The sequence below is a fragment of the Streptomyces sp. MAR4 CNX-425 genome, assembly GCF_048656465.1.
Taxonomy (GTDB): domain Bacteria; phylum Actinomycetota; class Actinomycetes; order Streptomycetales; family Streptomycetaceae; genus Streptomyces.
Window position 1 is genome coordinate 223,853 of sequence record NZ_JBMDLF010000011.1, and the last position, 42,661, is coordinate 266,513.

Sequence of the window (42,661 nt, forward strand, 5' to 3'; positions counted from 1 at the left end):
CGAGAAGCCCGTCTCCCAGGTGATCGTCGCGGGCGCCCGCGTCATCGACGTCGGCGAGCTGACCCCGATCGAGCGCACCGGCGACGACGACCCGCGCGCCGACGAGGGCGAGGCCGTGCCGATCACCTTCGCGCTCGGCACCTCCGACGCGCAGCGCGTGGCGTACGCGGAGTCCTTCGCCACGCACGTGCGTCTCGCCCTCGTCGCCCCGGGCGAGGAAGATACGGACATCGCCCCCGAGGACCGCACGTACACCCTCGACGAGGACCGGTGAGGGGTCGCACATGACCATCCGCAGCCAGCGCCCGGCAGCCGCCCGGCGGGCGCACGGGACGCGCGGCCTGACCGCGTACGGGACGCGCGGCGCGCCCGCGTACGGCACCGGCGGCGCGCCCGCGCGCCCGTACCCGGCGGAGGGGGGCCGGCGCCCGTGACCGTACGCATCCAGGCCGCCATCGCCGACCCCGACGCCGCGCGCGCCACCGTCTCCCTGCTCCACCAGCTGCCCGACGCCGAGGCCGCCGCGCCGATCGGCGACTCCGTCGCGCTCCTCGACCACCTCGCCACCCTCGCCGGCGCCGGTGTCGCCGAGCTGCCCGAGGTGCTCCTCGTCCACGAGCGGATCGGGCCGGTGCCCGCGCTGGAGCTGATCCGCGACGTCGCCCTGCGCTTCCCCGCCGTCGGCACCGTCCTCGTCACCGCCGACACCTCGCCCGCCGGCTACTCCGCCGCCATGGACGCCGGCGCCCGCGGCGTCGTCGGGCTGCCGCTGGCGTACGAGGAACTGGCCGCCCGGGTGCAGGCCGCCGCCCAGTGGAGCGGCGGCGTCCGGCGCCACCTCGGCGCCGCGACCGGGCCGGAGGCGTTCGGCGGGCCCGGCGGCACGCTGGTCACCGTCAGCGGCGCGAAGGGCGGCGTCGGCGCCACGGTCGCGGCGGTGCAGCTCGCGCTCGCCGCGCGGGCCGCCGGGCGGCACGTCGCGCTGGCCGACCTGGACCTCCAGTCCGGCGACATCGCGTCGTACCTGGACGTGCAGTTCCGCCGCTCGGTCGCGGACCTGGCCGGCATCAAGGACATCTCCCCGCGGGTGCTCCAGGACGCCGTCTTCACCCACCACACCGGCCTCGGCCTGCTGCTCGCCCCCTCGGAGGGCGAGCGCGGCGAGGACGTCGACGACCGGGCCGCGCGGCAGACGCTCAGCGCGCTCAGATCGCGGTACGACGTGGTCGTCCTCGACTGCGGCAGCCAGGTCACCACGCCGAACGCCGCCGCCGTCGAACTCGCCGACGTCGCGCTGCTCGTGACGACGCCGGACGTGATCTCCGTACGCGGCGCGAAGCGCATGCTGCGGCTGTGGGACCGGCTGCAGATCCGCAAGGCGGAGGACACCGTCGTGCTGGTCAACCGGCTCACCCGGCACACCGAGATCCAGCCGTCGATCATCGCGCGGGCCACCGGGACGACGGTGGCGCGGACGGCGGTGCCGGCGGCGTTCAAGGAGTTGCAGCCGCTGGTGGACGCGGGGCGGTTGCAGGACCTGGAGCAGAAGTCGACCGTGCGGCAGGCGCTGTGGGCGGTCGCGGGGGAGCTGGGGCTGACGGCGACCCCGGACCCGGCGGGCGCGGCCGGCGGACCCGGCGGCCCGGGGGCGCCGGGCGCCGGCGCGCAGCGCGCGCTGGGCGCGGGCGCCGCGGACGGCCGGGGCGGGCTCCCCGCGCCGCAGGTCGCGCCGCCCGGCGACCGCCCGGCGCTGCCCCCGGGCCCGCCGGGGACGCCGGGACCCGCGCCGGGACCGGCCCCCGGACACGCGCCCGGCCGCGGGCGGCGGTGGGGGGACCGGGGGCAGGTGTCGGTGGAGTTCGCCGGGATGCTGCCGCTGATCGCGCTCGTCCTCGTCGTCGTCTGGCAGTTCGTCCTCGTCGGCTACACCTACTCGCTCGCCGGCAACGCCGCCGACATGGCCGCCCGCGCCGCCGCCGTCGGCGACGACCCCGTCGCCGCGGCGGAGGAGGACCTGCCGGACGCCTGGGACGCCTCGGTGTCGGTCAGCTCGTCGAACGGCGTCACCACCGCCACCGTCGACCTGAAGGTGCCCGTCCTCTTCCCGGGCGGTGTCGACTTCCCCTTCACGGTCAGCGGCACCGCCGGCGCGACGGACGAGGGGGACTGAGGGTGCGCAGCGGACCACGTACGAAGGCGTCCCGCGGAGCCTGGCGCCGCACGCCGGCGGCCGAAGGCCCGCCGGCCCCGGCCGCGCCGGCCGGCCGCGACGGCGGCGGGTCCCCGTCCCGGCCCGGTGCCGGGGGCCGCACACCAGCCCCACCGGTCTCGCCCGCCCGGCGAGGGCATCGCGCCAGGGACCGCGGGTCCGTGGCCATCGAGTACATCGGCTTCCTGCCCGTGCTCATCTTCATCGCGCTCGCCGCCGTCCAGCTGGGCGTCGCCGCCTACACCGCCTCCCAGGCCGGCACCGCCGCCCGCGCCGCCGCGCGGATGGAGTCCCTGGACGACCCGCCGTCGTCCGCCGCGGCCGCCGGATCGGCGTCCATCAGCGACTGGCTGGACGCCGGCTTCGAAGTCTCCTCCGGCGACGACGAGGTCACCGTCACCGCCAGCGTCCAGATCCCCTCCGTCATCCCCGGCATCGGCGACTTCGGCTCGGTGGAGAGCAGCTCCACCATGCCGCGGGGGGAGGACTGACGATGAGCCTCCGGGCCCGTATCACCACCCCCGACCACCCCGCCGACGGCCACGGCGAGACCCTCGTCCCCACCTACCGCGCCAAGCTGCTGGAGGAGATCGACCTCGCCGAGATGTCGGCGCTGTCACCCGCCGAGCGGCGCGCCCGCCTGGAACGGGTCCTCGGACACATCCTCAGCCGCGAGGGCCCGGTGCTCTCCACCGCCGAGCGCGCGCAGCTCATCCGCCGCGTCGTGGACGAGGCCCTCGGCCTGGGCATCCTGGAGCCGCTGCTGGAGGACCCGAGCGTCACCGAGATCATGGTCAACGGCCCCGACCGCATCTACGTCGAACGCTCCGGCCGGGTCGAGCAACTGCCGCTGCGCTTCGCCTCCGACGAGCAGCTGATGCAGACCATCGAACGCATCGTCTCCACCGTCAACCGCCGCGTGGACGAGTCGACCCCGATGGTCGACGCCCGGCTGCCGACCGGCGAGCGGGTCAACGTCATCATCCCGCCGCTCTCGCTCACCGGCCCGACCCTGACGATCCGCCGCTTCCCGCGCTCGTACACCCTGGCCGAGCTGATCGGCCTCGGCACCCTCGACGAGCACATGCTGCTGCTGCTCTCCGGGCTGGTGCGGGCGAAGTTCAACGTCATCGTCTCCGGCGCGACGGGCGCCGGGAAGACGACCCTGCTGAACTCGCTGTCCGGGCTGATCCCCGAGCACGAGCGGATCATCACCGTCGAGGACGCCGCCGAGCTGCAGTTGCAGCAGTCGCACGTCATCCGGCTGGAGTCGCGCCCGCCGAACGTGGAGGGCAAGGGCCGTATCACCATCCGCGACCTCGTACGCAACTCGCTGCGCATGCGCCCGGACCGCATCATCGTCGGCGAGGTGCGCGGCGGCGAGACGCTCGACATGCTCCAGGCGATGTCCACCGGCCACGACGGGTCGCTGGCGACGGTGCACGCCAACTCCGCCGAGGACGCGCTGATGCGGTTGCAGACGCTGGCGTCGATGTCGGACGTGGAGGTGCCGTTCGAGGCGCTGCGCGACCAGATCAACTCGGCCGTCGACGTGATCGTGCAGCTCGCGCGGCACACCGACGGCACCCGCAAGATCGACGAGATCGTGATGCTGTCGTCCCGCGGCCGCGAGGTCTACCAGCTGGTGTCCGTCTGCCGCTTCCGCGCCCTGCCGATCAGCTCGGACCGGATCGTGCGCGGGCAGTTCGAGTTCTCGCCGCTGCCGCGCCGGACCGGCGACCGCCTGTTCTACGCGGGCGAGCCCGTGCCGCCGGCGTTCGGGGTCGCGCCGTCGGAGCGGCATCTGCGGACGAGGGAGGCGGGCTGATGGACCGCCAGCAGCTGTTCGCGCTCGTCGTCGGGCTGTCCCTGCTCGCCGGGGCGCTCGCCGTGTGCGGCGTCGCCGTCTACGCCTCCGGCCGCGCCCGCCGCGCCGAGCTCCTCGACCGCCTCGCCGACGCCGGCGACCGGCGGCCCCGCCGCCGCTTCGCGGAGGTCGACCGGCGGGTGCGGCCGACGCGGATCGGCCGGTACCTGGAACGGCGCATCGCGACCACCGGGCTCGACCTCACCCCCGGCGAGTTCACGGTGTACGTGCTCGCCGGCGTCGCCGCGCTCTGGCTGCTCGCCGACGCGCTCTTCGCCGCGTTCTTCGGCCCGCTCGCCGGGCTCATCGGGCTCTGGTGCGCGCACGCCTTCCTCAACTGGCAGCGGCAGAAACGCATCGAGGCGTTCATCAACCAGCTCCCCGACCTCTCCCGCATCCTCGCCAACGCCACCCAGGCCGGCCTCGCCCTGCGCACCGCCCTCGGCCTGGCCGCCGAGGAGCTGGAGGCGCCGGCCGGCGAGGAGCTGACCAAGGTCACCGACCAGCTCGCCGTCGGCGTACCGCTCGACGACGCCCTCGGCGACCTCGCCGAGCGGCTGCCGTCCCGCGAACTGGCCGTGCTCGTCTCCACGCTCGTGCTCTCCAACAAGGCCGGCGGCCAGGTCGTCGGCTCCCTGCGGAACCTCACCGGCACCCTCAACGACCGCAAGGAGACCCGCCGCGAGGTGCGCACCCAGCTCTCGCAGGTCACGCTCACCGCCTACACCGTGCCCGTCATGGGCATCGGCACCCTGCTGCTGACCGACCGGGTGATGCCCGGCTCCATCGAGCGCATGGGCTCCTCGCCGCTCGGCCAGGGCGCGGTGCTGGTGGCCCTCGGGCTGTACGCGCTGGCCATCCTGCTCATCCGCCGGCTCGCGAAGATCGACGTCTGAGGGGGCCGGACGCACATGGACTACGGAACCGCCGGCCTGCTCCTCGCCGCCGCCGCCGGCCTCGCCGTCCTCGGAATCCTCACCGGCATCCGCGTCTACCGCGCCGAGGTCAAGCTCCCCACCGACCTCCAGGTCGCCCTGGAGGTCGGCGCCACCCGCACGAGCCCCGTCGGCTCGCTGATCGACCGGCTCGGGATGCGGTTCGCGCCGCTGGTGCTGAAGCTGATGGGCCGGCGGGCGGTGGAGAACAAGCGCCGCAAGATCGACCGCGCGGGCAACCCCGGCGGCCTCACGATCGACCGCTACGCCGCCCGCCGCGCCGTCTACGCCGCCATCGGCTACGGCGGCGCACTCACCCTGCTCTCGTCCGGCCAGTGGGTCGGCGCCCTGGTGCTCGCGGCGTTCGGCTACGGCTGGGCGGAGGTCGGCATCTGGGCGGCCGTACGGAAGCGGCGGGACGTCATCGAGCGCACGCTGCCCGACTTCCTCGACGTCCTCGCGGTGGTCGTCAGCGCCGGCCTCGGCTTCCGCCAGGCGCTGGACCGCGTCAGCGAACGCTACTCCGGCCCGTGGGCGGACGAACTGCGCATCACCCTGCGCCAGATGGACATGGGCGTCTCCCGCCGCCAGGCGTTCGAGGAACTGCGCCGCCGCAACGACTCCGAACAGGTCGCCCAGTTCGTCACCGCGCTCCAGCAGGGCGAGGACCTGGGCGCGCCGATCGTGGAGACGCTGATACAGATCGCGACGGACCAGCGGCGCACCGACGCGCAGAACGCGCGGCGGCGCGCGTCCCGGGCGATCCCCAAGGCGACGCTGCTGATCACGAGCCTGATGGTGCCCGCGACGATCATCCTGCTGGTGGCGGCGGTGTATCTGGGATCGGGCTCGGAGTTCGGCATCCTGACGGACTGACACCGCGGACGGACGACGAGCCGCGGCGTCACGACACCAGCGGACGCACCTCCCGCCCCACCCACCGGACGAAGGCCACCGGATCCGGCTCGTCGGCGGTGGGCTGCACCACCACCGTCGTCGCCCCGGCGGCGGCCCAGCGGTCCACCGCGGCCGCCACCGCCGCCGCGTCCCCGGCGACGTGGGCCTCGGCGGCCGGGTCCCAGCCCATCCGGCGGGCGTCGTCGGCGAGGCGCCGCTCGGCACCGGGGCCGCTGGCGACGAGGACGGAGGCGACAAGCGGGTGCTCCCCGCCGCCGCCCGTACGCCCCGCCGCCGCGCGCCCGGCCCGTACCGCCTCGGCGGCCTCCCGCACCACCTCGGGCGAGGCACCCCCGGCGAGGATCGTCCCGTCGGCCGCCTCCCCGGTGAGCCGCAGCGTCTTGGGCCCCGTACCCCCGGAGAGCACCGGCGGCGCCTGCTCCGGCGGCCACGCCAGCTCCACGCCGTCCAGCTTCACGTACCGCCCGTCGACGGTGACGCGCTCCCCGGCGAGCAGCGCGCGCAGCGCCGTCAGATGCTCCCGCAGCAACGTCAACGGCGACGCGGCCCGCGCCCCGGCCTGCCCCATCCACGACTGCACCCCGTGCCCCACCCCGAGCGTCACCCGCCCGGGGAACAGCCGGTGCAGGGTGGCGGCCTCCATGGCGACCAGCGCGACGTTCCGCAGCGGCACCGGCAGAATCCCGATGGCGACATGCACCCGCTCGGTCCAGGCGAGCACCGCGGCGGCGGTGGCGACCCCGCTCTCGTAGAAGCAGTCCTCCCACACCCACAGCTCATCGACCCCGGCCGCGTCGGCGGCCTCGGCCACGGGACGGAGCTGCTCGGGAGCGAACTGCGGAATGAACACGGTCGCAAGTCTCGTCATGCGCCGACCGTACCCGCCCCCACCGACACCACCCGGCAGCACCGCCCCGGCGCCGCGGGGTATTCCGCGCCGCCCTCTTCGCAGGCGCGAGGGGGGTGTGGGACAGTCGGCGAGCGGCCGGTTACGCTGCGCACGGGCGCGCCGCGCACTGCGGGCGGGCCGCCGCGGCAGGGTGTAACGCGGCTGGCGAGGGGGAGGACGGAAAATGGCCGTTCCTGACGCCAAGTCCGCCGTTACAGAACACAATTGGCTTTACGGACCGACGGCAACGGCCGCGTTGTCCGACTCCGGAGGTAGACCGCATGTGGAAACCCAACGACGTGCTGCTGAGGTCCCTGGCCGCGACACAGCGGCTGCGCCGCGGACGCGAGCGCGATCGGGGGCAGACGGCGGTGGAGTACCTGGGGATCATCGCGGTGGGCGTGGTGATCGTCCTGGTGCTGATCCAGTCGGGCTTGGGGGACATGATCCTGAGCAAGATCAAGTCGCAGATCGACAAGATCGGCTGAGGTCCGATGCCGGGCAGGCGTTCCCGCTCTATATCACTGCGATCGCGGGCCTGTTGTTCCTCGCCGTCGCGTACTTCGCCGTCGGCCAGGCCGCGGCGAACCGCAACGACGCCCAGGGAGCGGCCGATGCCGCCGCTCTCGCGGCCGCGCACGACGCGCGTGAGCAGTTGTCGGACGGGCTCCTCGACACGGTCCTCGACCCGGGGTCGTGGGACGACATCCTCGGCGGCGAGGGCTTCGAGTACGGGTCCGCCTGCGCCGCGGCGCAGGACTTCGCTGCCAAGAACGACGCGGACACGACCTCGTGCGACCGCGTGTACGACCCGGACGACGGCTTCACCGTGACCGTACGCAACCGGAAGGCCGTGGATGACACCCTCGTCCCGGGAACGGAGAGTAAACGCTCCGAGGCCACCGCCACCGCGGTCCTCGAATCCCGTTGCGAACTCCGGGAGCCCGACGACACCGGGGACGGGGGAGAGGACGACGGCCGGGGCGAGGACGATGGCGGAGGCAGCGGCGGCGACGACGCGGACGACGACGAGAACCGGGACAAGCCACCGCTCGAACTCGACTGCGACGGTCGTGACTGGTCCATCGACCCGGACGATCTCGACGTTCTCCCCGACCCCGGCGACCTCTTCTCCGTACGTCTCGTCGACTGAACTGCGAAGGAACCTGGCAATGAGTATGTGGGGCACGAGCAGGGCGCGCAGAGGAGTCGCCGCCGTGGCGCTGGCCGCGGGCCTGGCGCTCACCGCCGCCTGCGGCAGCGGCGACGATGGCGACGAAGGCGAGAAGTCGTCCGAGTCCTCGGCGGCACAGGACAAGAACGGCCAGGAAGACGCGGGCAAGGAGGGGGGCGGGGAGGACGTTCCGGAGGAGCCCATCGCCGAGGTGAAAAACCAAGCAGGCGTCGTGCTCGGTGTCATGGAACTCCAGCGGGACTCCGGCGGCTTCGTGACGTTGAACGGAGAGCTGGAGAACACCGGTGACGGGGACTATATCGACACCCACCTGTGGGCCGGCAGTGAGCAAGGAGTGGACAAGACCTCACTCATGGGCGCCACGCTGGTGGATCCGGACGGCAAGAAGCGTTACTACGCTCTGCGTGACACCGACAAGCGTTGCCTTTGCACCGCCGGACTCACCATCCTCGAAGCGGGTAGGACGGTCCCCGTCTACATCCAATTCCCGGCACCACCGGACGAGACCACCGAGGTCGAGTTCCAACTGCCCACGTTCCCGCCCGTCACAGTCGAGATCACGGAGTGAGGTGCGCACCGCGATGCCCTCCCGCACAGCCACCGCGCTCGCCCTCGCCTCCTTCCTCGTCGCCACCCCCGGCGTCGCGCACGCGCTCCCCGCCCAGGACGCCCCTCCGGTCCCCTCCTCCCCGCCCGGCACCAGCACCTCCGCACCGCCGCCCGTCGAGACCGACGCCAACGACCCCGATCTCCAGCTCGAAGACGGCGCCACCCTCGACGAGCCCAAGGTCCTCGACATCGTCTCCGTCGTCGAGACGGAGGGCGGCGAGGAGCGGCGGTCCGACACCAACTCGACCATCACCATCGCCCTCCAGGCCGAGGTGCTGTTCCCCATGGACAGCGCCCGGCTCACCGGACAGGCGCGGTCCCGGATCGCGGCCATCGCCGACGAGATCGAGCAGAACTCCCCCGACACCGTGCGCGTCTTCGGCTTCACCGACAACCTCGGCTCCTACGCGCACGGCATCACCCTCTCCAAGAACCGCGCCAACGCCGTTCACCAGGAGCTGACCAGCACCCTGCAGTCCGCGGCCATCACCTACGTCGTCCGCGGCTACAGCGAGGACTACCCCATCGCCGACAACTCCACCGAGGCCGGGCGGAAGCAGAACCGGCGGGTGGAGGTGAGCTTCCCCCGCGGGCAGTGACCCGGCACCTCACCCGGCGTCCGGCTACCGGCCGTGCGCGGCGCTCAGAAGCGGCGCACCGTGCCCGGGGTCCGGCACGCGTACACCGTGAACGCCGCCCACGCATCCGGCGTGAACGTCAGCACCGGCCCCTGCGGCGTCTTCGAGTCCCGTACGTGCACCGCCCCGTCGGCCGCGGCGACCTCCACGCACTTCGCCCCGGCCCCGCTGCTGTAGCTGCTCCTCCGCCATACCAGGCCGTCAGGGCCGTGCTCGGTGCTCATGGATCTCCCGCCTTACGCCACGTACCCGCGCGCCGGACCGCGGCACGCCCAAGGCCGCCCAATGCGGGCACAAGACCTTGAAAGGAAGGACGACACAGACCGGCACATAGTTCCCGTCCGCACCACCGGCGCGCCGGGATCCCTACCGGCTCGTCTTTCCGCCCTCGGGCCGCACCGTCCCCACGGACCGCGGCGCACCCACCGCACCCGGCCTCCTGCCGCCGCAGCAGCCGGAGCCGGCGCCCGGGCCGCGGCGGACGACGAGTCCGGCCGCCGGGTCGGGTACGGCGTCCAGGGCCGCCCGTACGCCGGGGAGTTGCCACCACGCCTCCCCGTCGCTCTCCTCCCGGAACGCGATCTCGAAGACGATCCCGCGGGAGTGCACGTGCCACTCCCACCTCGACGCCCGGAGGCTGATCGCCGACTCGACGAGCGCGTACTCGTACGCGTCCCGCCACCGCAGCGCGGAGGAGTGGGCGTCGAACACCTCGATGGACCACCAGTCGGCCACGGCTGCTTCCTTAGGTTCGGGCTACGGGGCTGCGGGCTCCCGCGGCACACCACCGTAAGCGCGCCGCACGCGCGCGTACCAGGGCGCCCGGAAGCACGCCGCGGGGAGTTGGTACGCGGTCCACCGCCGGTCCACCGCCGCGCAACTCCCGTACGCCCCGCACCCGGACCCCGGCCCCCGCCGGGGCGCCGAACCGCCCCGGGCCTCAGCCCTCTATGAGCCGCTCCAGCACCGCCTGGAACTCCGCGTCCACCATGATCTTGATGCCCTCGTCGTCCATCGCGCTGAGCCGCGTCAGCGAACCGGCCCGCCACCAGTAGACGTCCGGCGTGATCCGCCCGACCCCCTCCTCGAACCCCGCCGCGGCGAACTGCGCCAGGGTGTTGAGGCCCGCGACCACATGCCGGTCGCGGATCGCGTGGAACGCGAGCTGGTGCCGGAACGGCACAGCGACCAGCGCGCCGTCCGTGCTCAGGCCCCGGCCCGTGACCCGGGGGACCAGCTCGTCCAGCGTCAGCACCATGCTCGCCGTGAACATCGACTCGCCCATCACGACGTCGACGCGGGCGCCCTCCTCCTGCTCCACCGTCTCGTGCGCCTCGACCGGCAGCCCCCGCAGGTTGTCCAGCGCCCGCTCGCGCAGCGCGCCCACCTCGCCGAAGGGCTCCAGCGAGGAGCGGGGGAGGACCATGACGCTCTCCGGGAGGTCGAGCGCCAGGACCTCGCGCAGCCCCTCCGCCAGCGGGCGCGCGTAGTCGAAGCCGTCGGACCCGGCCATCTCGTCGGGGAGCAGCCGCGGGTAGAGCTGGGCGCGGAACGTCTCCGCCGGCATCGTGTCGAGCACCGACGGGCCGTCCATCGCCCGCAGCATGATGCCGATGTGGCGGCGCGTCAGCTCGGGCCAGACGCGCGGGCCGCGGTTGTCGTTGTGGCAGACCGCCGCCAGGTTGCCCAGGCCGAACTGCCTGCCCGCGCTGTCCGTCACGGCGTCCGGGCCGACCGTCACCTCCAGCCCCTGCTCGGCGAACGCCGCGTGGACGCCGGCGCGGAAGCGGGCGCCCTCGTCCTCGGAGAAGAAGTCGAACGAGGGGTCGCGCGTGGTCTCCCGCCCGTCGCGGCGCGGCTTGCGACCGAATATCCCCACGGTGGTGCCCCCTGTACGTCTGTACGTCGTCCGCCCGGCGGCCGGCGCCGCCCGCCGGGCGGCCACGATCACGGTCGTTTTTCGATCGTAGCGATCGCCACTGACGCCCCGGCCCCCCGGGCGGCCACCCCTTGGTCAGCCTTCCCCCGGCCGCTCCGATCCTGCCTCCGGCCCCGCGCCCGGCCCGGCCTCCGGCCCCGCATCCGGCGCGGCCCCCACGGCGAGGCGCACCCCCGGCCGTACGCCCCAGCGGGTGAACGCGCCGGCCTCCGCCTCCAGTACGTGCCGGGCCCGCAGCCGGGGGCGGCCGACGCGGCCGGGGGGCATGGTGCGTACGGCCAGGACCGTCAGCCGGCGGTCCAGGTACGCGACGTCGATGGCGAAGCGCATGCCCAGGGTGTGCACGCCCTGGGCGGGGGTGAGGAGGAGGGCGCCGGCGAGGCCGTCGCGGCCGAGGAGGCCGCGGCTGCGGCGGGCGAAGGAGGCGGCCACCTCCAGCGGCAGCGGATCCGGGGCGCGGCCGACGGTGAGCGTGGCCGGTCCGTCGGGCCAGGTGGGCATCGCGGGCATCTCCCCGTGGCGTTGCTACGAGCCCGGGGCCGGGGGCGGACCCGCCGGGCCACCGGGCGCCGAGCCGCCACCGTACCGCCCCGCCCCGGGACCCCGACCGGCCCCGCCCCCCCGGCGCCGGGCCGCAGGCGCAGCCCGGGCCCCGGGGCCCCGGACTCCAGCTCCGGCCCCGGCTCCGGCCCCGGCTCCGGCCCCGGCCTCACGTACAGCGCGGGCCCCGGCGGCCCTCGGCTCAGCCCGGCCCCCGACCCGCGGCCCCCGGCTCAGCCCCGGCCCCCGGCCCGCGGCCCTCCGCGTCCCGATCTCGTCCCAGCCTCCGCACCCTCTCCTCCCACCACCCATACCCGCCATTAGGCTCACCCCCGTGCCCGCCGTCCTCCTCGTCGTTCTCGCCGCCGCCTACGGCGCCGGCGCCGGCGCCCTGCTGCCCCGGGCCGCCCACCGGCTCTCCGTGGCCGCCGGTGAGCCGTGGCGCGACCGCTGTCCGCGGGACCACCCTCTCCGCGGCTGGGCCGGCCCGGCGGCGTGCAAGGAGTGCGGCGGCGCCCCGTACGGGCCGGGGACCCTGCTTCCTCTCGCCGCGACGGCCGTCGCCTGTGCCGCGCTCGCCGCGGCCGCCGGGGCGGAGCCCGAGTTGGCCGTCTGGCTGCTGCTGGCCCCGTTCTGGGTGCTGCTCGTCGCCGTCGACCGTGCGGTGCGGCGGCTTCCGGACGTGCTGACGCTGCCGCTCGCGGGGGCGGCTGTGGTGCTGTTGGGGGGTGCGGCGCTCATAGGGGGCGCGGGATCGTGGACGCGCGCCCTTTTGGGCGGCATCACGCTGGGGGGCGTCTACTTCGTGCTCTTCTTCATCAACCCCGCGGGCTTCGGCTTCGGGGACGTGAAGCTGGCGCTCGTGCTGGGCGTCGCGCTCGGCTGGTACGGCTGGGACGTCCTGTTCACCGGCTCTTTCGCCGGTCTGCTGCTGGCCGCGGGGTATGCGGTGACCATGCTGGCGGCCCGCCGGGTCGGCCGGAAGACGGGCATCGCGTTCGGCCCGTTCATGATCGCCGGGGCCTTCGCGGGGCTGGTCGCCGGCGGGCTGGTCGCCGGCTGAGCGGCGCGGCGGGGGTGCCGCGCGTACGCCCCGTACGCCCCCCGGGCCCCTGCGGCAACCCGCGGAACGCCTCCTGCGGGTGACCTGATCGCAGCGGAGTTCGTATACGCACCGTCACCGCGCGAGCACATTTCGAGGTGTCGCGCCCGTTCCGGTACTGAGCACCCCTCACCCTGGGTTATGGTGGAACTCCCCCCCTCGGGCCGGTCCGTATCCCCCCCACGGACCGGCCCGTTCCCTTTCCCGCCCGGCCGCGCTCGCGGACGCGCCCTGGGGCCCTGGGCGGCGTCCTCAGCCGCGCCCGGCCCAGATGTTGACGCCGCTCGTCGACTTCGCGAACCCGTCGATCTCCGCCAGCTCCGCCGCCGTCAGCTCCGCCGCCCCGAGGGCCGCGACGTTCGCCTCCAGCTGCGCCACGCTCGACGCGCCGATGAGCGCCGACGTCATCCGCGGGTCCCGCAGCACCCAGCCCAGCGCCAGCTGCGCCAGCGACTGCCCGCGCCGCCCGGCGATCTCGTTCAGCCCGCGCAGCCGCCGCACGACCTCCTCGGTCAGCAGCTCGGGGTCCAGCGACTTGTTCTGCGTCGCCCGCGACCCCGCCGGGATGCCGTCGAGGTACTTGTCGGTCAGCATCCCCTGCGCCAGCGGCGCGAAGGAGATGCAGCCCATGCCCTCGGCCTCCAGGGTGTCGAGCAGCTCGTCGTCCTCGGTCCAGCGGTTGATCATCGAGTACGACGGCTGGTGGATCAGCGGCCGCACGCCCATCTCCCGCAGCAGCCGGGCGGCTTCGCGCGTCTGCTCCGCGGTGTACGAGGAGACGCCGACGTACAGCGCCTTGCCCTGCTGCACGGCGGACGCCAGCGCGCCCATCGTCTCCTCCAGCGGGGTGTCCGGGTCGTAGCGGTGGGAGTAGAAGATGTCGACGTACTCGACACCCATCCGGCGCAGCGAGGCGTCCAGGGACGACAGCAGGTACTTGCGCGAGCCCCACTCGCCGTACGGGCCGGGCTGCATCAGGTAGCCGGCCTTGGTCGACAGCACCAGCTCGTCGCGGTACGGGGCGAAGTCGGCGGCGAAGTGCCGGCCGAAGTTCTCCTCCGCGGAGCCGGGCGGCGGACCGTAGTTGTTCGCCAGGTCGAAGTGGGTGACGCCGAGGTCGAACGCGCGCCGCAGGATGGCGCGCTGCGACTCCAGCGAGCGGTCGTCGCCGAAGTTGTGCCAGAGGCCGAGGGAGATCTCCGGGAGCTTCAGGCCGCTGCGACCCGTCCGGCGGTACGTCATCGCGTCGTAGCGGGTGTCTGCCGGCAGGTAGGGCAAGAGACTGTTCATCGTGATTCTTTCGGGGCAGCCCGGGTTTCACTCCCGGGCGGGATCGGATGCTGAGCTTGGCGGCGCGGAGCGCCAGATTGTCCTATAAGGTGCGGAATTACGGATCTGCGAGCATTAAGGCATGAACCACATGCCGGTGGGGACACGGTCGGCGCCCGGACCGGCCCGCCGGGGCGTGCGCCGCCCGCAGGCGGCTCGCGGCGGCTCCCCCGTCCTTCGGGGCGGGTGGCCGCGGGGCGGCGCGGCCGACCGCCCCGGTACGGCCTGGCCGTACCGGGCACCGGGGGCCGCGCGTCGGCCGGCCGTGCTCCACTTGCAAGCCTGTCCTTCAGGGCGGGTGGTTGACGGATCCTGCCTATCACGAAGCCGGTGCGCCCCTGTGACAGGACTGTGGCACGACGGGCAGTACTGTTGCGCCTTCCGGGGGTACTCCGATCGTGCGACGGAAGGGCTGAACGCGGGATGACCTGGCGCGGCATCGTGTATCGCGTGTACGAGAAGCGCTTGGAGCGCCGGCTCGACCCCGACCGTGTGCCCAAGCACATCGGCGTCATCCTCGACGGCAACCGGCGCTGGGCCCGCGCCGCGGGCGGCACCACCGCGCAGGGCCACCAGGCCGGCGCCGAGAAGATCCACGAGCTGATCCGCTGGTGCCGCGGGACCGACGTGGAGGTCCTCACCCTCTGGCTGCTGTCCACCGACAACCTGGACCGGCCGGAGGGGGAGCTGAACCCGCTGCTCACGATCATCGAGGACGCCGTCTCCGGCGTCGCCGCCGACGGCGCCGCGCGGGTGCACCACGTCGGCAACCTCGACCTGCTGCCCATGCGGACCCAGCGGGTGCTCAAGGAGGCGGAGGAGGCCACCCTGGACGTGGCCACCGGGGCCGGCAGCGGCGCCGTCCTGGTCAACGTCGCCGTCGCCTACGGCGGCCGGCAGGAGATCGCCGACGCGGTCCGCTCGATGCTCGGCGACGCCGCCGACCAGGGCCGTACGCTCGCCGACGTGGCCGAGACCGTCGAGGTCGAGGACATCGCCGAGCACCTCTACACCCGCGGCCAGCCCGACCCCGACCTGGTGATCCGCACCAGCGGCGAGCAGCGGCTGTCCGGCTTCATGCTGTGGCAGTCGGCGCACTCCGAGTACTACTTCTGCGAGGTCTTCTGGCCCGCGTTCCGCCGCGTGGACTTCCTGCGCGCCCTGCGGGACTACGCGGCCCGCCACCGCCGCTTCGGCGGCTGAAACCTCTCCGGCGCGGGCTTCACCACCTGTTCACCGTGACGGCCCGCCGGTCACAGGCATTGCATGGCCCGGGGCTCGCGAGGGAATATCCGTGCTAGCAGGCGGTCCACCGCACCGCCCGCCCGGGAGGGCCCTTTGCACCACGTGCCGCATCACGAGGTCCGTGCGCAGCGCACCGTCGCACGTACGGACGACGCGGGGGGCCGGTGCCCGGTCCCGCGCGCCCGCGTGGCGCACGGGGCCGTACGCCCGGCCCGATCCCCGCGACTCGCGTCGCGTGCCGACCTCATCCGAGGGGGTTCGTCCCTCCGGGCCGAACCCTTCCCCGGCCGAAGCAGGAGGGGGATTCCTGGCTCACGCCGCCCGTTCGCCCTGCCGGCGAGCAGGTCTTTCACGATCGACACCAGCCGGGTTGACACCAGCCCGGGATCTTGTTGCACATCTAGGTGGTGCATGTGCGCGCTTGGTTCCCGCTGACGCACGGTGATGCCGTGCCGTCTTGGTTCTCGATCAGCGCAGCTGATCGTTCACGTTGCGTAATCCCTTCCCGGTCCGCGGGCCGGGGCATCCTCGGAGGTGTCCGGTGAACAGCAAGAAGCCCGACCGGCGCACCTACGTCCTCGACACGAGCGTCCTGCTGGCCGACCCCCGGGCCATGGCGCGGTTCGACGAACACGAGGTGGTGCTGCCCGTCGTGGTGGTCACCGAGCTTGAGGCCAAGCGGCACCATCCGGAGCTGGGCTACTTCGCCCGCCAGGCGCTCCGCCAGCTCGACGAGTACCGGGTGAAGTACGGCCGGCTCGACGCGCCGATCCCGCTGGGCGACCTCGGCGGCACCCTGCGGGTGGAGCTGAACCACACCGACATCGGGGTGCTCCCCGCGGGGTTCCGCCTGGGCGACAACGACTCCCGCATCCTGGCCGTCGCGCGCAACCTCCAGGCCGAGGGGCAGGACGTCACCGTCGTGTCCAAGGACCTGCCGCTGCGCATCAAGGCGTCGTCCGTGGGCCTGGCCGCCGAGGAGTACCGCGCGGAGCTGGCGATCACGGACTCCGGCTGGACCGGCATGGCCGAACTGATGATCGGCGGCGAGCAGGTCGACGAGCTGTTCGCCGCGGAGGTCGTCTCGGTGCCGGAGGCCGACGACCTCCCGGTGCACACCGGGCTCGTACTCCAGTCCGAGCGCGGCCGGGCCCTCGGGCGGGTCACCCCCGACGGGCGGGTGCGGCTGGTGCGCGGCGACCGGGAGGTGTTCGGGATCCACGGCCGCAGCGCCGAGCAGCGGATCGCGCTGGACCTGCTGGTGGACGAACGCGTCGGCATCGTCTCGATGGGCGGGCGCGCCGGTACGGGCAAGTCCGCGCTGGCGCTCTGCGCGGGCCTGGAGTCGGTGCTGGAGCGCCGGCAGCACCAGAAGGTGATGGTCTTCCGCCCGCTGTACGCGGTCGGCGGCCAGGAGCTCGGCTATCTGCCCGGCACCGAGGCCGAGAAGATGAGCCCCTGGGCGCAGGCGGTGTTCGACACCCTGTCCGCGGTCACCTCGCGCGAGGTCATCGAGGAGGTCATCGCGCGCGGGATGCTCGAAGTGCTGCCGCTGACCCACATCCGGGGCCGCTCGCTGCACGACGCGTTCGTCATCGTCGACGAGGCGCAGTCGCTCGAACGGAACGTCCTGCTGACCGTGCTCTCCCGGATCGGGACGAACTCCCGGGTCGTACTCACGCACGACGTGGCGCAGCGGGACAATCTGCGCGTCGGACGGTACGACGGTGTGGTGGCCGTCGTCGAGAAGCTGAAGGGGCACCCGCTCTTCGCCCACGTGACGCTCAACCGCTCCGAGCGGTCGCCGATCGCCGCGCTGGTGACCGAAATGCTGGAGGACGGGCGGGTATAGCGGGATACTGCTCCGCGTGCTTCTTCCCGCGTCTGTGAACTGGGCGCAGCAGCTTAGCTGTTGCGCCCAGTGCTGCGCACGGGTTTCCGTCAACGCCGAGGGGCAAACGCGATGTGAGCTTTCCCACCCGGCGGGGAATTGCGTCCGGGTGTCCGTCTCCGGCAGAGTCTGGGACTCGTCAGGCCCTGCGTACGGCCCCGCACCGATCCCGGTGCAGCACGACTCAACTGAACAGAGCCGCCGTACGCCGCCCGAGCGCAGTACCGGCCCCCGCGACGCGGGGGCGGCCGGGTCCGCGCCTCCCGTGACCAGTCGGTCCGCCCCAGTCGGCGGCCCGGAACAAGGGGAGGTCCGTGTCAGGGGCAAAGACGCGTCCGCGAGGTCACCGAAGCGGACGACGCTGGAAGGACTTTGTGTGAGCCGGATTTCGGTCCGGGGTTTCGCCGTGGCCTCCGCCACTGCGGTCACCTCTGTCGGCGCTGTCGTCGGCGTGGCCGCGGGTGCGGAGCAGGACGACGACTCGACGGCCAACGTCGAGGCGACGGCCGCCGACGCGACACTCCTCGCCGACGTACCCGCCGGCGCCACGGCCCAGGTGCAGACCGCCTCCCTCACGGAGCAGGCGGACGCCCAGGCCGACGCCGCCCACACGGACGCCCGTAAGGCGGCCGAGGAGGCCGCCCGCAAGTCCGCCGCGCAGGCCGCGGAGGAGAAGAAGGAAGCCGCCGAGCGCAAGGCGGCCGAGGAGGCCGCCGAGAAGGAGCGCGAGGCCGCGGAGGCCGCGAGCCGCTCGGCCGCCGCGTCCGCCGACGCGGGCGACTTCGCGCCGCAGGCGTCGTACTCCGTCGCCGACGTGCAGGCCATGGCCCGGCAGATGGTGCCGGCCGACCAGTACCAGTGCTTCAGCAACATCGTCGACCACGAGTCGGGCTGGGACTACACCGCCACCAACCCGAGCTCCGGCGCGTACGGGCTGATGCAGGCGCTGCCCGGCTCGAAGATGGCCTCGGCCGGCGCCGACTGGCAGACCAACCCGGCCACGCAGATCGAGTGGGGCCTCAACTACATGAACGACCGCTACGGCAGCCCCTGCGGGGGCTGGGAGTTCTGGCAGGCCAACGGCTGGTACTGAACCCCGCGCGACGCCCCGCGCGCCGTGCCCCGCGAACGCCCCCGGCCCCGCCGCCGGGGGCGTTCCCCTTTCCCGGCGCCGATGCGGGCCCGCCGCAGATGCGCGGAACCGCCGCTGACGTCCGGCACGTCCTAGTTGGTCGAGCGGACCGCGCGCCGGGCCACCGGCCGTGTACGGTCGTGCGGGTGACGGACGGGACTGCGGCGTGGCCGTGGGCGGCGTGAGGACTGACTGTTATGTCGAAGTTGACGGACTGGCTCGGCGGGGTGGGCGAGCGGGCCAGCCGGATGGCGGAGCGGCGCCGGGCCGCGGCCGCCGCTGCCGCCGCGGAGAAGTCCGGACCCGGGCGGCCCGTCGTCGAGGACGCCCCCGCCGCCGCACCCGAGCCCGCCGAACCGGCCGCCGCCGCGCGGCCCCCCGGCCCGCCGCCGCGGCCGGCGCCGGCCGGGGTCGTGCCGTGGGGGGTCCGGGTCGCCGCCGAGGTCGGCTGGCGGCTGCTGGTCCTGGCCGGGCTGATCTGGGTGCTGATGCAGATCATCAGCGTGGTCAGCCTCGTCGTCATCGCCTTCGCGGTCGGCCTGCTGCTCACCGCGCTGATGCAGCCGACGGTGGCGCGGCTGCGCCGCTGGGGCTTCAGCCAGGGGCTCGCCACCGCCACCACGTTCATCGGCGGCTTCGTCGCGATCGGCCTCGTCGGCTGGTTCGTGGTCTGGCAGATCATGGAGAACATCGACGATCTGACCGACCGCATCCAGCAGGGCATCGACGACGCCCAGGAGTGGCTCATCGACGGGCCGTTCCACGTGCAGGAAAAGCAGATCAACAACATCGGCAACGAGATAAGCGACTGGCTCGGCGAGAACTCCAGCGAGGTCACCTCCGCCGGGCTCGAAGGCGTCTCGTACGTCCTGGAGTTCTTCTCCGGCGCCGCCATCGCGGCCTTCGTCACCCTCTTCCTGCTCTACGACGGCGAGCGCATCTGGAAGTGGAGCCTGAACTTCATCCCCGTCAACGCCCGCGACGCGGTGGCGGGCGCCGGCCCGAAGGTGTGGGCCACGCTCACCGGTTACGTGCGCGGCACGGTGCTGGTGGCGCTCATCGACGCCGTGTTCATCGGCATCGGCATCTTCATCCTCGACGTGCCCATGGCCGTGCCGCTGGCCGTGCTGATCTTCCTCTTCGCGTTCGTGCCGCTCGTCGGCGCGCTGGTCTCCGGCGCGCTCGCGGTGGTCGTGGCGTTCGTGACGAACGGCCTGGTCACCGCGCTGCTGGTGCTCGGCGTGGTGCTGCTCGTGCAGCAGATCGAGGGGCACATCCTCCAGCCGTTCATCCTCGGCCGCATGGTGCGGGTGCACCCGCTGGCGGTGGTGCTCGCGGTGGCCACCGGCACGCTGGTCGCGGGCATCCCGGGCGCGGTGGTGGCGGTGCCGCTGATCGCGGTGCTCAATACGGCGATCGGGTATCTCCGGGCGTACCACCGCGAGCACGCGGACGATCCGGGGCCGGGGCCGCACGGGGCAACGATCCTCGACGTCTCCCCGGCCGCGCCGGCCGACGCCCCCGCGCCGGGCGCGGAGGCGGCGGATACGGCGGGCCGGAACGGCCCCGCGGGCCCGGCGGAGTCCGGCGCGGGCGGTTCGGGCGGCTTGGACGGCGGAGACGGCCCGGAGGCGAAGGACGGCGCGAAGAGCTAGACGGCGGGCGGCGGGTCAGCCGGTGCCGTCGAGCGCGGCCTCCGCGTCGAGGACCGTGCCGACGGCGTGCACGACCGCGGCGACCTTCAGCGCCTCCTGCACCGTCTCACGGCCGGCGCCGGTGCGCCGCAGCGCGCGCTCGTGCTCGTCCAGGCAGGCGCCGCAGCCGCCCACGGCGGAGACGGCGACGCACCACAGCTCGTAGTCCGCCTTCGGTACGCCGCGCGGGCCCAGGACGTTCGTGCGCAGCCCCGCGCGCAGGTGGCCGTACCCGGGGTCGGAGAGCAGGTGCCGGGCCCGGAAGAAGACGTTGTTGGTCGCCATCGTCGCGGCGGCCGTGCGGGCGGCGTCGTACGCCTCGGGCGTCAGCCGCGCCCGCGCCTCCGGGGCCACCGCGCGCAGCACGGGGGCGGAGCGTACGGCGACGGCGCAGGCGAGCAGGGCGCCCCACAACTGCGGCTCGGGCAGGCGGCCGTCGTCGACGACCGCGGCCAGGTTGCGGCGGAGGTCCGCGGCGTAGCCGGGGAGGGCCTGCCGGAGCGCGTCGAGTGCCACGCGCCCGACCCTACAGAACGTACGCCCCCCGCCCGCACACCGCGCCGCGCCGCGCCGCGCGCCCGCGCCGCGTCGGGCGCCCCGGTGCGTACGGGAGCGGCCCGGCGCGCCCCCCACGCGCGCCGGACCGCCCCCGGGCCCGCCCTCCGGCCTCCCCGCCTACTCGGTACGCAGCCCGTCCGGCCGCATCAGCCGGACCAGCAGCGGCATGCTCAGCGCCGTGACCGCCGCGACCACCGCGGCGCCCGCCACCCCCATCGTCAGCACCGACGACCAGTCGACCACGAGGGGCGTGTTCGTCATGCGCAGCAGCACCGCGCCCAGGACCAGCCCGAACGCCGTCGACAGGGCCATGCCCAGCGCCACCGGGATCGCCGTCTGCCACAGCACGGACAGGCTGAGCGTGGTGCGCCGGGTCCCGAAGGCCACCAGCGACGAGAGCAGCTTGCGCCGCTCCCGCAGCTGTTCGAGCTGGCCGACGAGCAGGCTGCTGCCTATCAGCATCAGCACGCAGGTGGCGCCCACCACCAGCCCGGTGCGGATGCCGGCGAAGTCCTCCTCGACGGTCTCGTACTCCAGCGAGTGCACGGACAGCAGCGGGTCGACGGCGGCGACCGTGTTGCGTACGTGCTCGGCCGCGTCCGGCACGGCCGGGTCGAGCCGGATGTCGACGAAGGCGTTGTACGCGCCGGAGCCGTGGACGTCGGGGGCGGCGGCGGGGGTGGCCGCGATGCCGTCGTACGTGACGCCGTCGGGGGCGCGGCGGGCCTTGGCGGGCCGGGCCCCGGGCGGCGGGGTCCAGGCCAGCTCCCGACCGGCGATGCCGTCGTACGTCGGGTCGAGGTACACCGGGTCGCCGGCGGAGGCCAGCCGCCGGCTGTCGGCGGCGCCGTACGTGCCGGTGAGGAAGAAGACGTCGCCGTCGCGGCAGTCGGGGAGCTTCGCGACCTCGCGCAGCTCGGCGCAGGTGCCGACGGTCAGCGTCGCGGAGGTGTCCGGGTTGCGCCGGGTGCCGCCGACGACGGCGCTGATGTCGGTGACGGTCCCGCGTACGCCCTCGGTCGCGGCGATCTGCTCGCTCACCCGGAGGTCCTGCCCGGGGGCGGCGTAGACCGTGAGCCGGTTCTCGGCGGCCTCGATGCCCGTCTGCTCGGTGTAGTCGTCCTCGACTGCGGCGAAGACCATCTGCAGCGCGATGGCCCCGGCGACGGCCACGGCGATGCCGTTGACCAGCCGGGCGGCGGTCCCGCTGCTCAGCTGCAAGCGGCGCACGGCCAGCTGCCAGGACGCCGGCCCCGGGCCGAGGCGGGCGACGACGGCCTCGACCAGCCAGGGCAGCAGCGCGGTGATGCCGGTCAGCAGCAGCACGGTGCCGCCGACGACCTGCCACTCCGGGTAGCCGTCGACCCCGGGGTTGCCGCCCATCATCGGCGCGAGCAGGGCGAGTCCGCCGGCCGGCAGCAGCAGCCGCCACCAGATGCGCCGCCGTACGGGCCGCGCCGACCGCACGACGCCGAGCGGTTCGATGACGACGCCGCGCAGCGCGAGCAGGGTGACCCCGACGGCCGCGGCGGGCACGCCCACGGCGACCAGCGCGGCGAGCGCCGGTGCGGGGTTCAGGTCGGCGGGGAAGACGCTCATCCCGGCCACCGTCACCCGGCCCGCGAGCCACCGGCCGACGAGGAACATCCCCGTGCCGACGGCGAGTCCGAGCAGCGCCCCCGCCAGCGCCTCGCCGGCGGCGATCCGGCGCACCGCGCGGGCGTCGGCGCCGACGAGCCGGAGCGCGGCGAGCCGGCGGTCGCGGCGTTCGCCGCCGAAGCGTACGGCCGCGATGAGGAACACCGCGACGGGCATCAGCAGCGCGACGAACACGATCATCGACAGCAGCACCAGCACCGGGTCCATGTCCTCGTCCAGCGCCTCGTCGCCGAAGGCGGCGACGCGTTCGACGTTGACGTCGGCGGCGGCGATGTCGTCGCTGCCCGCGTAGTACAACAGCTCGGTGGGGTCGACGAGGCCGGCGTCGGCGACGGTGCCGGCGACGCGGTGGTCCAGGCGCTCGCGGAGCAGCTCCGCGTCGCCGTCGTCGAGGCGGTCGGCGAGCGCGGGGGAGACCATCATCTCGCCGGGCTCCGGGAGGCGTTCGAGGCCCGGGGGCAGCGGCGCGCCGGGGCCCTCGGGGCGCAGCAGCCGGCCGCGGATGCCGGTGCCGTCGAACTCGGTGTCCACGTAGCCCACCAGCAGCGTGTCCCCGCCCGTCCGCCCGTCCCCGGCGGACGGGGACGGCCCGGTCTCGGTACGGTCCAGCTCCCGCTGGTCGCGGTCGGCGAGGGCGCCGGGGACGGCCGTGGTGAGCAGCAGCAGCGCCACCCCGAGGCCGACGCCGACGGCGGTGAGCACGGTGCGCAGCCAGCCCTCGCGCCCGCCGCGGAGCGCGAACGACAGGCCCATGCGCAGGTCGTCGGCCCAGGTCCGCAGCGGGCCGCGGGAGTCGGGCGGCGGCGGGCCGGAGGCCGGTACGGGGGCCGCCGGCGTCGCGTCGCGTACGTCGCTCATCGGCCGGCCCGCTCCAGGCTGCGGGTCCGCCCGTCGCGTACGACGACCTCGCGGTCGGCGTACGCGGCGACCCGCGGCTCGTGCGTGACCAGGATGACCGCGGCGCCGCTGTCCTGCGCGGCGGCGGTGAGCAGCTCCATCACGCGCTCGCCGTTGATTGAGTCCAGCGCCCCGGTGGGCTCGTCCGCGAACAGCACCCGCGGGGTGGTCGCCAGCGCGCGGGCGACGGCGACGCGCTGGCCCTGGCCGCCGGAGATCTCGCCCGGCCGCTTGTGCGTCACGTCGTCCACCTCCAGCCGCTCCAGCCACGGCCGGGCCGCGCGCTCGGCGTCGCGCCGGCCCAGGCCGGTCAGGCGCAGCGGCAGCGCGACGTTCTCGACGCAGGACAGCTCCGGGACGAGCTGGCCGAACTGGAAGACGAAGCCGAACTCCCGGCGGCGCAGGGCGCTGCGCTCGGCGTCCGACAGCGCGGCGAGGTCGCGGCCCGCGTACGTCACGGTGCCGGCGTCGGCCGGGACGATGCCGGCGAGGCAGTGCAGCAGGGTGGACTTGCCGGAGCCGGAGGGGCCCATGACGGCGACGGTCTCGCCGGCGGCGACGGCGAAGTCGGCGCCGTCGAGCGCGGCGGTGCCGGCGTAGACCTTGCGCAGGTCGGTGGCGGTGAGGAGCGGCGGCGGGTCGGCGGGGGTGTGGGGGGCCGGGGCGGCGCTCATGCGCGGACCTCCGCGGCGAGTTTGCCGAGGCGCGCGGCGGTGAGCTCCAGCCACCGCAGGTCGGCCTCCAGGTGGAACAGGGCGTGGTCGCAGATCAGCTGGTCGGCGAGGTCGCCGCCCTTCTTGCGCCGCGTCAGCTCGCGCATCAGCCGCAGGTGTTCCGCGCGCTGCACGTCGAGCAGGTCGGCGGCGTCGCGGCCGGTGAGCAGCGCGAGGACGACCTTGGTGTAGAGGGTCGACTGCAGGTACGGCTCGGGCTTCTCGGGGGCGGCCAGCCACGCGGCGACGTCGGTGACACCGGCGTCGGTGATGGCGTACCGCTTGCGCTCGGGGCCGCCGCCGGGCTCGATGCCGTCGACCTCGACGAGGCCGTTCTTCAGCAGCCGGGACATCGTGGAGTAGACCTGCCCGTAGTGCAGGGGGCGGTCGTGGCCGAACCGTTCGTCGAAGGCGCGCTTGAGGTCGTAGCCGTGGCGGGGGCCGGACTCCAGGAGCCCGAGGAGAGTGTGGCCGATCGTCATGCTGAGCACTCTACACGGTGTGTATACGTTGAGTGTATAGACGGGGTGTGCAGTACCTCACGCAGGGTGTGGGCGGCGGTGCGGGGCTGCTCGCGGTCGCGGCCGTACGGGTGGCGGGAGGTTGGCGGAAGCCGCCGGAGCCGGGGGAGTGGACCGGGTGGGAGTGCGGTGACGTGGCGTACGACCGGGGCGGCGTGGGCGCCGGATCTGCGGACGCGGTCGTACGCGCGGATCACACCGCGCTACGCGTGCGCGCCGGCGCGCGACGGGGGGCCGGGGATCACTCCCCGGCCGGGACCGCCCGCACGCGCCTCAGATCTCGAACCAGACCACCTTGCCGACGCTCAACCGCTCCGCACCCCAGTGCCGCGCCAGCTTGTTCACCAGGAACATCCCCCGGCCGCCCTCATCCGCCGGGCCCGCCCGCCGCATCCGCGGCAGCTGCGGCACGTCGTCCACCACCTCGCACCGCAGCCGGTCCGTGTGCACCAGCCGCAGCGTGACCGGACGCTGCGCATAGCGCACCGCGTTCGTCACCACTTCGCTCACCAGCAGCTCCACGACGTCCGTGAGCTCCTCCAGGCCCCACCCCGCCAGCGCCCCCCGCGCCAGCGACCGCGCCTCGCGCGGCGCCTGCGCCCGCGGGTCCAGGGCCCACTGCGCCGCCGCGCTCGGCGCTATGCCGTCCAGCCGCGCCGCCAGCAGCGCGATGTCGTCGTCCCGGTCGCCCGGGCCGAGGACGTCCAGCACCTCGTCGCACAGCGGCTCCAGCGGCGGCGGGTTGCCCGGGCCGGTCAGCGCCGCCGTGCGGGTCAGCCGCGCGCACAGCTGGTCGATACCGGTGGAGACGTCCATCAGCCGGGACTCCACCAGGCCGTCCGTGTACAGCAGCAGCGTCGACCCCTGCGGCGCCTGCAACTCCACCGCCTCGAAGCCCACCCCGCCGACCCCGATCGGCGCGCCCGGCGGTACGTCCAGCACCTCGCTGCCGCCGTCGCGGCGGAGCAGGACCGGCGGCGGGTGGCCGGCGTTGGAGGCGGTGAGGGTGTGCGCGATCGGGTCGTAGACCGCGTACAGGCAGGTGGCCATGCGGTCGTCGCCGAGGCGCTGCGCCTGCTCGTCGAGGTGGTGCAGCACCTCCTGCGGCGGCAGGTCGAGCTGCGCCAGGGTCTGCGCGGCCGTGCGCAGCTGGCCCATGATCGCCGCGGAGGTCACGGAGTGGCCCATGACGTCGCCGACGACGAGGGCGACCCGGCTGCCGGGCAGTGGGATCGCGTCGTACCAGTCGCCGCCGACCCGTGCGGTCTCGGCCGCGGGGCGGTAGCGGCTGGCGAGGCGGACGCCGGTCGGCTGCGGCAGGTACTCGGGGAGCATCGTGCGCTGCAACTGGTCGGCGATGTACGCCTCGCGGTCGTAGATCACCGCCTTGTCGACGCCGAGCGCGGTGTGCGTGGCCAGCTGGGCGGCGATCAGCAGGTCGTCCGGCCCGTACGCGGGCCGCGCCGGGCCCCGTACGAGCACCGCCACCCCGATCACGCGGCGCCGGCCGCGCAGCGGCGCGACGATCGTGCGCTTGTCGGCCGGCGCGTTCGCCAGCGGGCTCTCCCGGCCCAGCAGTTCGATGAGCGCGGCGCGGGCGGCCAGCGTCTCGCCGAACACCGGGCGGACGCCGCGCAGCACTTCGAGGAGCGCCCCGGCGCGTACGACGTCGACCTGCTCGGCCGCGGCCAGCCCCGGGGCCTCCGGCTCCGGGGCGGCGGGCAGCAGGCGGCTGCCGCCCATGCTGTCGACGTCCTCGACGCCGTCGGTGATCCGGTCGGTGCGCCGCAGCTTGAGCCGGAACGGCTCCGTCGGCTGCTCGTCGCCGACCGGCAGCGGGTGGCGCAGGTAGACGAGGATCGCGTCGGCGAAGGACGGGACGACGGAGCGGCACAGGCCGAGGACGATCTCGTCCAGGTCGATGCCGCGGGCGACCCGGCGGGTCGCCGCGCCGAGGAACCGCAGCCGCGCGGAGGCGGCGTCCTCCTCCTGCCGGCCCGCCGCCCGGGCCGGGTCGGCACCGGTGCCGGCGCCCGGCTGGGGGCGCGGCCGGCCGCCGCTGGGCGTGTCGTCGGCGCCCTGGTGCGCGGGGACGCCGCCGGCGGAGTCCGCCGCGGGCTGCTTCCCGGTTTTGCCGCGCTTGCCGGGCTTGGCGGGTTTCCCCGGCTTCCCGGGCTGCGCGCGGTGCAGGGCGTCACGCGGGTCGGGGATACCGTCGCCCGGGTTCGCGGCCGTCCCGGCGGGCGCCACCGCCTCCTCCGTGCCGGAGGCGGCCAGGGTGTTGCCGGACTCCGTCCGCTCGGCGGCTGCCCGCCGCCTGTCGCGCTCCGTCACGTGTCGGTACCGTCCATCCGGCCGTTTCCACCCAAGTCTCCACAGGGCGGGTTGAGTTGTGGGCACTGCGGTGCTGTGGACGTCGATCCTACGTTTGACCTACCGGGGCGCAGCAAGAGGCTCATGAAGACAAGCGAGCCGGTGTGCGGTCCCAATCCGCCGGAAGAAGCGGAACTGTCCACTTCGGGTCCGGCCGCCAGCGCTCCCAGCCCGCGGAGAACGGCGGCCCCCACGCCTGGATGGCGTCGATCGCCTGCCGGCCGGCCTCCCGTACGGCCGCGGCCCGGGGCGCGGACATCAGCCCCGCCCGCTGGGCCGCGGCGAACTCGTCCTCGTCGCGCCACTCCCAGGAGCGGTCCGCGCGCACGACGAGGTCCAGGTAGTGGTCTTCGGAGTCCACGCCCCCGGACCACCGCACCCGCGGTGCTTCGAGGTTGACGTAGAAGCACTTGAAATTCCAGTCGTTCTCCCAGAAGAGCCAGACGGACCACGGCTCGCCGGGCCGCGCGAGTTTCAGCACGCCGGCGCCGAACCAGCGGGTGCGGTGCGGCCGGTGGGGCTTGGTATAGCGGGTGACCAGCGGTTCGCGGTGCAGCTCGGTGCCGTCGGCGAGCACGGGGCGTACGCACTCGGTGTCCGGCGCCATCCAGACCGCGAGCGTCTCGGCGTCGTCGCGGACGACGGTGACCGGGCGGCAGACGGCGACGGTGCGGCCCGGCGGGCGGCCGGCGTCGCCGGGCCCGTCCGCGGCGTCCGCGGCGTCCGGGCCGTTGGCGCGGTAGCGCCAGAGGATGTGGTCCCCCGGGGCCCACCGGGCCGGACCGCCCGGGACGTCGCCGGCGGTCCGGCCCGTTCCGCCCGTTCCGCCCGTTCCGCCCGTTCCGTCTGTGCCGACCGCTGCGCCGCCCTCGCCGCTGCCGCCGCCCCCGCCGGCCCTGCCGTTGTGCCCGCCGTCAGGCGTCGCGTCTGGCCCGTGCATCCGCCGATCGTATCCGGCGCCCGGTCACGGCCGGGTCATCCGCAGCACGTCCAGGGCGCTGTCCAACTGCTCCGCCGTGAGCAGCCCGCGCTCCACATAGCCGCCCTCCAGCACCACCTCGCGGATCGTCTTGCGCTCGGCGAGCGACTTCTTCGCCACCCGGGCCGCCTCCTCGTAGCCCAGGTAGCGGTTGAGAGGCGTGACGACGGACGGCGACGACTCCGCGTACTCCCGCGCGCGGTCGGCGTGCGCCGTGATGCCGTCGACCGTGCGGTCGGCCAGCAGGCGGGCGGCGTTGGCGAGGAGCCGTACGGACTCCAGCACGTTGCGGGCGAGGACGGGCAGCATGACGTTCAGCTCGAAGTTGCCCGAGGCGCCGGCGGTGGTGACCGTCACGTCGTTCCCGACGACCTGGGCGCAGACCATCAGCACCGCCTCCGGCACCACCGGGTTCACCTTGCCCGGCATGATCGACGAGCCGGGCTGCAGGTCGGGCAGGGAGATCTCGGCGAGCCCGGTGCGCGGGCCGGAGCCCATCCAGCGCAGGTCGTTGCAGACCTTGGTGAGGCCGACCGCGATCGTGCGCAGCTGGCCCGAGGTCTCCACCAGGCCGTCCCGGGCGCCCTGCGCCTCGAAGTGGTCGCGGGCCTCGGTCAGCGGCAGCCCGGTGGCCCGCGCCACCTCGGCGATGACGGCGGCGGCGAAGCCGGGCGGGGTGTTGATGCCGGTGCCGACCGCGGTGCCGCCGAGGGGCAGCTCCGCCAGCCGCGGCAGCGCGGACCGCAGCCGCTCGACGCCGGCGCCGACCTGGGCGGCGTAGCCGGCGAACTCCTGGCCGAGGGTGACGGGGGTGGCGTCCATCAGGTGCGTACGCCCCGACTTGACCACCTCCGCGAACTCCTCCGCCTTGGCCGCGAGCGCCGTCTGCAGGTGGGTCAGCGCCGGGATCAGGTCCTCCACCACCGCGCCGGTGGCGGCGATGTGGATGGAGGAGGGGAAGGTGTCGTTCGACGACTGGCTGGCGTTGACGTGGTCGTTGGGGTGGACCACCGGCCCCTCCGGGCCCAGCTTCTCCTGGGCGAGGGTGGCCAGCACCTCGTTCATATTCATGTTCGACGAGGTGCCGGAGCCGGTCTGGAAGACGTCGACCGGGAACTCGGCGTCCCACCGGCCCGTCGCCACCTCCTCCGCCGCCGCCTGCACCGCCGCGGCGACGTCGGCGTCCAGCACGCCCAGCTCGGCGTTGACCTTCGCCGCGGCGGCCTTGATCCGGGCCAGCGCGGCGATGTGGGCGGACTCCAGGCGCAGCCCGGAGACCGGGAAGTTCTCCACGGCCCGCTGTGTCTGGGCGCGCCACTTGGCGCGGGCGGGGACGCGGACCTCGCCCATGGAGTCGTGCTCGGTGCGGAAGCCGTCGGATCCGGGGCGTTCGGCGGGGGACTGGTCGTCGGGCTGGCTCATGCTGCCGAGGATACGACCGGCCACCGACACCGCCCGTGCGCCGAACGGTGGATTCGGCGGGGGACAGCCGCGGACTTGCCGCGGCGGCTGCGGCGGGGGTGCGCGGCGGCGCGGTGGAATCGGTCAGGACAGGGAGATAACGGAGAATCTGACTTATTCGGCCCGAGGAGTGACGTGACGACCAGCCTTCGCATCTGTAGCCCTCGCGTTCCCCGTATCCGCAACGGGGTACGCGCCGGGGCCCTCGCCTGCGGTCTGCTCGCCGCCGCCGCCCAGCCGGCGGGCGCCCTCCACCACCAGCAGGACGACGGGAAGGGCAGGGACGTACCGGGGGTGACCGGCCCCGCGATGAAGATCGCCATCGGCAACGGGCGCAAGACCTCCGCGCCCGGCGAGGAGGCCACGTACACCATCCGTGTCGCCAGCCTCCAGGACGGGCCCATCGAGGGCATCGAGATCCGGCAGACGCTCCCGGAGGGCATGGAGCTGGTCGAGCCGGGCGAGGGCGCCCGGGTCCGCGGGCGCGAGGTGAGCTGGACGGCGGACCTGAAGGGGCACAAGAAGGCCGAGTTCACCGCGCGCACGCGGCTGGCCGCCGGCGTGCCGACGAAGGGCGAGCTGGCCGCCACGGCGTGCGCGTTCGCGAAGGGCGCGGAGCGACCGGTGGTGTGCGCGCCGGACATCGACAAGCTCACCGCCACCCCGGTGCGCACCGGCGACGACGGCCGCAACCGCGACGACGGCGCGGGCGGGCAGGCCGCGGAGGAGTCCGAGACCGGCGCCGCGTACGGGCTGGGCGCGGGCGCCCTGCTGCTGGGCGGCGGCGGGCTGGTGTACGCGCTCCGCCGCCGGGCGGCGGCCAGGCGGCGCGGCTGAGGGCGGGGCGGGGCGGGTCGCGGCCGGGGGGCGCGCCGTCCGGCGCGTACGTCCGCGGGGGGCGCCCGGCGCGACTCGGCCGCCCCGCCGCGCCCGTACGCGCCGCGTGCGCCCCGCCCCGTACGCCCCGCTACGGCGTGGCCGCGCCCCGCACCGGGATGCTCGTCACGAACGGCTTCGCCGGGCCGGGGTCGGTGAAGAAGTCGTTCCCCTTGTCGTCGACGACGACGAACGCCGGGAAGTCCTCCACCTCGATCCGCCAGACCGCCTCCATGCCCAGCTCCTCGTACTCCAGGACCTCGACCTTCTTGATGCAGTCCTGCGCCAGCCGGGCCGCCGGCCCGCCGATCGACCCCAGGTAGAACCCGCCGTGCGCGGCGCAGGCGTCGGTGACCTGCTTCGAGCGGTTGCCCTTGGCCAGCATCACCATCGACCCGCCCGCCGCCTGGAACTGCTCGACGTACGCGTCCATCCGCCCCGCCGTCGTCGGGCCGAAGGAGCCGGAGGCGTAGCCCTCGGGGGTCTTGGCCGGGCCGGCGTAGTACACCGGGTGGTCCTTCAGGTACTGCGGCATCTCCTCGCCCGCGTCCAGCCGCTCCTTGATCTTCGCGTGCGCGATGTCGCGGGCCACGACCAGCGGGCCGGTCAGCGACAGCCGCGTCTTGACCGGGTACTTCGTCAGCTCCGCCCGCACCTCGGCCATCGGCCGGGCCAGGTCGATCCGTACGACGCCGTCGTCCGACCCCGCGGTCAGCTCCGCCGCCGTCGTGTCGGGCAGGAAGCGCGCCGGGTCGTGCTCCAGCTGCTCCAGGAAGACCCCCTCCGCCGTGATCTTCGCCAGCGCCTGCCGGTCGGCGGAGCAGGAGACCGCGAGCGCCACCGGGCAGGACGCGCCGTGCCGCGGCAGCCGGACGACGCGCACGTCGTGGCAGAAGTACTTGCCGCCGAACTGCGCGCCGATGCCGAGGGTCTGCGTCAGCTCGAAGACCTTGGCCTCCAGCTCGGTGTCGCGGAAGCCGTGCCCGGCGGGCGAGCCCTCGGTGGGCAGCGAGTCGAGATAGTGCGCGGACGCGTACTTCGCGGTCTTCAGCGCGTACTCGGCGGAGGTGCCGCCGACGACGATCGCGAGGTGGTACGGCGGACAGGCGGCCGTGCCCAGCGAACGGATCTTCTCCTCCAGGAAGCGGAGCATCGACGCCTCGTTGAGGACCGCCTTCGTCTCCTGGTAGAGGAACGACTTGTTGGCGCTGCCGCCGCCCTTGGCCATGAAGAGGAACTTGTACGCGTCCCCGTCGGCCGCGTACAGCTCCACCTGCGCGGGCAGGTTGGTGCCGGTGTTCTTCTCGTCCCACATGGTCAGCGGGGCCATCTGGGAGTAGCGCAGGTTGAGCTTCGTGTACGCGTCGTGCACCCCGCGCGACAGCGCCTCCTCGTCCCGCCCCTCGGTCAGCACGTGCTGCCCGCGCTTGCCCATGACGATCGCCGTGCCGGTGTCCTGGCACATCGGGAGCACGCCGGCGGCCGAGATGTTGGCGTTCTTGAGGAGGTCGAGCGCGACGAACTTGTCGTTGGCCGACGCCTCGGGGTCGTCGCAGATGGCGCGCAGCTGGGCGAGGTGGGCGGGGCGCAGGTAGTGCGAGATGTCGTGCATCGCCTCGGCGGCGAGCAGCCGCAGCGCCGCCGGGTCGACCTCCAGGAACGTACGGCCGCCCGCCTCGACCGTGCGCACGCCCTCCGTCGTCAGCAGGCGGTACGTCGTGGTGTCCGCGCCCAGCGGGAGGAGGTCCGTGTATTGGAACGCGGGGCTGGCGGGGCGGGCGGTTTGGGTCATCGCGTTCCTTCTGGGTCGGGTCGCCGTCGGGGTCCGTCGTGGTCCGTCGGGGTCCGGCGGTCTTGGGTGGGCGGGGGTGGCCGTGCGCCCTCCAGATTAGGACGGCCGCCCGCGCCGCCGGGCGGACGGGCCCTAGTCACGATGTATCGCGTTTGGTTAGGCTGGTGCCGTGGACGAGACCCCGCGCGACAACGCGCCCGTGCCCGCCGCCCCGCCGTCGCTGTCGAAGAAGCCGGTCGCGGAGGGAGAGCTGCGCGCCTCCGACGCCGAGCGCGACCGGGTCGCCGACATCCTCCGCGAGGCGCTCGCCGAGGGCCGGCTGGACCCGGAGGAGCACGCCGAGCGGATCGACGGCGTGTACAACGCGAAGACCGTGGGCGAGTTGGAGCCGCTGGTACGCGACCTGCCCGTGGGCCGCCGCGAGCCCGGCCCCGCGGCGGCGTCCCCGCCCCCGGGCACGTACCCGCCGCCGCAGCCGCAGACCCTCGTCGCGATCTTCAGCGGCTCCGGGCGCCGCGGCCGCTGGAGCGTGGGCCGCAGGACGTCGGCGTTCGCGCTCTTCGGCGGCGTGGACATCGACCTGACCGAGGCGGTCTTCCACCAGCAGGAGATCGTGATCAACGCGACCGCCATCTTCGGCGGCGTCGACATCAAGGTCCCGGAGAACGTGTCCCTGCGCGGCTCCGGCACGGCCGTCTTCGGCGGCTTCGACGTGCACGCCCAGGAGGCGGACGACCCCCGGGCGCCGGTCGTGGTCGTCACCGGCTTCGCGCTCTTCGGCGGGGTGGAGGCCAAGGGGAAACGTGGCAAGATCCTGAAGAACCTGACGGACCGGATGCGCAAGCACGGCCTGGGCCACTGACCCCCTACCACCGCCCCAACAGCCCCCGGAGACGCGGAAGGAGGCGCTCCAGGCCGGGTGGCGACTCGGCGCATAAGCGCGCGCACAGCGGGTAGAGCACGTGCATCGTAATCCTCCGTACGGCTGCGGGTGCGAACGGTCGTACGCCTTACGAGACAGCTTTGTCCCTGATCCGCCAATGCCGTCGTCAGGAGTGGACCGTGCTGCAGTCCCACCAGCAGTCCCTGCAGGAAGCCCGGGTGCCGAGCCAGCGCACGGGCCGGCGGGAAGAGGGGGATCCCTGGCACACGGAGGCGGTGTGCCGGCGGGACGAGGCCGCGCTGTTCTTTGCACCGTCGAAGGAGCCCACCGCCGACCGGCTGTCGCGCGAGGCCGCCGCGAAGCGGGTGTGCGCGCGCTGCCCGGTGATGGTCGAGTGCCGGGAGCACGCGCTGCTGCTGCCCGAGCCGTACGGCGTGTGGGGCGGGCTCACGGCGGCGGAGCGGCGGGTGGTGCAGGCGCGCCGCCGGCGGCGTGACGCGGCGGAGAAGCTGACCGCGCCGCGGGGGATAGCGCAGGCGGGCTGAGGCGGTCGACGGCCCTGGACAAACGGTTCTGCCGGGGCCGTTCACCCCGCGACCACGCATCCAGGGCCGTGCATCCGGGGACGGCTCCTCCAGCGGCGCTCGCCCGGAACGTATGCGCCGCCGCGGCCCGGGGCCGGACTACTGGGGCCGGTCGAAGTCGATCGAGCTGTACGCGCGCAGCTTCGACAGCCGGTGCTCCGACTCGATCTGCCGGATCGTCCCGCTCTTCGAGCGCATCACCAACGACTGCGTGAACGCCCGGTCCGCCCGGTAGCGCACGCCGCGCAGCAGCTCCCCGTCCGTGATCCCGGTCGCGACGAAGAACACGTTCTCGCCGCTGACCAGGTCGTCGATCATCAGCGTACGGTCCAGCTCGTGCCCGGCGTCGAGCGCCCGCCGGCGCTCCTCGTCGTCCCGCGGCCACAGCCGGCCCTGGAACGTACCGCCCAGGCACTTCATCGCGCAGGCCGCGATGACCGCCTCCGGCGTGCCGCCGACGCCGAGCAGCAGGTCGACGCCGGTGCCGTCGCGGGCCGTCATGATGGCGCCGGCGACGTCGCCGTCGGAGATGAACTTGATCCGCGCCCCCGCCTCCCGGACCTCCTGCACCAGGCCGTCGTGGCGCGGCCGGTCCAGCACGCAGACGGTGACGTCCTGCGCGGTGCCGCCCTTGGCCTTGGCGACGCGGCGGATGTTGGCGGCGACGGGCGCGTTGATGTCGACGTACTCGGCGGCCTCGGGGCCGGTGGCGAGCTTGTCCATGTAGAAGACCGCGGACGGGTCGAACATGCCGCCCCGCTCGGCGACGGCCAGCACGGAGACCGCGTTGCCCATGCCCTTGGCGGTGAGCGTGGTGCCGTCGACCGGGTCGACGGCCACGTCGCACTCGGGCCCGGTGCCGTCGCCGACGCGCTCGCCGTTGAAGAGCATCGGGGCGTCGTCCTTCTCGCCCTCGCCGATCACCACCACGCCGTTCATCGAGACCGTGCTGACCAGGGTGCGCATGGCGCGCACGGCGGCGCCGTCGGCGCCGTTCTTGTCGCCGCGGCCGACCCAGCGGCCGGAGGCCATGGCGCCGGCCTCGGTGACCCGGACGAGCTCCAGGGCGAGGTTGCGGTCGGGGGCCTCGGGGGCCACCTCCAGCTGCTCGGGGAGGTGGTGGGGCGTCTCGTGGGACTGCGGCATCGGGGAGGACCTCTCCGCTCGGTCGACGGCCGTAGGGGGTGGTAGGGGGGTGGCGGGCCGGGCTGCGTAGGGGGCGGGTACGAGCCTATCGGTTTATCGCCATTTTGAGCACACCGCCCCTCGGATGAGCGGGTCGGTTCCGGCCCCCGCCCGGCGCGTGCCCGACCCCGCGGGAGGGACCGCTCCGGGATGAGGGACGATGGAGGGGTGGCAGACAGGAACAGCATGCGGACGGTGCGCAACCTGGCGGGCGCCCTGACCGTCACGTGCGGCGTGGCGCTGGTCGTCTACTTCGGCGCCATCCCGCGCGGCGACGACGACCAGGAGATGGCGGCCGTCTCCTTCACCCAGGAGCTGGGCCAGGTCCGCCGCGTGGCGCCGTTCCCGGTGGTCGCGCCGGTGGGCCTGCCGGACGACTGGCGGGCCAACTCCGTGGACTACCGGTCCACCGGCGACCACGGCACGACGTGGCACCTGGGCTTCGTCACGCCCGACGACGAGTACGTGGCGGTGGAGCAGGGCAGCAAGAACTCCGCCGCCTTCGTGCGCAAGGTCACCCACGAGGCGCGGCCGACCGGCGAGAGCCGGCGGGTGGCCGGCGAGGAGTGGGCGCGGTACGAGGGCGAGTCGTACGACGCGCTGGTGCGCGAGGGCGACGGCGTGACGACGGTGGTCACCGGGACGGGGAGCCCGAAGCAGCTGGAGCGGATGGTGAAGGCGCTGGAGGAGAAGTAGCCACCGCGGGCTCAGCCCGCACGGCCCGCGGCCCCCGCCGCGTCCCCGCCCCCATCTCCGTCTCCGTCCTCGTCCCCGTCTCCGCCCTCTCCTTCGCCGTCCCCCGACCCGGCCGGCTCGCCGGCCTCGTCCGGCTCCGCCAGCGCCGCGTCGAGCCGCTCACGGGCGCCGTCGAGCCACTGCCGGCAGATCCGCGCCAGCTCCTCCCCGCGCTCCCACAGCGCCAGGGACTCCTCCAGGGTCGAACCGCCGGACTCCAGCCGGCGCACGACCTCCATCAGCTCGTCCCGCGCCTGCTCGTAACCGAGAGTCCCCCGGTCCTTCGTCTCTGCCATGGCCCCCACCCTAGAACCCGCCTACGACACCGGGCCGACCGTGACACCGAACTCCCCGTCCGCGACCCGCGCGCGCAGCTCCTCACCCGCGCGCACCTCGTCCGCCGCGCGCACCGCCGCGCCGTCCCCCCGTTGCAGCACCGCGTAGCCCCGCTTGAGCGTGGACGCGGGGGAGAGGGCGACGACGCGGGCGCGGGTGTGCTCCAGCTCGGAGTCCGCGCGGTCCAGCACGTGCGCCAGCGTCCGCCGGCTGCGCGCCAGCAGCGCGTCCACCATCTCCGCGCGCTCGTCGACGATCCCGTACGGCTCGGCCATCGACGGCCGGCTCATCCAGGCCGCCAGCCCGCGCTCCTCGCGGTCCAGCACCCCGGTCAGCACCCGCAGCGCGCGCAGCCGCAGCTGCTCTATCCGCACGTGCTCCTCGCCGACGTCCGGCACCGTGTCCTTGGCGGCGTGCGTCGGCGTGCGGGACCGGAGGTCCGCGACGTGGTCCAGCAGCGGGTTGTCCGGCTCGTGGCCGATGGCGGAGACCAGCGGCGTACGGCACGCGGCCGCGGCCCGTACCAGCTGCTCGTCCGAGAACGGCAGCAGATCCTCCACGCTGCCGCCGCCCCGCGCCACGATGATGACGTCCACCTCCGGGTGACCGTCCAGCTCCTGCACGGCCTTGACGATCTGCGGCACCGCGTGCACCCCCTGCACCGCCACCGGCCGCACCTCGAACCGCACCGCCGGCCACCGGTGCCGCGCCGTCTCCAGCACGTCCCGCTCCGCCGCCGACGCCCGGCCCGTCACCAGCCCGATGCGGCGCGGCAGGAACGGCAGCGGCTTCTTGCGCTCCGGCGCGAACAACCCCTCCGCGGCCAGCGCCTTCTTCAGCCGCTCCAGCCGCGCGAGCAGCTCCCCGACACCCACCGGGCGGATCTCGGCCGCGCGCAGCGAGAGCTGGCCGCTCGGCGCGTACCAGACGGGCTTGGCGAAGACGACGACGCGCGCGCCTTCCTGTATGACATCCGCCACCTTGTCGAACACGTCGCGGAAGCACGTCACGGTCAGGGAGGCCTCCTGCGCCGGGTCGCGCAGCGTCATGAAGACCACGCCGGCGCCCGGCCGCCGCGACAGCTGGGTGATCTGCCCCTCCACCCAGAGCGCGCCCAGCCGGTCGATCCAGCCGCCGATCTTCCGCGAGACCACCCCGACGGGCATGGGCGTCTCGGCCGTGTTCACCGCCATGGCCCCGAGCCTAACGGCGGGGTACGACACCGGGGGGCGGCTCCGGCGCGGCCCCGCGGGCGGCCGCGCCCTCGAACCGCGGAGGCGGCGTTCCGTACCATGGGCGCCATGACTGCTTCGAGCACCCCGCAGCCCGCCCGTCGCGTCCTTCTCGCCGCTCCCCGGGGCTACTGCGCCGGCGTGGACCGGGCGGTGATCGCGGTGGAGCAGGCGCTTGAGCAGTACGGCGCACCGGTGTACGTGCGCCACGAGATCGTGCACAACAAGTACGTCGTACAGACGCTGGAGCGGAAGGGCGCGATCTTCGTCGAGGAGACCGCCGAGGTACCCCCCGGGAACATCGTCATCTTCTCCGCGCACGGCGTCGCCCCCGTCGTCCACGACGAGGCGAAGCAGGGCCGGCTCGCGACGGTCGACGCGACGTGCCCGCTGGTGACGAAGGTGCACAAGGAGGCCGTCCGGTTCGCCAAGGACGACTTCGACATCCTCCTCATCGGCCACGAGGGCCACGAGGAGGTCGTCGGCACCTCGGGCGAGGCGCCCGACCACGTCCAGCTCGTCGACGGCCCGGAGGGCGCCGAGCAGGTCGAGGTGCGCGACCCCGACAAGGTCGTCTGGCTGTCGCAGACCACGCTGTCGGTGGACGAGACCATGGAGACCGTCGACCGGCTCAAGGGCCGCTTCCCCAACCTGCTCGACCCGCCGAGCGACGACATCTGCTACGCCACGCAGAACCGGCAGGTCGCGGTCAAGCAGGTGGGCGCGGAGTCGGACCTCGTGCTCGTCGTCGGCTCGCAGAACTCGTCGAACTCCAAGCGGCTCGTCGAGGTCGCGCTCGACGCCGGCGCGTCCGCGTCGTACCTGGTCGACGGGGCGGAGGAGATCGACGAGGCGTGGCTGGAGGGCGTGGCGACGGTCGGCGTGACCTCCGGGGCGTCGGTGCCGGAGGTGCTGGTCGACGGCGTGCTGGAGTGGCTGGCCGAGCGCGGCTACGGCGACGTGGACCTGGTGCAGCCGATGGACGAGCGGATCACCTTCTCCCTGCCGAAGGAGCTCCGCCGCGACCTGCGCGCCGAGGCTGCCGCGCTGAGCGCCGGCGAGACGGACTGACGGCGGCGGGCTGCTCGGGTACGCGCCGCCGGGACGGTGGGGGCGTACGCCCCCCGGCGGCCGCCGGACGGCGGTGCTCCCCGCCGTCCCCGCGCCGGACGGCGAGCAGGGCGAAGTGCCGCAGCAGCGCGACGGCCGCGGCGAGCAGCGTGCCCCCGTAGAGCCACGGCGCCTCCAGGGCGATGGCCGTACCGGCGGCCATCAGGTGCGAGCTGAGGCCGCCCGAGCCTTCGCCGACGGCAAGCGTCCCGGCGGCGAAGGCGATCGGCATCGCGATCGGCGCGGCGACGACGTCCGCGGGCCGGACCCACAGCGCGCAGCACAGCGACAGCACCAGGAACACCGCCCCGAAGAACACCGGCGCGGTCCCCATCACCACCTGCACGAACACCCCAGCCCCCAGCATCACCGCCACCGCCAGCAGCCCCCCGCCGGCCGCCGTCAGCCGCGGCCCGGCGGGCCGCAGCAGACCGCGCACCACCGGCGGCACGGGCCGCCCCGCGGCCGCCCGGTACACCTGGGCGCTCTCCCGGCGCCCGGCCCCGGCGCGGCCGCCGGGCTCGCGCGCCGGTCGCGGGACGTGAGCCCGCCGTCGCTCTCCGTCGGGATCCGTGTTCGTACGGTGATGCTGCATCGTCCCACGTTAGGCCCCCCGGCCCGGGAAACCCCGGGAGGGGCACAGAATGCGCTCATTCGGAGCGCCGGGGTCCCACCGGATCCACACCCCCGGGCGCCCGGCCCACCCCCGTAGAATCGACCCCCGGGTCCGTCCGCCGCGCCGCGACCCCGTCCCCGTACCTCGTACCGGAAGTCCTTCACGTGTCGCTCACGATCGGAATCGTCGGCCTGCCGAACGTCGGCAAGTCCACCCTCTTCAACGCCCTGACCAAGAACGAGGTGCTGGCGGCCAACTACCCGTTCGCCACCATCGAGCCCAACGTCGGCGTCGTCGGCGTCCCCGACCCCCGCCTCGCCACCCTGGCGGACATCTTCGCCTCCCAGCGCGTCCTCCCGGCAACCGTCGACTTCGTCGACATCGCCGGCATCGTGCGCGGCGCGAGCGAGGGCGAGGGCCTGGGCAACAAGTTCCTGGCGAACATCCGCGAGTCCGACGCGATCTGCCAGGTCATCCGCGCCTTCCGGGACGAGAACGTGGTCCACGTCGACGGCAAGATCTCCCCCAAGGGCGACATCGAGACCATCAACACCGAACTCATCCTCGCCGACCTGCAGACCATCGAAAAGGTCCTCCCGCGGCTCCAGAAGGAATCCCGCATCAAAAAGGACCTCGCCCCCAAACTCACCGCCATCGAGGAGGCCAAGACCATCCTCGAAGCCGGCCGGACCCTCTTCGCCGCCGGCATCGCCCAGGGCACCGAACGCGCCGCCCTCCTGCACGACCTGCACCTGCTGACGGCCAAGCCGTTCCTCTACGTCTTCAACGTCGACGAGGACGAACTGACCGACGAGTCCTTCAAGGACGAACAGCGCGCCCTCGTCGCCCCGGCCGAGGCCATCTTCCTCAACGCCAAACTCGAGTCCGAACTCGCCGAACTCGACGAGCCCGACGCCCTCGAACTCCTCCAGTCCGTCGGCCAGGAAGAACCGGGCCTGGTCACCCTCGCCCGCGTCGGCTTCGCCACCCTGGGCCTGCAGACCTACCTGACCGCCGGCCCGAAGGAGGCCCGCGCCTGGACCATCAAGAAGGGCGCGACGGCCCCGGAGGCGGCGGGCGTGATCCACACGGACTTCCAGAAGGGCTTCATCAAGGCGGAGGTCATCTCCTTCGACGACCTGGTCGCCACCGGTTCGGTGCCCGAAGCCCGCGCGGCGGGCAAGGCCCGCATGGAGGGCAAGGACTACGTGATGCGCGACGGCGACGTGGTGGAATTCCGCTTCAATGTATGAATGATTCCGTCCCTGGCTCCGCGCGATGAATTCGCAGGTCAGGGGCCTCCTGCGGGTTGTGCGGATGGTGTGTGGTCGCGGTCCCGCGGAATGTTTGAGTAGCTGGGTGATAGCTGCGGGTTTCACGTTTTCGCAGGTCGGGGGCGTGGGAGGGCTGCCGGGAGCGGTGTGTGACGGTGTGGTCACCGTCAGGGTGGCTGGATCGTGGCTGGATGAACTGACGTGCCGTCATGTCCATCGTGGTGAGTGCGCGCACGGGAGGGGGCGTCCCAGACGTGGTGTGGCGGATCCGGGATTACGACTCCGCCGGTGAGGGCTGCCTGGTTGGCAGCCCTCACCGGCGGTTCGGAGAGATTCTCGGTTTAGCCGAGCGTTTGGTAGTTGGCGAACTGTTCGGAGGCTACGGTGACGGCTCCGGGTCCGTCGGGGTGAAGTCGGCGAGGAAGCGGAGCCTGCTGTCGGCGTACACATGAAGATGCTCAACCCGGTACGGACGAACGGGGTCTGTCGCTGATCTTGTGACGGGGCGGTGGCTTGATCGTTCTCGGTGTGTGTGCAGCTCAGGGGGTTTGCAGCGGGTCCTGCCGCATCTGGTGGGTGTGGTCGTGGAGTCCGTGGACCGGTGTACGGGTCTTGTCATGTTGCGTACGCGTTCGCGTACGGCTTCGGCGTGCTGTCCGCGGTGTGGCGGAAGATCAGGTCGGGTCCATGGACGGTACGAGCGGCGGTTGAGAGACGCTCCGTTGGGCGGGTTCCGGTGGTGATTGTGCTGCTCATACGGCGTTTTAAGTGCCTGGCCGCCGATTGCCCGGCGGTGACGTTCGCGGAGCAGATACCGGGTTTGACCGGCCCTCATGCCCGCTACACGCCGCAAGGTCGTGGGCAGTTGAACCGCATCGCCGAAATGCTGGCCGGCAGGCCCGGGGCCAGGCTCGCCAGAAGGCTCGGAATGACGGTTGCCAAGGACACCCTCCTGCGACTTCTTCGGACCACACCACTGCAAGAAGCGGGAGCGGTTCGTGTGCTCGGGGTGGATGAGTTCGCCCTGCTCAAGGGCCATACCTACGCCACGATTCTGGTCGATCTCGAAGCCCGACGGCCGGTCGACGTTCTGCCTGGCCGGGAGGCCGAGCCGGTGGCACGCTGGCTGGCCGGCCATCCCGAGGTGGAGATTGTGTGCCGGGACCGTGCTACCGCCTACGCGGAGGCCGCCAGGCAGGCTGCCCCGCAGGCGGTCCAGGTCGCTGACGTGTGGCACCTGTGGAGCAACCTGTCGAAGGCCGTGGAGAAGACGGTCTCCGCGCACTACGGCTGTCTCCGGTCCGCCCATGAAGCCGCCGCTGCCGCCAACGAACCGGAACTACCTGTCATGCCGGACGGCTTCCTCGACGTCCGTGGACAGCCCCGCCGGATCGTGGCCACCATCCGTGAACGCCACCAGGCTGTTCAGAACCTCCACGCTGAAGGGCGCTCGTTACGCGGCATCAGCCGCGACCTGGACCTCGACTACTACGCGGTCCGCCGCTACGCGCGCACGGCGAACGTCGACGAGCTGCTGGTCAAGGTCACCCAGCGCCGCACCAGGCTTGACGACTACAAGCCCTACATCTACGATCGATTCACCCACGGCTGCCGCAACGCCAGCCAGCTCTTCCGAGAAGTCCGTGACCAGGGCTTTAGAGGCGAGCGGACCGCGGTGAGCCGCTACGTCCGTCTGCTGCGAGATGGCGTCGTCACCACGCCTCCGCCGCCGGCACTGCCCAAGCCCCGCCGGGCTCTGCGATGGATCATGACCCATCCTCAGCGCCTGCGTCCCGACGAAGCTGTCGGCGTCAAGGAGATCCGAGCAGCCTGCCCCGAACTCGACGCCACTGTCGATCACGTCCGCGCCTTCGCGAACCTCATGCATGAACACCGCGGCGAAGACCTTCTCACCTGGACCGCGGGCATCGACGAAGAAGCCCTGCCGCACCTGAGCCGGTTCGCACACGGGCTCCGGCACGATCTCGACGCGGTCACCGCCGGACTGTCGAGTTCCTGGAGCTCTGGCCAGGTGGAAGGCCAAGTTACGAGGATGAAGCTCCTCAAGCGCGCCGGATACGGCCGAGCCAAACTCGACCTCCTCCGCACCCGCATCCTCCTGCGCACCTGACCAACCCCGCGTCACAAGATCAGCGACAGACCCCGTTCATCCGTACGCAGCTGGGGAGCAGAACTCGTACGCCGACACCAGCCCTCGCAGACAGCCGCTGCAGCCGCGAGCGCACCCCCTCGACACGGGCCGGGGCCGTCGGCTTGCCCAGGGCGAGCGCGATCTGCTTCGCCCGCAACCCGTCAGCGGCCCCCGGCGCGGCCAGGACCGACGGGACCCGTTGGTATTCGACCGCGAGCACCGCCACCGACACGCCCTCAGCGCGGTGCGGCACAGCCGAGCCCGCCACCGCCGCCTGGACCTGAACCGTCTCGGTGGCCTCAGGCTCGGCCAGCACCTCGGTGACGGTCTCGCGGGCCCGGCCCAGCCGCCGCAGCTGCGCTCCCGCCGCACTCAGCGCGGCCGCGATCCGCTCGGCCTCCTCCCGCAGCCGGGCCACCTCTTCACGGACCCTCTTCCTCCGAGCCTCCAGCAGACCGAGCACCGACGGCATCAGCCACCCACACGAACGCAACGCGAGCAGACGAACATCCGAACTCTCCCGCGACCAATCCGGGTTCTTGCCCGACCAACAGGAATTCAGCGATCACATTCGGAATACGGGTGGCTTCTTG

General features: G+C 73.6%; 43 protein-coding genes and 1 pseudogene (1 of these 44 only partly in view). 25 read left to right on the top strand and 19 right to left on the bottom strand.

Annotated features, from left to right (window positions below):
- The 7 genes from cpaB to ACHZ99_RS27770 form a co-directional block, all read left to right on the top strand.
- Positions 1–274: the 3' end of a Flp pilus assembly protein CpaB gene (gene cpaB / locus ACHZ99_RS27740; protein ID WP_420307501.1), read on the top strand. Its footprint begins 440 nt before the window's first position; the window shows 274 of its 714 coding nt (coding positions 441–714); the start codon falls outside the window, past its left edge; its stop codon occupies positions 272–274.
- A gap of 10 nt (positions 275–284) precedes the next feature.
- A complete protein-coding gene (locus tag ACHZ99_RS27745) occupies positions 285–434 on the top strand; it encodes a hypothetical protein (protein ID WP_420307502.1) in 150 nt (49 codons plus the stop codon).
- Positions 431–2,170 carry an AAA family ATPase gene (locus ACHZ99_RS27750; RefSeq protein ID WP_420307503.1) on the top strand — a complete coding sequence of 580 codons (1,740 nt, stop codon included), beginning with the start codon at positions 431–433 and terminating at the stop codon, positions 2,168–2,170. The genes ACHZ99_RS27745 and ACHZ99_RS27750 overlap by 4 nt, the downstream gene beginning before the upstream one ends.
- 200 nt (positions 2,171–2,370) lie before the next feature.
- Complete coding sequence (locus ACHZ99_RS27755; RefSeq protein ID WP_420307504.1) at positions 2,371–2,700, top strand: TadE/TadG family type IV pilus assembly protein; 330 nt, start codon at positions 2,371–2,373, stop codon at positions 2,698–2,700.
- Positions 2,701–2,702: 2 nt separating this feature from the next.
- Entirely contained in the window at positions 2,703–4,037 is a 1,335-nt protein-coding gene (locus ACHZ99_RS27760) for a CpaF family protein (RefSeq protein ID WP_420307505.1), read from the top strand.
- Positions 4,037–4,972 carry a type II secretion system F family protein gene (locus tag ACHZ99_RS27765; protein WP_420307506.1) on the top strand — a complete coding sequence of 312 codons (936 nt, stop codon included), beginning with the start codon at positions 4,037–4,039 and terminating at the stop codon, positions 4,970–4,972. The genes ACHZ99_RS27760 and ACHZ99_RS27765 overlap by 1 nt, the downstream gene beginning before the upstream one ends.
- Before the next feature lie 15 nt (positions 4,973–4,987).
- Complete coding sequence (locus tag ACHZ99_RS27770) at positions 4,988–5,887, top strand: DUF5936 domain-containing protein (protein ID WP_420307507.1); 900 nt, start codon at positions 4,988–4,990, stop codon at positions 5,885–5,887.
- Between the two features lie 28 nt (positions 5,888–5,915).
- Here the strand turns inward: ACHZ99_RS27770 and ACHZ99_RS27775 are convergent, their stop codons facing one another.
- Positions 5,916–6,797 carry an LLM class flavin-dependent oxidoreductase gene (locus ACHZ99_RS27775; RefSeq protein WP_420307508.1) on the bottom strand — a complete coding sequence of 294 codons (882 nt, stop codon included), beginning with the start codon at positions 6,795–6,797 and terminating at the stop codon, positions 5,916–5,918.
- 302 nt (positions 6,798–7,099) lie between these two features.
- On the opposite strand from ACHZ99_RS27775, the gene ACHZ99_RS27780 reads away from it, so the two are divergent.
- The 4 genes from ACHZ99_RS27780 (at position 7,100) to ACHZ99_RS27795 (ending at position 9,221) form a co-directional block, all read left to right on the top strand.
- Positions 7,100–7,306, top strand: a complete 207-nt coding sequence (locus ACHZ99_RS27780; RefSeq protein WP_420307509.1) for a hypothetical protein — start codon at positions 7,100–7,102, stop codon at positions 7,304–7,306.
- The gene (locus ACHZ99_RS27785; protein WP_420307560.1) at positions 7,303–7,971 is read left to right on the top strand and encodes a pilus assembly protein TadG-related protein; all 669 of its coding nucleotides are present in this window, start codon (positions 7,303–7,305) and stop codon (positions 7,969–7,971) included. Before ACHZ99_RS27780 ends, ACHZ99_RS27785 begins: the two co-directional genes overlap by 4 nt.
- A gap of 64 nt (positions 7,972–8,035) precedes the next feature.
- Positions 8,036–8,581 (top strand): hypothetical protein, encoded by a 546-nt coding sequence (locus ACHZ99_RS27790; RefSeq protein WP_420307510.1) that lies wholly within the window; start codon positions 8,036–8,038, stop codon positions 8,579–8,581.
- A 13-nt stretch (positions 8,582–8,594) separates the two neighbouring features.
- The gene (locus tag ACHZ99_RS27795) at positions 8,595–9,221 is read left to right on the top strand and encodes an OmpA family protein (protein WP_420307511.1); all 627 of its coding nucleotides are present in this window, start codon (positions 8,595–8,597) and stop codon (positions 9,219–9,221) included.
- A 44-nt stretch (positions 9,222–9,265) separates the two neighbouring features.
- Here the strand turns inward: ACHZ99_RS27795 and ACHZ99_RS27800 are convergent, their stop codons facing one another.
- From ACHZ99_RS27800 to ACHZ99_RS27815, 4 genes are all read right to left on the bottom strand, one after another.
- Positions 9,266–9,484, bottom strand: a complete 219-nt coding sequence (locus ACHZ99_RS27800; RefSeq protein ID WP_420307512.1) for a DUF397 domain-containing protein — start codon at positions 9,482–9,484, stop codon at positions 9,266–9,268.
- Positions 9,485–9,626: 142 nt separating this feature from the next.
- Positions 9,627–9,995 carry a hypothetical protein gene (locus ACHZ99_RS27805; protein WP_420307513.1) on the bottom strand — a complete coding sequence of 123 codons (369 nt, stop codon included), beginning with the start codon at positions 9,993–9,995 and terminating at the stop codon, positions 9,627–9,629.
- 205 nt (positions 9,996–10,200) lie between these two features.
- Positions 10,201–11,139 (bottom strand): hypothetical protein, encoded by a 939-nt coding sequence (locus ACHZ99_RS27810; RefSeq protein ID WP_420307514.1) that lies wholly within the window; start codon positions 11,137–11,139, stop codon positions 10,201–10,203.
- Between the two features lie 135 nt (positions 11,140–11,274).
- On the bottom strand, positions 11,275–11,700 hold the full coding sequence (locus tag ACHZ99_RS27815) for a DUF192 domain-containing protein (protein WP_420307515.1): 426 nt from the start codon (positions 11,698–11,700) through the stop codon (positions 11,275–11,277).
- Between the two features lie 373 nt (positions 11,701–12,073).
- Here ACHZ99_RS27815 and ACHZ99_RS27820 point away from each other — a divergent pair, with 373 nt between their 5' ends.
- Entirely contained in the window at positions 12,074–12,802 is a 729-nt protein-coding gene (locus ACHZ99_RS27820; protein WP_420307516.1) for a prepilin peptidase, read from the top strand.
- Between the two features lie 291 nt (positions 12,803–13,093).
- Here ACHZ99_RS27820 and mgrA read toward each other — a convergent pair whose 3' ends face one another.
- Positions 13,094–14,131, bottom strand: a complete 1,038-nt coding sequence (mgrA, locus tag ACHZ99_RS27825; protein WP_420307517.1) for an L-glyceraldehyde 3-phosphate reductase — start codon at positions 14,129–14,131, stop codon at positions 13,094–13,096.
- Between the two features lie 462 nt (positions 14,132–14,593).
- Here mgrA and ACHZ99_RS27830 point away from each other — a divergent pair, with 462 nt between their 5' ends.
- The 4 genes from ACHZ99_RS27830 to ACHZ99_RS27845 all read left to right on the top strand — a co-directional run bounded on the left by ACHZ99_RS27830 (position 14,594) and on the right by ACHZ99_RS27845 (position 20,093).
- Positions 14,594–15,373: an isoprenyl transferase gene (locus tag ACHZ99_RS27830; RefSeq protein ID WP_420307518.1), complete on the top strand. Its 780-nt coding sequence runs from the start codon at positions 14,594–14,596 to the stop codon at positions 15,371–15,373.
- Positions 15,374–15,956: 583 nt separating this feature from the next.
- Entirely contained in the window at positions 15,957–17,267 is a 1,311-nt protein-coding gene (locus ACHZ99_RS27835; protein ID WP_420307519.1) for a PhoH family protein, read from the top strand.
- A 415-nt stretch (positions 17,268–17,682) separates the two neighbouring features.
- The gene (locus tag ACHZ99_RS27840; RefSeq protein ID WP_420307520.1) at positions 17,683–18,399 is read left to right on the top strand and encodes a transglycosylase SLT domain-containing protein; all 717 of its coding nucleotides are present in this window, start codon (positions 17,683–17,685) and stop codon (positions 18,397–18,399) included.
- A 236-nt stretch (positions 18,400–18,635) separates the two neighbouring features.
- Positions 18,636–20,093, top strand: coding sequence for an AI-2E family transporter (locus ACHZ99_RS27845; protein WP_420307521.1), 1,458 nt, complete (start codon positions 18,636–18,638; stop codon positions 20,091–20,093).
- A 15-nt stretch (positions 20,094–20,108) separates the two neighbouring features.
- Here the strand turns inward: ACHZ99_RS27845 and ACHZ99_RS27850 are convergent, their stop codons facing one another.
- The 7 genes from ACHZ99_RS27850 to ACHZ99_RS27880 all read right to left on the bottom strand — a co-directional run bounded on the left by ACHZ99_RS27850 (position 20,109) and on the right by ACHZ99_RS27880 (position 29,254).
- Positions 20,109–20,648: a carboxymuconolactone decarboxylase family protein gene (locus ACHZ99_RS27850; protein WP_420307522.1), complete on the bottom strand. Its 540-nt coding sequence runs from the start codon at positions 20,646–20,648 to the stop codon at positions 20,109–20,111.
- Positions 20,649–20,807: 159 nt separating this feature from the next.
- Positions 20,808–23,207: an ABC transporter permease gene (locus ACHZ99_RS27855; RefSeq protein ID WP_420307523.1), complete on the bottom strand. Its 2,400-nt coding sequence runs from the start codon at positions 23,205–23,207 to the stop codon at positions 20,808–20,810.
- Complete coding sequence (locus tag ACHZ99_RS27860) at positions 23,204–23,920, bottom strand: ABC transporter ATP-binding protein (protein WP_420307524.1); 717 nt, start codon at positions 23,918–23,920, stop codon at positions 23,204–23,206. The genes ACHZ99_RS27855 and ACHZ99_RS27860 overlap by 4 nt, the downstream gene beginning before the upstream one ends.
- On the bottom strand, positions 23,917–24,441 hold the full coding sequence (locus ACHZ99_RS27865; protein ID WP_420307525.1) for a PadR family transcriptional regulator: 525 nt from the start codon (positions 24,439–24,441) through the stop codon (positions 23,917–23,919). The genes ACHZ99_RS27860 and ACHZ99_RS27865 overlap by 4 nt, the downstream gene beginning before the upstream one ends.
- 312 nt (positions 24,442–24,753) lie before the next feature.
- Positions 24,754–26,814, bottom strand: a complete 2,061-nt coding sequence (locus ACHZ99_RS27870) for a SpoIIE family protein phosphatase (protein WP_420307526.1) — start codon at positions 26,812–26,814, stop codon at positions 24,754–24,756.
- A 121-nt stretch (positions 26,815–26,935) separates the two neighbouring features.
- Complete coding sequence (locus tag ACHZ99_RS27875; RefSeq protein ID WP_420307527.1) at positions 26,936–27,793, bottom strand: DUF402 domain-containing protein; 858 nt, start codon at positions 27,791–27,793, stop codon at positions 26,936–26,938.
- 24 nt (positions 27,794–27,817) lie between these two features.
- Positions 27,818–29,254 carry a class II fumarate hydratase gene (locus tag ACHZ99_RS27880; RefSeq protein ID WP_420307528.1) on the bottom strand — a complete coding sequence of 479 codons (1,437 nt, stop codon included), beginning with the start codon at positions 29,252–29,254 and terminating at the stop codon, positions 27,818–27,820.
- A gap of 174 nt (positions 29,255–29,428) precedes the next feature.
- On the opposite strand from ACHZ99_RS27880, the gene ACHZ99_RS27885 reads away from it, so the two are divergent.
- A complete protein-coding gene (locus ACHZ99_RS27885) occupies positions 29,429–30,130 on the top strand; it encodes a hypothetical protein (RefSeq protein ID WP_420307529.1) in 702 nt (233 codons plus the stop codon).
- A gap of 130 nt (positions 30,131–30,260) precedes the next feature.
- On the opposite strand, the gene ACHZ99_RS27890 is transcribed toward ACHZ99_RS27885, so the two are convergent.
- A complete protein-coding gene (locus ACHZ99_RS27890; RefSeq protein ID WP_420307530.1) occupies positions 30,261–31,961 on the bottom strand; it encodes a fumarate hydratase in 1,701 nt (566 codons plus the stop codon).
- A 169-nt stretch (positions 31,962–32,130) separates the two neighbouring features.
- Between ACHZ99_RS27890 and ACHZ99_RS27895 the strand changes: the two genes are divergently transcribed.
- Both ACHZ99_RS27895 and ACHZ99_RS27900 read left to right on the top strand, forming a co-directional pair.
- The gene (locus ACHZ99_RS27895) at positions 32,131–32,823 is read left to right on the top strand and encodes a DUF1707 SHOCT-like domain-containing protein (protein WP_420307531.1); all 693 of its coding nucleotides are present in this window, start codon (positions 32,131–32,133) and stop codon (positions 32,821–32,823) included.
- 200 nt (positions 32,824–33,023) lie between these two features.
- The gene (locus ACHZ99_RS27900) at positions 33,024–33,389 is read left to right on the top strand and encodes a WhiB family transcriptional regulator (protein ID WP_420307532.1); all 366 of its coding nucleotides are present in this window, start codon (positions 33,024–33,026) and stop codon (positions 33,387–33,389) included.
- A gap of 138 nt (positions 33,390–33,527) precedes the next feature.
- Here ACHZ99_RS27900 and glpX read toward each other — a convergent pair whose 3' ends face one another.
- Entirely contained in the window at positions 33,528–34,574 is a 1,047-nt protein-coding gene (glpX, locus tag ACHZ99_RS27905) for a class II fructose-bisphosphatase (protein ID WP_420307533.1), read from the bottom strand.
- A gap of 207 nt (positions 34,575–34,781) precedes the next feature.
- Here glpX and ACHZ99_RS27910 point away from each other — a divergent pair, with 207 nt between their 5' ends.
- Positions 34,782–35,309, top strand: a complete 528-nt coding sequence (locus tag ACHZ99_RS27910; RefSeq protein WP_420307534.1) for a DUF4245 domain-containing protein — start codon at positions 34,782–34,784, stop codon at positions 35,307–35,309.
- Positions 35,310–35,320: 11 nt separating this feature from the next.
- Here ACHZ99_RS27910 and ACHZ99_RS27915 read toward each other — a convergent pair whose 3' ends face one another.
- Positions 35,321–35,644, bottom strand: coding sequence for an exodeoxyribonuclease VII small subunit (locus ACHZ99_RS27915; protein ID WP_420307535.1), 324 nt, complete (start codon positions 35,642–35,644; stop codon positions 35,321–35,323).
- A 21-nt stretch (positions 35,645–35,665) separates the two neighbouring features.
- Complete coding sequence (xseA, locus tag ACHZ99_RS27920) at positions 35,666–36,877, bottom strand: exodeoxyribonuclease VII large subunit (RefSeq protein ID WP_420307536.1); 1,212 nt, start codon at positions 36,875–36,877, stop codon at positions 35,666–35,668.
- Positions 36,878–36,985: 108 nt separating this feature from the next.
- On the opposite strand from xseA, the gene ACHZ99_RS27925 reads away from it, so the two are divergent.
- Positions 36,986–37,987 (top strand): 4-hydroxy-3-methylbut-2-enyl diphosphate reductase, encoded by a 1,002-nt coding sequence (locus ACHZ99_RS27925; protein WP_420307537.1) that lies wholly within the window; start codon positions 36,986–36,988, stop codon positions 37,985–37,987.
- On the opposite strand, the gene ACHZ99_RS27930 is transcribed toward ACHZ99_RS27925, so the two are convergent.
- Entirely contained in the window at positions 37,908–38,621 is a 714-nt protein-coding gene (locus ACHZ99_RS27930; protein WP_420307538.1) for a DUF6542 domain-containing protein, read from the bottom strand. The genes ACHZ99_RS27925 and ACHZ99_RS27930 overlap by 80 nt on opposite strands.
- A 185-nt stretch (positions 38,622–38,806) precedes the next feature.
- Between ACHZ99_RS27930 and ychF the strand changes: the two genes are divergently transcribed.
- From ychF to ACHZ99_RS27950, 4 genes and pseudogenes are all read left to right on the top strand, one after another.
- Complete coding sequence (gene ychF, locus ACHZ99_RS27935; protein WP_420307539.1) at positions 38,807–39,895, top strand: redox-regulated ATPase YchF; 1,089 nt, start codon at positions 38,807–38,809, stop codon at positions 39,893–39,895.
- Between the two features lie 638 nt (positions 39,896–40,533).
- The gene (locus ACHZ99_RS27940; RefSeq protein ID WP_420307561.1) at positions 40,534–40,659 is read left to right on the top strand and encodes a transposase family protein; all 126 of its coding nucleotides are present in this window, start codon (positions 40,534–40,536) and stop codon (positions 40,657–40,659) included.
- Positions 40,647–41,210 (top strand): annotated as a pseudogene (locus ACHZ99_RS27945) (ISL3 family transposase); the annotation flags it as partial. The gene ACHZ99_RS27940 and the pseudogene ACHZ99_RS27945, both read left to right, overlap by 13 nt.
- 54 nt (positions 41,211–41,264) lie before the next feature.
- Positions 41,265–42,047, top strand: a complete 783-nt coding sequence (locus ACHZ99_RS27950; protein ID WP_420307562.1) for a transposase — start codon at positions 41,265–41,267, stop codon at positions 42,045–42,047.
- 19 nt (positions 42,048–42,066) lie between these two features.
- Here the strand turns inward: ACHZ99_RS27950 and ACHZ99_RS27955 are convergent, their stop codons facing one another.
- Positions 42,067–42,540, bottom strand: a complete 474-nt coding sequence (locus tag ACHZ99_RS27955; RefSeq protein ID WP_420307540.1) for a hypothetical protein — start codon at positions 42,538–42,540, stop codon at positions 42,067–42,069.
- Positions 42,541–42,661 lie beyond the last annotated feature (121 nt).

Bases quoted from the DNA above. Each gene is read 5' to 3' on its own strand.
- ACHZ99_RS27745 (WP_420307502.1), top strand. From the start codon at position 285: ATGACCATCCGCAGCCAGCGCCCGGCAGCCGCCCGGCGGGCGCACGGG.
- ACHZ99_RS27760 (WP_420307505.1), top strand. From the start codon at position 2,703: ATGAGCCTCCGGGCCCGTATCACCACCCCCGACCACCCCGCCGACGGC.
- ACHZ99_RS27765 (WP_420307506.1), top strand. From the start codon at position 4,037: ATGGACCGCCAGCAGCTGTTCGCGCTCGTCGTCGGGCTGTCCCTGCTC.
- ACHZ99_RS27770 (WP_420307507.1), top strand. From the start codon at position 4,988: ATGGACTACGGAACCGCCGGCCTGCTCCTCGCCGCCGCCGCCGGCCTC.
- ACHZ99_RS27775 (WP_420307508.1), bottom strand. From the start codon at position 6,797: ATGACGAGACTTGCGACCGTGTTCATTCCGCAGTTCGCTCCCGAGCAG.
- ACHZ99_RS27780 (WP_420307509.1), top strand. From the start codon at position 7,100: ATGTGGAAACCCAACGACGTGCTGCTGAGGTCCCTGGCCGCGACACAG.
- ACHZ99_RS27795 (WP_420307511.1), top strand. From the start codon at position 8,595: ATGCCCTCCCGCACAGCCACCGCGCTCGCCCTCGCCTCCTTCCTCGTC.
- ACHZ99_RS27800 (WP_420307512.1), bottom strand. From the start codon at position 9,484: ATGAGCACCGAGCACGGCCCTGACGGCCTGGTATGGCGGAGGAGCAGC.
- ACHZ99_RS27815 (WP_420307515.1), bottom strand. From the start codon at position 11,700: ATGCCCACCTGGCCCGACGGACCGGCCACGCTCACCGTCGGCCGCGCC.
- mgrA (WP_420307517.1), bottom strand. From the start codon at position 14,131: ATGAACAGTCTCTTGCCCTACCTGCCGGCAGACACCCGCTACGACGCG.
- ACHZ99_RS27830 (WP_420307518.1), top strand. From the start codon at position 14,594: ATGACCTGGCGCGGCATCGTGTATCGCGTGTACGAGAAGCGCTTGGAG.
- ACHZ99_RS27845 (WP_420307521.1), top strand. From the start codon at position 18,636: ATGTCGAAGTTGACGGACTGGCTCGGCGGGGTGGGCGAGCGGGCCAGC.
- ACHZ99_RS27855 (WP_420307523.1), bottom strand. From the start codon at position 23,207: ATGAGCGACGTACGCGACGCGACGCCGGCGGCCCCCGTACCGGCCTCC.
- ACHZ99_RS27860 (WP_420307524.1), bottom strand. From the start codon at position 23,920: ATGAGCGCCGCCCCGGCCCCCCACACCCCCGCCGACCCGCCGCCGCTC.
- ACHZ99_RS27865 (WP_420307525.1), bottom strand. From the start codon at position 24,441: ATGACGATCGGCCACACTCTCCTCGGGCTCCTGGAGTCCGGCCCCCGC.
- ACHZ99_RS27875 (WP_420307527.1), bottom strand. From the start codon at position 27,793: ATGCACGGGCCAGACGCGACGCCTGACGGCGGGCACAACGGCAGGGCC.
- ACHZ99_RS27880 (WP_420307528.1), bottom strand. From the start codon at position 29,254: ATGAGCCAGCCCGACGACCAGTCCCCCGCCGAACGCCCCGGATCCGAC.
- ACHZ99_RS27890 (WP_420307530.1), bottom strand. From the start codon at position 31,961: ATGACCCAAACCGCCCGCCCCGCCAGCCCCGCGTTCCAATACACGGAC.
- glpX (WP_420307533.1), bottom strand. From the start codon at position 34,574: ATGCCGCAGTCCCACGAGACGCCCCACCACCTCCCCGAGCAGCTGGAG.
- ACHZ99_RS27915 (WP_420307535.1), bottom strand. From the start codon at position 35,644: ATGGCAGAGACGAAGGACCGGGGGACTCTCGGTTACGAGCAGGCGCGG.
- xseA (WP_420307536.1), bottom strand. From the start codon at position 36,877: ATGGCGGTGAACACGGCCGAGACGCCCATGCCCGTCGGGGTGGTCTCG.
- ACHZ99_RS27925 (WP_420307537.1), top strand. From the start codon at position 36,986: ATGACTGCTTCGAGCACCCCGCAGCCCGCCCGTCGCGTCCTTCTCGCC.
- ACHZ99_RS27930 (WP_420307538.1), bottom strand. From the start codon at position 38,621: ATGCAGCATCACCGTACGAACACGGATCCCGACGGAGAGCGACGGCGG.
- ACHZ99_RS27940 (WP_420307561.1), top strand. From the start codon at position 40,534: ATGTTGCGTACGCGTTCGCGTACGGCTTCGGCGTGCTGTCCGCGGTGT.
- ACHZ99_RS27950 (WP_420307562.1), top strand. From the start codon at position 41,265: ATGCCGGACGGCTTCCTCGACGTCCGTGGACAGCCCCGCCGGATCGTG.
- ACHZ99_RS27955 (WP_420307540.1), bottom strand. From the start codon at position 42,540: ATGCCGTCGGTGCTCGGTCTGCTGGAGGCTCGGAGGAAGAGGGTCCGT.